Source organism: Desulfovermiculus halophilus DSM 18834 (assembly GCF_000620765.1).
GTDB lineage: Bacteria > Desulfobacterota > Desulfovibrionia > Desulfovibrionales > Desulfothermaceae > Desulfovermiculus > Desulfovermiculus halophilus.
Map to the genome: position 1 here is coordinate 1 of NZ_JIAK01000022.1, position 52,771 is coordinate 52,771.

The window sequence follows — 52,771 nt, forward strand, 5'->3', positions numbered from 1 at the left end:
ACGCAGATCTTCGCTGATCACTGACAAGAAAAGGCTTCTTTTCTTATCAGCGCGGATCATCTTTATCAGCGGTAAAAATCTTTTCTTCTTTTTACTTCTACAGATCCGCCATCAGGGTCAAATGAGAGAAAAGGGGCAGGTTGGATTTGACAATTTTGCTTTCGACCAGGTCAAATACCTGTGAGGTCCTAGGATAGACCCGGTTAAACAGACCTTCGGTCTACGGCTTTGCCGCCCCAGTTAAATTCAAGAAGGTTAAACGGGGTAAATGTTTAACTGGGTGAAGCGGAAGTTTACCTCTGTCGGTGGTGTGGAAGGGGTGTACTCCATGAAAAGGTTGGGAGTTTGAAATGTAGTCAGGTTGGTGTTGTAAGATGATGTGTGTTGCTGTAGTGGTTGTTGCCTTTTAGCTGAATTTCGGATATCTTGATACTTAATGGAACCACCTGAATTTCCACTTCAATTCATTCAGTCTTGTGTCAGGTCCAGGAATATGTTTTGGACCTATCACGTAAATATGCGACTTCGACAGAGATCAATACGTCGTTCTTGGATTTTGGAATCTGTTGAGAGCTATATTCTGATCGAATCTTACCCTGAGGATAAGTACTTGCCAAGTTGTTTAGTGTGGTCAAAATACGATGATGAAATATTTCATATTCTTCTTGGTGTAGATACAAACGAGAATAATGTACGTGTAATTACATCCTATAGGCCAGATCCTGCTGAGTGGACTAACAATTTCAAGAAAAGGCGTATCAAATGAAATGCCGATTATGTGGCGGGAACATGGAGAGTATCCGGACAGATCTTCCTTTTAAACTTGAAGATCACCGGATCATTGTGGTCAAGGATGTCCCAGTGGAGCAATGTATTTTCTGTGGTGAGTACGAATTGACAGATACCGTAATGGAGCAACTGGAAATACTTTTCGATTCCATGGATGAGTCATCAGAGCTTGAAGTGAGACGGTTCGCTGCATAAGAATATGACTTACCCAAAGGAGCATAAAGGGACAGACACCTTTTCTGAGGTAAGCCATGAAATTCAGAGCCGTTATAAAGCAAACCGATGGCTGGTGGATTGGCTGGTTGGTGGATCTGCCCGGTGTCAATGCTCAGGAAGAGACCAAAGAAGAACTTCTGGAGTCTCTCAAGGTTGGCGCTCAAGAAATGCTTGAAGCTGAAGTCCCCTTTGAACCTGGATTTATGATGGATGCTATAGACATACCTGAGCCTGAATGGGCTTAGTGCTCAGTAAGTTATATGGACAGGACTTATGATGCCCACCTGGACAGAGATCTCCAAAACAGAACATGCAAACAAGTAGTTCATTGCCCGCAAAGGATATTCCTTTCTTCGCTGATCACTGACAAGAAAAGGCTTCTTTTCTCATCAGCGCGGATCATCTTTATCAGCGGTAAAAAGCTCTTTCGCTTTTTCTTTCCGCAGCCAGCCCTTCGGTGGCAAAAGAGAAGAAATAATCGCAGATTACGCAGATCTCCGCTGATCTATGACCAGAGGCCTTTTTCCTCCCATCAGCGTTGATCATCTTTATCAGCGGTTAAGGCTCTTCCTCTTTTCTTTCCGCAGACAGCCCATCAGGGGCAAAAGAGAAGAAATAGCCGCTGATTACGCAGATTTTCGCTGATCACTGGTGCTAGGCATGCCGGTACCAGCCTATCTAGTCAGCTTTCGGTACTTGATCCGCTGCGGCTGCAGGGCGTCCTGGCCCAGGCGGCGCTTCTTGTCCTCCTCGTATTCGCTGAAGTTGCCGTCGAACCAGACCACCTGGCTTTCGCCTTCAAAGGCCAGGATATGGGTGGCCACCCGGTCCAGGAACCAGCGGTCGTGGCTGATGATCATGGCGCTGCCGGCAAAGCTCTGCAGGGCGTCTTCCAAGGCCCGCATGGTGTTCACGTCCAGATCGTTGGTCGGCTCGTCCAACAGGAGGAGGTTGGCCCCTTCCTTGACCATCATGGCCAGATGGACCCGGTTGCGCACCCCGCCGGAGAGCTCGCCAACCTTGCGCTGCTGCTCAGCGCCGGTGATATTGAACCGGGCCACATAGGCCCGGGAGTTGACCTCCCTGTCCCCCAGGCGGATGGTGTCCTTGCCCCCGCTGATGGCCTCCCAGACCGTCTGCTGTGGATCCAGCTTCTCCCTGCTCTGCTCCACGTAGGCCAGCTTGACGCTCTGGCCCAGGCGCAGGGTGCCGTCGTCCGGCTCTTCATTTCCGGTCAGCATGCGGAATAGGGTGGTTTTCCCGGCCCCGTTGGGTCCGATGATGCCCACGATGGCTCCCGGAGGAACGGTAAAGGACATGCCGTCCATGAGCAGGATGTCCCCGAAGGCCTTGCGCACCTGATCGGCCTCGACCACCACGTCGCCCAGGCGGGGTCCCGGGGGGATGACGATCTGCAGGTCTTCACTCTGGGTGTCGGCTGCTGAGAGCAGATCGGAGTACTTGACGATCCGCTCCTGGTTGTGCTTGTGCCGGTCCTCGGGGCTCATATGCAGCCACTCCAGCTCTCGGGCCAGGGTGGTCCGCCACTTCTTGTCCACCCGTTTTTCCTGCTGCATCTTGGTCTTTTTCTGCTCCAGCCAGGAGGCGTAGTTGCCCTTCCATGGCACGCCCACCCCCCGGTCCAGCTCCAGGATCCAGCCGGCCACGTTGTTCAGGAAATAGCGGTCGTGGGTCACGGCGATTACCGTGCCGGGGTAGGCCTGCAGATGGTGTTCCAGCCAGGCCACGGTCTCCGCATCCAGGTGGTTGGTGGGCTCGTCCAGGAGCAGGATGTCCGGCTGGCGGATGAGCAGGCGGCACAGGGCCACCCGCCGCTTCTCCCCCCCGGATATGTTTGCGACCTGCGTGTCTCCGGGAGGGCAGCGCAGGGCCTCCATGGCCATATCCAGACGGCTCTCGATATCCCAGGCATTGACCGCGTCCAGCTTGGACTGGACCTCGGCCTGGCGATTGATCAGCTTATCCATGGCCTGGTCGTCCATGGGTTCGGCAAACTTGGCGTTGATTTCCTCGAACTCCTGCAGGAGGTCAAAGGCTTCCTGCGCGCCTTCGGCCACCACATCCCGCACGGTCTTGGCCTGGTCCAGCTCGGGTTCCTGCTCCAGATAGCCCACGCTGTACCCCGGAGCCAGATGGGTCTCGCCCTCAAAGTCCTGGTCCACCCCGGCCATGATCCGCAAAAGAGAGCTCTTGCCCGAGGCGTTCAGGCCAATGACCCCGATCTTGGCCCCGTAGAAGTAGGACAGGGAGATGTCCTTGATTACCGGCTGGTGGTTGTAGTGCTTGCTCACTCCCATCATGGAGTAGATGATCTTGTTCGGTTCGTCGTGGCTCATAGGTTGTGCTCGCTTTGGTGGTTTTGTATGAAAGGACCGAGATACCCCGTACAGATGAGAATCTTCAGTCGCTACGCTCCTTTAGAACGACAAGAGGGGGCATCAGAACAATCCGGCGGGCCGCCATTCTTTTTTCTTGCCATTCTGAGCGAGTCTGGGAGCGAAGAATCTCTGATCAAAGTGATTATCGCTCCTGCAACAGCTGGGGCATGACCGGACCTTGAAAGAGCCGGGCAGGCGCCTGGCGTTCCCGGAAGCGCAAACGTGCCTGCGCCTTGGCAGGCATGCGGGGTAGTTGATCTTTTTGGGCCCAAATACTACATTTGGTGCATATTGAGATCAACTCTTTTACGGAGGGGTGGGATGGAAGTCAATGTCAAAGAAGCCGGGGCCTCGCTGAGAAAGACCCCCTTGAATCTTGACAGGGGCAACATTTAGGTTCTTCGACGTAGCCTGTGGATTTTTGGAGTTTGCCATCTCTTCTGTGTGCCCACTTTCGGCCCGGTATTTTCTAAGCCCCGCCAAAGGGGGATGCCTGCCCCCTCCCGGCTACTCACGTGCAGGTCACTGCTTTTTGTATGAAAATAATGCTCTAAGGTCTTGTTTTTACAGGATGTGTTATTTTCATGCTTCGTTGTGCCTGCGCTTTGGCAGGCATGTGGGTTTGTGTGACGAAAGCTTATCATACACGTGAGTGCCGGGTGGCGGGACCAAGAAAATGTGCGGGCCTTACGCTCACGGCACACAGAAGAGACGGCAAACTCTTATGTATGCAATTCCACTTTCTGTGTCGAAGAGCCAACATTTACAAGTGATCCAATCTTGGAATGTTGGGATGACATTGCCACGCACCTTTCAGGTGCTCGCAATGACGGGAAAGTCAATGAAAATCATGTTTCCATGAGTTGCTGAATCCAATGGAGGATTATATGTCCCGTGTGCTTATTGAACCAGCTGATTATACCACCTGCCTGCCGGCTGTGCGCAAGGCCCTGGAGCTTTTTCCCCAGGATATGGCCGGCAAGAAGGTGCTGATAAAACCCAATGTCCTGCGCATCGCCAAGCCGGAGGAAGGGGTGGTCACCCATCCGGCCCTGCTCCAGGCAGTGGTCCGGGCGGTGGAAGACTACAAGCCGGCCTCGATCGTGGTCGGGGACAACCCCGGCCTGTTCAACTATGGGGACAACGAGCGCTGCTTTGAGCAGAGCGGGCTGATGGAGGCCGCCCAGGGCTACTATCAGAACATCGGGACGGATTCGGTCCAGATGGACTTTGATCCCGAGCTTTTGCCCCGGGTCGGGGTATCCAAGGCGGTCCTGGACGCGGACGTGGTCATCAGCCTGCCCAAGTTCAAGACCCACGGCCTGACCGTGATCACCGGGGCGATCAAGAACAGCTACGGCATCCTGCCGGGCGGACTCAAGGCCAAGCTGCACAAGGCCTCCAAGACCCCGGAGCGGTTTCAGGAAACCATTGTGGATGTCTTCCGGCTCCGGGTCCCGGACCTGTTCATTATGGACGCCGTGGTGGGCATGGAAGGCAACGGTCCGGCCTCTCCGGACCTGCGGGACATCGGCCGCATCCTGGCCGCGGACAATGCAGTGGCCATGGATGCGGTGATGGCTTCCATGATGGGCCTGGATCCGGGACGGCTGCGCTCCCTGCACAAGGCCAGGGATCTGGGCCTGGGAGATTTTGATCCGCAGGGCATTGAGATCATAGGCGATCTGGTGCGGATTCCGGACTTCAAGCTCCCGCCCCTTGGCGGGGAGGACCATATGGCCAATGCCGATATCCAGGAGATGATGCGGAGCAAGGCCGGACTCAAGCCCCGGGCCGATCCGGAGCTGTGCACCGGGTGCGGGGAGTGCATCGAGCACTGTCCGGTCTCGGCCCTGGAGATGGGCGAGGACAACATCCCGGAGGTGGATGCCGATACCTGCATCACCTGCTTCTGCTGCCAGGAGCTGTGTCCGGAAAAGGCCATGAGTCTTCAGTGATGGACGCTGAAAAAAAGAAGTTGAAGAATCACCGTCCCAACCACCCCTGTCCTCCTTGCCAGGGAGGGCATCGCACACACCTGACACCGCGGGCAGGAGGAAGGCCCAGAGGGCAGGCATTACGCTAAAGCGCGAAGCCTGCCCCTACACAGAGGATCACGGTTCTGGGCCAAACAAAGTACAGATATTGACAATATGCACCCCGCTTTCTTCGTAGGGCCAATCCTAGACGGCTTCCGGTCACGCGTCTGCGCGCAATTGTCCTCAGAGGAGGCGGTTTCCGCCACGCATCTGCCCTCTGAGGATAAAACCCACGGTGTCATGTGTGTATAAAGACCAGCTTGGCAAGGAGGGGCAGGGGTGGTTGGATAGTGCCCCTTTCCTTAGATTCTTCAGTCGCTTCGCTCCTTCAGAATGACAAGAGGGGGGCATCCGAACCATCCGGCGGGGCGTCACTCTCCTGTGGGTCATTCGTAAGCGAGCCTGCGAGCAAAGAATCTCTTCTGATTGCTTTTTTCCCGGGGTTCATGGATAGTTGGATAGAAGCTCAGGATATGAAAATGGGCTCTTCGACACAGAAAGTGGAATTGCATACAGAAGAGATGGCAAACTCCAAAAATCCACAGGCTACGTCGAAGAACCTGAAAATGGCTGCAGCTGTTTGCAGCATGTTCTGAATCTCCGGATCGCCAGGAGAGGAAGCCGCCATGGACCCCAAAAATGTCTTTTTCATCGGCCTGAACGATTTCAACCTGTCCAAGCTCAGATCCATCCGCAACGCCGAGAGGTATTCCTTCCATGGCCTCTTGGATCCCTCCGAAATCCTGGATACCTACGATTTCCCCATTGCCGACATGCTGGACAGGGCCGAAAAGCAGCTGCGCAGATGGCAAAAGGAGACCGGAAAAGAGATCCACGGGATCGGGGCCTATATGGATTTTCCGGTCAGCACCATGCTGCCCCTGCTCTGTGCCCGGTTCGGCAAGCTTGCCCCCAGTCTGGAGGGCCTGCTCAAGTGCGAGCACAAGTATTGGAGCCGCCTGGTGCAGCAGGAGATCATCCCGGAGCATATCCCTCGGTTTCAGGCCTTTGACCCCTTTGAAGATGGTGTTTACGAACGCATTGAGCTCGAGCCGCCCTTCTGGGTCAAGCCCATCAAGGCCTCAGGGTCCCTGCTCGGTTTCCGGATCGAGAACCGGGACGATTTTGAGCGGGCCATTCCCCAGATCCGGGCCAGATCCATCTCATCTCCGAGCCGTTCAACTATGTCCTGAGCCAGGCCGATCTGCCCCCAAGGGTCGCCGGGGTTCCGGGGCACTTCTGCCTGGCCGAGAGCATCATCGGGGGGCGGCAGTGCACCCTGGAAGGCTATTCCTTTCAAGGCCGGGTGGAGCCTATCGGGATCATCGATTCCATTCGCTACGAGAACGGGATCAGCTTTTTCCGCTACGAATATCCGTCCACCCTGCCGGATGTGGTGCAGGAGCAGATGATCGCGATCAGCAAAAAGGTCATCCCCTATATCGGGTTCGACAACTCGGCGTTTAACATCGAGTACTATTGGAATCGGGAACAGGACAGAGTCTGGCTCCTGGAAATCAACACCCGGGTCTCCGAGTCTCACAGCGACATCTTTGAGAAAGTCGACGGCCAATCCAATCAGCAGATCACTGTGCAGGTGGCCTGCGGGGAAGAGCCCGACTTCCCGCACAGACAGGGGGAGTTCACCTGCGCGGCTAAGTTCTTCTGGCGGATTTTCAGCGGTGACGCGGAAGTGACCCGGGTGCCCTCAGGTCAGGAGATCGAACACGTGCAGGAACGTATCCCGGGAGCCGTTGTCCGGCCTCAGGTCGCGGCCGGGATGAAGCTCTCCGATCTTCTGGAGCAGGACAGCTACAGCCACGCCATCTGTCATCTGTTCATCGGCGGGAAGGATCAAAAGGAGCTCCTGGACAAGTATCTCATGTGCCAGGAGATGCTGCCCTTTGAATTTCAGCCGGTTGCAGAATAACTTGCCAGGACCGCCGCTCCTGGATCGGTATATTTCGATTGTCGTGCAAGAAACACCCCCCAACCCCCCCTCAAGGGGGACGGGGATAAAGATCGGCAGCGGCTATGGTTCTGTGCTGTGTTGTATTTCCAGAACCGCGGTTTTTGGTGTCCAAACCCACATGCCCGAAGCGGGAACAACGAAGCATGAAAATAAGGCTCTTCGACACAGAAAGTGGAACTGCCTACATAAGAGTTTGCCGTCTCTTTTGTGTGCCGTGAGCGGCAGGCCCGCACATTTTCTTGGTCCCGCCACCCGGCACTCACGTGTATGATAAGCTTTCGTATGAAAAACTGTTATGAGTTAATAGTTGGGATAATCCAAATCGAAATCGGGATCGCTATCGAAATCGAAAGAATATGTCATTCCGTGCAGCAGGAACCCTCAGTTTATGGATAACGATTTCGATACCGATCCCGATACCGACTGGGACTGGTTACCCAATCGGATCCTGATAACTATTAACGGATAACTCATACTGAGCCTGGGCATAGAAACCCCAAAAGGAGCACAAGGCCGTGAAAATTGTCAGCACCTTTCCTCGCCCGGTCCGGGAGATATTCAATGAGTGGATTCCCATGTCCGACGGATGCCGGCTGGCCGCCCGGATCTGGCTGCCGGAGGACGCGGAAACCGATCCCGTCCCGGCTATCCTGGAATATATCCCCTATCGAAAGAACGATCTGACCGCAGAGCGGGATGTGCAGCACCATGCATACATTGCCGGACACGGCTACGCCTGCGTGCGGGTGGATATCCGGGGCAGCGGTGAATCCGAAGGCGTGCTGGAGGATGAATATCTCCAGCTGGAGCTGGATGACGGACTGGAGATCATCCAGTGGCTGGCGGAGCAGCCCTGGTGCTCGGGCCGGGTGGGCATGATCGGGATTTCCTGGGGCGGGTTCAACGGCCTGCAGCTGGCCGCTCTCCAGCCCCCGGCCCTGAAGGCGGTTATCTCTTTGTGTTCCACAGACGACCGCTACTCCGACGACATCCATCACATGGGCGGCTGTCTGCTGGGGGACAATCTGTCCTGGGCCTCGACCATGTTCAGCCACAACAGCTGTCCGCCCGATCCGCGGATTGTGGGGGACTCATGGCGGGACATGTGGATGCAGCGGCTGGACGGCAGCGGGCTGTGGCTGGCCAAGTGGCTCAAGCATCAACGCAGGGACGAGTACTGGAAGCACGGCTCGGTGTGCGAGGATTTCTCCTGCATTCAGTGCCCGGTCATGGCCGTCAGCGGGTGGGCGGACGGGTACTCCAACGCGGTGATGCGCCTTTTGGCCAATCTGCAGGTCCCGCGCAAGGGGCTGATCGGCCCCTGGAGCCACCTCTATCCCCATTTGGGCCGGCCGGGGCCGGCCATTGGATTTCTGCAGGAAGCCCTGCGCTGGTGGGACCAGTGGCTTAAGGACACAGACACCGGGATCATGGATGACCCCATGCTTCGGGTCTGGATGCAGGAAAGCGTGGCCCCGTCCACCAGCTACGACCACCGGCCGGGACGCTGGGTGGTGGAAGATACGTGGCCGGGCCGGAATACAAGGCCTGTGGACTATCATTTGGGGTTTGCCTGGATGGGGTCGCAGGAGGAGATACATGAGGAGGACGGGCTGACCGTGCAGTCTCCACTCAGCGTGGGCCTGTTTGCCGGGAAGTGGTGCTCCTACAGCGCGCCCCCGGATCTTCCCCACGATCAGCGGGATGAGGACGGCGGGGCCATGACCTTTGATTCCGATGTGTTGGAAGAAGATATGGAGATTCTGGGCCCGCCGGTGGTGGAGCTGGATCTGTCCTCCAACCGGCCGGTGGCCATGATTGCCGTCCGCCTCTCGGATATCCTGCCCGACGACAAAGCCACCCGGGTGACCTACGGGCTGCTCAATCTGACCCATCGCAACGGCCATGAGCATCCAGAGCCCCTTGAACCGGGGAAGCGGTACCGGGTCAGGATCCAGATGAACGATATCGCCCAGAGATTCCCGGCCGGCAATCGGATCCGCCTGGCCATCTCCACTGTGTACTGGCCCCTGGCCTGGCCTTCCCCGGCCCCGGTTCGGCTGACCGTGTACCGGAAGACAAGCCGGCTTATTCTGCCGGTTCGCCTCCCCAATCCCAAGGATGCGGAGGTCAGGCCCTTTGCCCAGCCGGAGGCGGCTCCTGCCCTGAACAAGACATTGATCCAGCCCACCCGGCAGTCGTGGACTGTGGTCCGGGATTTGGCCAAGGACGAATCCAGGCTGGAGGTGATCAACGACGAGGGCGTGTACAGGATTGATGATATCGACCTGGAGGTGGCCAGCAAGGTCATTGAGAATTATGTCTTTTGCGATGACGACTACAATTCCCTGCGCGGAGAGACCATATGGGAGCGCAGTTTCAGGCGCGGAGCGTGGGAGGTGACCACAAAGGCCCGGACCCTGCTCACATCAAGTGCAACCCATTTTCATATCCGGGCTGATCTGGACGCCTTTGAAGGGGACAGCCGGGTGTTCAGCCGAAGCTGGGATGAACAGATCCCCCGGGATTTGGTGTAGGGCTCTCATCGAGCATGCAGTTGGCATTGCAATGTCATTGTATTTACGAATATCTGTACTTAGCAGATGTCACTGCAAAAAGTCGCATTCCGTTCATTTGCGATGAAGTCTGGAATTGTAACCCTTTGTTTTTAATGACCTCTGACTTCTGATCTCTGATCTCTGACTTCTGGCGAGGGCAAAAACCATTTTTGCTATCGCATCTTCGCGGGTCGCCTTGACAGGATGTTATTACCCCTTACTATTATGCATATGAGTAAGGAGGCAATTATGAGTCATACTATCAAGCTTACGAGCAAACGACAGGCTACCTTTCCTGTACAGCTATGCCGGGAGCTTGGCATTCAGCCTGGGGATGAACTTGTGCTGGAGCGAAAAGAACTTGAGGAAGGTCCAGTTTGGATCCTAACATCCCAGAAACAACACTCTCAAACTTGGTTTGGCCGTTTGAGCAAATACGCTTCAGGCAAGAGCCATGAGATGGAAGACATCCGCACATCTATTGGATCAGGTCTGGGAAGGAAAATATGACCTCTGTTGGTTTGGATACATGCGTTGTTTTGCGATTATTAATGGGTGTTCCTGAAGAACAAGCTCAGAGAGCATTTTGGTTTGTTAAAGATTGTTACCAGAAACAGATAAAGGTCCAGGTTTCTGACCTGGTCATCCAAGAAACATATCATGCACTGTCCTATCACTATCAGGTTCCTGTAAAAGAAGCGGTGGAATGCCTTCGTGATTTTCTAGCCTCGAAAATGGTCACCAGTACCGGACAGGCTTTGCTGGTCCTTCAAGAGTATCCGGGAGCAGGTCCTGGATTTGCTGATCGTCTCATAAGAAGAGATTATCTTCAGGGCACGGTCGATACGGTGTTTACCTTTGATAAGAAATTTTCTCAGCTCTCCAATATGCAGAAGCTCTAATGGGCTCTTCGACACAGAAAGTGGAATAGCATGTATAAGAGACGGCAAACTCCAAAAATCCACAGGCTACGTCGAAAAACCCTGTAATGTATGCAGGAATTGTGATATGGCTGATGCTCGGCCTGAGAATATTCGATCCGATGTCCAGGAGCTGGACCAGGAAACGGTGCAGATCCGGCGGATCGAGTAGGGGCGAATAATCATTCGCCTTCTTTGGGGCTGAGCAGAAGACAGAAGACAGAAGACAGAGGTCAGAGATCAGAAGTCAGTGGGCAGTGGACAGGGGTCGGAAGTCGGAAGACAGAAAGAAGAAACACCCCCCGTACCCCCCCTCAAGGGGGGACGGAAAAGAATCCGGATATCAGACGACGGTAGTCTGTAGACGGAAGACAGAAGACAGAGGTCAGAGATCAGAAGTCAGTGGGCAGTGGACAGAGGTCGGAAGTCGGAAGACAGAAAGAAGAAACACCCCCCGTACCCCCCTCAAGGGGGGACGGAAAAGAATCCGGATATCAGACGACGGTAGTCTGTAGACAGAAGACAGAGGTCAGAGGTCGGAAGTCAGAGGTCGGAGGTCGGAAGACAGAGATCAGAGATCGGCCTCAGGCCTGGATCCGGGGGATTGAGTGTAGGGGCGAATAATCATTCGCCCTCTTGGAGCTAAGCAGAGATCAGAGGTCAGAGATCAGTAATAAGACGATTTTTTGCAGTCCCGTCCCTGTAAAAATCAGTGTGTCTAACTGGATACGGGAGTATGAGTGCAATGGCCGAGTATCAGAATCTGGTGTCCTTTATTCAGGATCTGCATGTCTTTTTGGCCCGTCATCCGGGGATGAAGGAGAAAGTGGTGGACATGGTCGAGACCTACCGCATGTGCCGGCAGCGCTCCCATGGAGACCTACCCCCGGATGTCACCCTGGGGCCTGGCTTTGAAGAGATGTACGCCCATGTCTTTTCCGAAAACGGCGGATGCCAATGGTGCAGAAGCAGGGTGGAGAAGCTGGAGCGGATCAAGCTCTCGGAAAGCGCACAGCTCATCGAGCAGATCATCCAGGGCATTACTCCGCAGGATCTTTAGCATTCCATTTGCCCCCTCTCTTCGTGCTCATCCGGAGCTGTTCAGGGCCATATCCAACCCGCAGAGGAAAAAGGTGCATCCGGCCGGTATCTCGGTCACGGTCCCGGAAAAGGCGGCGATCAATTCCCGGGCCCTGCGATCCGGTTCCGGGTCCCCGGCCATGGCGGCCAGGCGGAGCAGGTTGGAGAGCATGACGCTGTTGCCGGAGGGAATGGCCCCGTCGGTGACCTCCTGAGGTCTGGTCAGAAGCTCTTCTCCGTCGTCCGGGGTCAGATAGAAGCCCCCCTGCTTCAAGTCCCGGAAGTGATCCAGGCATGTGCGGGTCAGATCCTGGGCCAGGGACAGATAGCGGGGATCGTGGACGGCTGAATACAGCTCGAGCAATCCCCAGATAAAGAAGGCGTAGTCGTCGAGCATGCCGGGAATGGCCGCCTGCCCGTCCCGGTAGCGGTGCAGGAGGCGTCCACTGTCGTGCATCTGGTCCAGGATGAACTCAGCAGCGGATTGTGCGTCCTGGACGTACTGCCGGTTGTCCGCCACCTGTCCGGCCCGGGCCAGGGCGGCGATCATCAAGCCGTTCCAGTCGGTAAGGATCTTGTCGTCCAGCAAGGGGCGGGGGCGGCGGCTGCGGGCGGCCAAGAGCTTGGAACGGATGGTCTCCAGCTGCGCTGAAAGGTCTTGGGGGTCTTCTCCCAGGCTTTCGGCTGCCTGGTGCAAGGGGCGGGGAAGATGCAGAATGTTCGCCCCGGTCCGGCGTCCGCTGGCCTCGTCCGTATAATTTCCTTCCAGAGTGAGGCCGAAGACCGTTTTGGCCAGCTTGGCTTCCTCCGGGGTGAGCACCTCCTCGATGTCCTGGTTGGTCCATACGTAGAACTTCCCTTCTTCCCCCTCACTGTCGGCATCTTCGGCGGAATAGAAGGCGCCGGAGGGATGGCGCATATCCTGCGTGAGATAGCCGATGGTCTCTCCTATGACCTGGGGATAGAAGTCGTCCCCGGTGTGCGCATAGGCTTCGGCCAGAGCCAGGACCAGCATGGCCTGGTCGTAGAGCATCTTTTCAAAATGGGGCACCAGCCAGGTCCGGTCCGTGGAGTAGCGGTGGAACCCAAAGCCCAGCTGGTCGAAGATGCCGCCCCGGCGCATGGCCTGGAGCGTGGTACGCACCATGTCCAAGGCCGTAGTGCTTCCAGACCGCTTCCAATAGCGGAGCAGAAACAGAAGGTTGTGCGGGGCGGGGAACTTCGGGGCCTGCCCAAAGCCGCCGTATTCCGGATCGTAGCGGTCAGCAAGGCCGTCGAAGGCAGCCTTGAGCACGGATTCGTCCAGGGTGACCGTGGAGGCTTCGGGGGTCAGGCCTTGCAGCGCCCCGGCCACCTTCCGGGCCGAGTCCAGCACCCGATCCCGGTCGTGGGTCCACATCCGTGTGATCTGGGCCAGAAGATCCAAAAGCCCGGGCTGGCCGAAGCGGCTATGCTTGGGGATATAGGTGGCGGCGAAGAAAGGCTTTGCGTCCGGGGTCATGACCACGGTCAGGGGCCAGCCGCCCCGTCCGGAGATCAGGCGGCAGGCGTTCATATAGATCTGGTCGATGTCCGGGCGCTCCTCCCGGTCCACCTTGATGGAAACAAATCCTTGGTTCAAGGCCTGGGCCACGTCCTGATCCTCAAAGGATTCGTGTTCCATGACGTGACACCAGTGGCAGGTGGCGTAGCCGATGGACACGAAAAGGGGACGATCCGTCTGTCTGGCCAGGGCAAAGGCATCTTCGGACCAGGGGTGCCAGTCCACCGGGTTGAAGGCATGCTGCAAGAGATAGGGGCTTTTCTCGTGGATCAAGTGATTTCCAGGGCCTGGTGTGTCTGACATACAATCTCCTGAACGGATACCACCTTGTTGGGATAATCCAAATCGAAATCGGGATCGCTATCGTAATCGAAAGAATATGGTTCTTCGACATAGCCTGTGGATTTTTGGAGTTTGCCGTCTCTTCTGGATGCACACTTTCGGCCCGGTATTTTCTAAGCCACATGCCTGCCAAGGCGCAGGCACGCTTGCGCTAACGAAGCATACAAACGATTTCGATACCGATACCGACTGGGAGTCGCTACCCAATCTGATCCTGATAACTATTAACGAATAACTAATAACAGTTTTTCATAGAATATGTCATTCGGTGCAGGAGGAATCCTCAGCTTATGGGTATCGATATCGATTGCGAACCCGAAGAAAGAAAATCACAACAAACGGCTGCACTAAACGCTCATTCTTCGCGCCAGTGATCATCAGCGTTTGTTCGGTTGCGGTGACCTCGGCGGCCCATGGGATGGATGCCGCATGCTGTATATGCTAGAATAATCATATTCATTCAAATAACAAGGAATAAAGACTATGCCGGCACACAACAAGGACGTCGCCTCCATGTTCGAAGAGCTGGCCGATATCCTGGAGATTGAAGGGGCCAATCCCTTCCGGGTCAGGGCCTATCGCAACGGGGCCCGGGCTGTCAGCGGGCTTGCGCACAATTTACGCGAGCTGGTCAGCCGGGAGGAGGATCTGACCGAGTATCCCGGCATCGGCCGGGAGCTGGCCGGCAAGATCAAGGAAATTGTGCAAACCGGGTCCCTGTCGGCTCTGGAGAAGGCCAGGCAGCGGGTGTCGCCGGAACTGGTCAGCCTCCTGCATGTTCAGGGCCTGGGGCCCAAACGGATCAAGGCCCTGCACGACGAGCTGGGGGTGAACTCAGCGGCTGATCTGCAGCAGGCGGCTGCGGAGGGCAAAGTGGCCCAGCTGTCCGGGTTCGGCCCAAAGATCCAGAAGAATATCCTGGCGGAGGTCAAGCGGTTTCAGAGCCAGGAGAAGCGGTTCAAGCTGGCTGTTGTGGAGGATGTTGCACAGGATCTGGTCCGGCAACTGCAAAAGCAGGAAGGAGTGCAGGAGGTGACAGTGGCCGGAAGCTTCCGGCGGCGCAAGGAAACAGTGGGCGATTTGGATATCCTGGTCACCGGGTCCGGTTCGGACGAAGTCATGCAGGCCTTGATCGAGTACGAGGATGTGCGGCAGGTGCTGGCTCACGGGCGGACCAAGTCCTCAGTGGTCCTGAAAAACGGGCTGCAGGTAGATCTGCGCTTTGTGGAGCCGGAATCCTTCGGCGCGGCCCTGCATTACTTTACCGGCTCCAAGGCCCATAATATCGCTGTCCGCCGCCTGGCCCTGGATCTGGAGCTCAAGGTCAATGAATACGGAGTCTTCCGGGGTGAGACCCAGATCGCGGGCGCAAGCGAGAACGAGGTGTACTCCTGCGTGGGGCTGCCCTATATTCAACCAGAACTGCGGGAAGACAGAGGGGAGCTGGAGGCCGGGGCAAAGGGGCTGCTCCCCACGCTGATTGAAGAGACGGACCTGCGGGGGGACCTGCATGTGCATACCACGGCCTCGGACGGGATGAACACCTTGGAAGATCTGGCGCAGGCAGCCCGGGAGCTGGGCTATGAATACCTGGGGATAAGCGATCATACCCGCAACCTGGGCATGGCCGGCGGTCTGGACGAGCAAAGGCTTGTGGAGCAGATCGAGGAGATAGAGGCTGTGAATGACCGCCTGTCCGGGATGACCCTGCTCAAGGGATCAGAGGTGGATATCCTCAAGGACGGGAGCCTGGATCTGCCGGATTGGATCCTGCAGAAGCTGGACCTCTGCATCTGCTCGGTGCACACAGCCTTCAACCTGTCGGCTGAGAAACAGACCGAGCGGATTCTGCGGGCCATGGACAACCCCAACTGCACGATTCTGGGGCATCCCAGCGGGCGGCTGATCGGGGCCAGGGAGGCCTATGCCCTGGATATGGAACGTATTCTGCGTGGGGCTAGGGAGAGAGGATGCATCCTGGAGCTGAACAGTCAGCCGGACCGTCTGGACCTGGATGACATCTCCTGCAAGGCGGCCAAAGAGCTGGGGGTGAAGGTGGCCATATCCTCGGACGCTCATCAGATCGGAAATCTCGGGCTGGTCCGCTTCGGGGTGGGGCAGGCCAGACGGGGATGGCTGGAGGCAGGGGATGTGGTCAATACCAGGTCCCTGGCCGAGCTGAGGGAGATTCTCCAGAGGTGGTAAAGATAAGGTGGCTGAAAGCCATAATTATTAACCCACATGCCTGCCAAGGCGCAGGCACGCTTGCGCTACCGAAGCATACAAACGATTTCGATACCGATTGTTGTGATTTTCTTTCTTCGGGTTCGTAATCGCTATCGGGATCGGGATCGAGATGCATAAACTGAAGGTTCCTGCTGCACCGAACGACATATTCTTTCGATTTCGATACCGATCCCGATCCCGATTTGGATTTGGATTTGGAGTATCCCAACTAACCACCTGCCTGCTTTTCATACAAACCCACATGCCTGCCAAAGCGCAGGCACAACGAAGCATGAAAATAACACATCCTGTAAAAACAAGACCTTAGAGCATTATTTTCATACAAATGGGAGCGCAATATAAAGAACATTTCGCACCCATCAGTATATATTTCTTTTCAATGCCGTTCTGTAGATTTCTTTATCTCTTCTTGGGCCAACAGCCAGAACAAAGACCACAACCTTATTTTCGTGGACCTGATATACCACGCGGTAATCGCCAACCCGCAGTTTTCGAAAATCGGCCAGATTTCCGGATAGTGGAGAACCAAACTGCAACGGGGCACGGGCAAGTTTCGCATCTATGGCACGCACTATTCTGCGCGCCGCAGACCGACCAACGCTTTCCAAATCGTCTTCGATTGCATGATGGTAGAGGATGGTCCATGACATGGAAAGGGACCCCTGGAACTCATGCACCAAATTTTTCAAGCATAGAGTCATGGGAAAGTGCTTTCTCGGGATCAAAGCTCTCCGAGCGAGCCAGGGCCAGGGCAGTCAGTCGAAGATCCTCGATCTCTTCCTGCATGGCTTCGTAGCTCTCCATTGACATGAGAATGGCCTTGGGGGCGTTGTTCTTCAAGATGATGAGCTTTTCGGTCTCGCCCTGTTCCAAAGCATCCAGAGTGGCGGATGTCTTTTTGGCAAGCATTGTGGCTGAGAGGTAATCAGTTGTTCGCATATGTGAAATCTCCATGCATAGTACGGTGTATAATTATGCATAGAATAATCTGCCAATCTTATTCAGTCAATTCCTGAAGGCCCAAACGGTGGAGGAAAACCGGCGGAATACGAACCACCTTCTGTGTGCCGTAGTCAAAAAAGACGGTCCCGGTTTTGGCCCTGGCCACTTCTGTTCCGGACGCCGTGTTGGTGAACAGATAGGTCAGGTCGCACCCTTTGCGCCCGATATCGGTTATGCCCAGATCCACCCCGAGGATGTCGCCGTAAAAAGCCTGGGCCCTGTAGACAATGGCCGCATCGGCAATCAGGATTCCGAACCCGTTTACATCCTGCTCCGTAAAGCCGAAGTGAACGAAGAACCTGGTCCTGGCCTCCTGGGCCAGGGTCAAGACGGCGTCATTGCCCATATGTCCGCCGAAATTAATGTCGTTTACGCGCAGGGGGATCTGGGTATGAAATGCATATTCGGAAGGAAGGTCAATCTGTACTCTAGCCATAGGTCCTCGCTGTGTCTGTTTAGCTTCATCCCGGAAAATCAGCAGCAGGTGTTGTCCTTAAGGGGCAAAGCTGAGCTTGTGGTTTTGTCTTGACAAAAAACATCAGAGGATGCCTATCATAGGTGTATAGTCTCTGCAATTCCCGTGAGATGGGGTCTGCAGATACAAACCCACATGCCTGCCAAGGCGCAGGCAGGCTTGCGATAACGATGCATACAAACGATTTCGATACCGATCCCGATTTCGATTTGGATTATCCCAAGTATTAACTCATAGCAGTTTTTCATCCAAAACAGCAGATGCTCAGGAGTATGGTGAACATTGTTGGTGGACGCGAATGCCGATAAATAGTGCCGCTGAGCCATCACACCCAGGAGGGTATTATGGAGCACAGGGAATTGTCTTCGGTTCAGTTGTACAAAAGTTGCGATGTGTCCGGGTTCGCCTTTGAAACCACAGCCGAGCTGAACCCCATCCGGGATTTGAGTCAGGGGATAGGGCAACCCCGAGCGGTACAGGCCTTGAAGTTCGGGGTGGGCATAGATCAGCACGGATACAATATCTATGCCCTGGGGCCGAGCGGAATGGGCAAGCACACCTTCGTCCGTCAGTACTTGTCCGGACAGCTGCAGGATGCGCCCACTCCGGCGGATCTGTGCTATGTGAACAACTTCGATATCCCGGGAAAGCCCAGGCTGCTCAACCTCCCCCCCGGATGGGGCGGCCGCCTGGCCTCGGATATGGATCACCTTAGAGAGGAAGTCCCCAATGTCCTCAAAGGGGCCTTTGAGAGCGAGGAGTACCAGAACCGCCTGCAGGCCCTGCAGCAGGAATTCAAGGAGTACCAGCAAAGCGTGTTTGAAGATCTCTCCAAAAAGGCCAAGGAGCGGGGCCTGACCCTGATCCGGATGCCGAGCGGGTTCGGATTCGCCCCGGTCCGGGATGGAGAGGTGGTTCCTCCGGAGGAGTTCCAGAAGCTGCCCGAGGAGGAGCAGAAGAAGATCCAGAACGATATCGAGGAAATGCAGAACGAATCGCAGCGCATGTTCCAGAAGTTCCCGGCCTGGCAGCGGGACATGCGCCAGAAGATCTCCGACTTGAACGATGAAGTGGCCGGGTATGCCGTTGGGCCGCTTTTGGACGAGATCAGGGACAAGTATACCGAGGTGTCTGCGGTGGGGGAGTATCTCAATGCTGTGCAAAGGGATATCGTCGACAATGTCCGGTCCATTCTGGAGTCGGACAGTCAACAGGAGGAGGGGCAGGCCCAGCAGTCTGGGGCCGGATTCGGGTCCGGTCCCGGAGGGGGCAGGGGGCAGGCCGGGAGCTTCGGCCCGATGCGCAGGTACAAGGTCAATGTCCTGGTGGACAACAGCCAAAGCTCTGGAGCGCCGGTCATTTACGAGGACAACCCGACTTGCGCCAATCTTGTGGGCCGGGTTGAGCACCAGCCGATGATGGGGGCCCTGATCACGGATTTCAACCTGATCAAGCCCGGGGCCCTGCACCGGGCCAACGGAGGGGCCCTGATCCTGGACGCCCACAAGGTCTTGACCCAGCCCGGGGCCTGGGACGGGCTGAAGCGGGCCCTTATATCCCAGAAGATCAGGATTGAGTCCCTGGCCGAGATGTTCAGCCTGATCAGCACCATCTCCCTGGAGCCGGAGCCGGTTCCCCTCAAGGTGAAGGTGGTTCTGGTGGGCAATCCTTTGATCTACTATATCCTCAAGGAGTTCGATCCGGAGTTCGGCAAGCTGTTCAAGGTGGCCGCAGACTTTGACTTCAGCATGCAATGGGACCGTGAGCACCAGGACCTCTTTGCCCGGTTCATGGCCGGGGTGGCCGAGCAGGAGGGGCTCATGCCCCTGAACCGCTCCGGGGTGGCCAGGCTTTTGGAGTACAGCGCCCGCAAGGCCCAGGATCAGACCAAGCTGTCCACCCACGTCCAGGGCCTGACCGACATGATGCGGGAGGCGGATTTCTGGGCCAGGGAGAACAGCCGGGAATCAATTGCGGCCCAGGATGTGCAGCAGGCCATTGATGCATCCGTTTATCGCTCGGATCTGATGCGGGAGCGGGTCCAGGAAAGCATCAGCCGCGGAGTCATGCTCATCGATACCCAGGGATGGCAGGCGGGACAGATCAACGGGCTGTCGGTGGTTATGCTCGGGGACTTCATGTTCGGACGGCCAAACCGGATCACAGCCCGGGTCAGGCTGGGCAAGGGGGAAGTCATGGATATCGAGCGGGAGGCCAAGCTCAGCGGCCCCATCCACTCCAAGGGGGTGCTCATCCTGTCCGGATTTCTGGGGGCCAGGTATGCCGCGGACCGTCCTTTGTCCCTTTCGGCCACCCTGGTATTTGAGCAATCCTACGGCGGGATCGAGGGCGACAGCGCGTCTTCGGCTGAGCTGTACTGCCTGCTTTCGGCCATTGCCGGGATTCCCATCAATCAGTCCCTGGCCGTGACCGGATCGGTGAATCAGCACGGCCAGGTCCAGGCCATTGGAGGGGTGAACGAGAAGATCGAGGGCTTTTTCGATATCTGCCGGGAGCGGGGACTGAGCGGAGAGCAGGGGGTGCTGATCCCTGCCTCCAATGTGGAGCATCTCATGCTGCGCCGGGATGTCCGGGACGCTGTGGAGGTGGGACGATTTCATATCTACCAGGTGCAGACCATTGATCAGGGCATTGAGCTTTTGACCGGTCTGGAGGCTGGAGAGTCTGATGATGCAGGCGGATATCCGCCGGGCAGCGTGAACGGCAGGGTGCAGAGACGGCTGCATGAGCTCTCGGAGAAGCGGGAGCAGTTCGGAACTGGCAAGGACCAAGGAGGCCAGCCGTGAATCAAAACTCCCTTTCCTTTTCTCTGCATCGCATCCTGGTCCCCCTGGACGCATCGGAGAACAGCCTGACCGCCCTGGACACGGCAGCGGAGCTGGCCGCTGTGCTGAACGCGGAGCTGGAAGGGCTGTTTGTGGAGGATATCAATGTCCTTCAGCTGTGCGAATTTCCCTTTGCCCGGGAGATGTCCTTTGTGGCCCCCAGATTCCGGCCCGTCGACCGGGCGGAGACGGAGCGTCAGCTGCGCATCCAGGCGAAGCGGGTGCAAAAGCTGTTGTCCGAGGCTGCCGAGCGCTTTCATGTGCCCTGGAAGTTCCGGGTGACCAGGGGCGGGGTGCCGGCGGAGGTTCTGGCCGCAGCTGAGGAGGCGGATCTGACCATTCTGGGCAGATCAGGGCGCTCCTTGTCCGGACGCCGGGGGGTGGGGACCACGGTGCGCACGGTGGTCAGCCAGGGCCGGGGGATGACCCTGATCATTCAGCAGGGCATGCGGTTTCAGCCTCCGGTTCAGGTTGTGTTTACCGGATCCGGGAATGCGGAAAAAGCCCTGATCCTGGCCGTGGATCTGGGCCGGAAAAAGGATATACCGGTGGTCGTCCTTGTACCCGGAGACCCGGAGGACCAAGAGCGGCTTCAGAAACGGGCCAAAGAGCTGATTGCCGGCCGCGGAGGCCGGGCCAGCCTGCATATTCTGCCCAGTCCCCTGGATTGGAGCCGGATCGATCAGGTGGTGCGTCTGCACGGTCCGGGGCCGCTGTTTCTGCCCTGCGAAGAGCCGCAGCTGCACGGCGAGGAGCTGCAGGCCCTGGTTGATGCAGTTCAAAACCCAGTCCTGCTGGTTCGTTCTGCATAAAGATTACATCCACAGAAAGGAGGAGTATTTGATGGAACACACGATTCTTTGGCCCACAGAGATGTCCACAAGTTCACTCAAGGCCCTGCCCCATGTACTCTCCCTGGCCGAGAAGTACTCGTCCACAGTTGTCGTTCTTTATGTGGCCCCTGATCTGCTTTCCCTGTTTCCAGCCTATGGCAATTACCCCAGCGCAGAGCACATACAGAGGTTTCAAGACTGGGAGGCGGACAAGGCAAAGAAGGGTCTGCAGGAGATCTGCTCCAAGGAGCTCAATGCCTGCCGGAATGTCACCTTCAAGGTCCTGCGGGGGGATGCGGCCCAGGAAATACTCAAGGCCGCACGAGAGGAGGGAGTGGACATGATTGTTCTCAGCAGCAGGGGGCATTCTTTTGACACTGTGGGGACTGTGGGAAGCGGGTTCGGCAGTGTGGCCAAGAAGGTGGCCGAGGAGTCCCCGGTGCCCGTGGTCTTGATCAATCCGGACACGTCCGGAGGGCAATGATCAGGAGCCAAAAGAGGACAGCGAACGAAGGAGGCCTCTGGTTGCAACCGGAGGCCTCTTTTGTTTCTTCGGGCACCTGGAAAAAAGTGGCTCCTCGACACAACATATACGGCAAACTGTAAAATTCCACAGGCTGCGTCGAAGAACCAAAAAAAGTGCTGCCTGCATCCACCCCTGCTGGAGGACAGGGCCGGAAAACCGACACAGGATCTTCAGGAAATATTGATTGTTGACCAAGGATCTGATACTCAAGCTCAATCCATTCAGTGCTGGTGTACTTAAGGAGTCGATGACGAGCAGGCGAGGAACATAGGAGGCGCTTTCATGGCACAGCGAGAACAGTGGGGAACGAGAGCCGGTTTCATAATGGCCGCTGTGGGATCGGCTATAGGTCTGGGCAATATCTGGCGGTTTCCGTACATGGCCTACGACAATGGGGGAGGGGCGTTTCTCATCCCCTATTTTTTTGCCCTGCTAACTGCCGGGATCCCGATCATCATCATGGAGTTCGGGCTGGGGCATAAGTTCAAGGGCTCCGCTCCCATGTCCTTTGCCAAGGCCAAAAAGAAATGGGAATGGCTTGGATGGTGGCAGGTCTTTGTTTCTTTCATTATCTCCATCTATTACGCCGCGGTCATTGCCTGGGCCTTGAACTACGCCCTGCTGGCGACCAACCTGGGATGGGGGGAAGATACCCAGGACTTCTTCTTCAACCAGTTCCTGCAGCTGTCCTCCAGTCCCATGGAATGGGGGAATATAGTCTGGCCCATATTCGTGGCCGGGGTCTTAGTCTGGTTCATTACCTGGCTGGCCCTGTTCAGTGGGGTGAAGAAGGGGATTGAGTTCGCCAACAAGATCTTCATGCCCGTGCTCTTTGTTTTGCTGCTCATCATGCTGGGCCGGGCGGTGACCCTGGAGGGCGCCTCTGAAGGGCTGCAATGGCTCTTCCGTCCGGATTTCAGCGCGATATTGGACTATCAGGTCTGGACCGCGGCATATGGGCAGATCTTCTTTACCCTGAGCATCTGTTTTGCGATCATGATCACCTACTCCAGCTACCTGCCGGATGAATCGGACATCAACAACAACGGGATGATGACCGCGTTCATTAACTGCGGGTTCAGTTTGCTGGCCGGGATCATGATCTTTGCAGTCCTTGGCTACATGGCCACGCAACAGGGTGTTGGGGTCCAGGATGTGGCCGGAGCAGGCGTCGGGCTGGCCTTTATCACCATTCCCAAGGCCATCAGCCTCCTGCCCGGGGCCAGCTTTTTCGGGATTCTCTTTTTCGTCGCCCTGGTGTTCGCCGGCTTGTCCTCCATGATCTCCATCACCGAGGCCTGCTGCTCCGGCCTGATGGACAAGTTCGGCTGGGGGCGCAGGCCGACCACCTCTCTGTTCTGCATCATCGGGTTCATGCTCAGCCTTGTGTTCATGACCCAGGGCGGACTCCTGGTCCTGGATATCGTGGACCACTTCATCAACAATTTTGGAATCGTCTTTGCCGGACTGGTGGAAGTTATTCTTTTGTCCTGGTTTTTCCGGCTGGACTCCATCCGTGAACATGCCAACTCGATGTCTGACTTTCATATCGGTACCGGGTGGAACTTCTGTCTGAAAGTGATAACCCCCATTGTCCTGGGATATATGGCCATCGCCAATCTGGTGGGAGACATCCGGACGGCATACGGCGGCTATCCGGGCAGTGCCCTGCTCATCTTCGGCTGGGTAATCGTGGTCGGCATAGTGGGATTGAGCTTTGTCATGCAGAGCGGGCGAAGCTGCGCGGCCGATGAATAGCATGGTGCACGAACTTACTAACCCGCGTGCCTGCCAAGGCGCAGGCACGCTTTTAATTATAGCTCCCACGCTCTGCGTGGGAGCCTTCCTGACCGCTCCCGCGGTCCCTTTCTGGACGCCGGAGCGTCCAGTAGAGTTCCCACGCAGAGCGTGGGAACGATAAAAATCGGATTCTGATAGCTGTTAGCAGCATTATTTTCATGCAAATGGGTGCGAAATGTTCTTTTCATTCAAGATAAGGGGGATACAATGAGCGGTGGGGCTATATTCATGATGATCTTTGGCTTGGTTGTAACCTGGGGCGGAGCGGCAATCTGCATACGCTATGCACTGAAAAAACGGCACATGTAGTCCGTTGACTCTTCTTCAGGCTCCCGACTAAAGTCCAGAAGGGTCGCGACCCTTCTGGACTTTGTTTTGATAAGGAAGCAGACTCATTCGTTTATGGGGAGCCCCCCATGAACTTTAGCAAGGGGGCTGAACGCTTACGGTCCTTCGATACATCGATACATGAAGAGGAATTCCACCCGAGATTCTTCGCTCGCAGACTCGCTCAGAATGACAAATAGAAGAATGAGAGACTGTCGGATGGTTTTGATGCTCTTCTTGTCATTCTGAAGGAGAGTAGCGACTGAAGAATCTCTTGTGCTGTGTATACATGCCTGTCAAAGCCCAGGCCCGCTTGGGCTAGCGAAGCATGAAAAAATAGACGGCAAACTTTAAAAAACGACAGGCTACGTTGAAGAGCCACACTTATCTGTAAGAAGCCCATGACGTTGGAAGAGAAAATCCGCCTGTCCTCTTGGTATCTGGAACAGGCAGTATCCATGGCCGATCCGCAGCGGATCGCCGTGGCCTGGACCGGAGGAAAGGACTCGACCGTTGCCCTGGCCCTGTGGAAGGAACTCCTCCAGGGCCATGGTTTCACATCGGTTCCGGCCCGGGCCGTGAACCTGGATACCGGGCTCAAGTTCCCCGAGGTTCTGGCCTTTCGGGATGAGATCGCGGATGCCTGGGACATCGCCCTGTCCATTGTCAAGCCGGATGTTGATGTTGCAGACTATCCCGTGGCCGCCGACCCGGTTCAGTGCTGCAATGATCTGAAGGTCACGCCTCTGCGCAGAGCGGTGTCGGATATGGATATTGCCGTGCTCATTACCGGGGTCAGGGCTGATGAGCATACGGACCGGGCCGGCCGCTCATGGCACGAAAGCCGGGACGATCCGGCCCATGTGCAGCTCAATCCCCTCATCCATTGGACGGAAATGGATATCTGGTCCTTTACTTTGGAGCGGGGATTACCCTATTGTCCTCTCTACAACCACGGATACCGTTCCCTGGGGTGCCGTCCCTGCACGGCTGCGGCCCAAGGGGATGAGCGCTCGGGTCGGAGCCGGGAAAAAGAGGACAGGCTGCACCTTTTGCGCAGCTTGGGATATTTTTGAGCAAGACCCAGGAGATATGCCGAGGGTGCATCCGGACAAGCCTGGCATTGGGTTGAAACCGGGAGTGAACACGAGGGAGGCGGTATGCAGATTGACGATCAGACCCAGGGGCAGGAGCCTCAATCCGGCCGCGGATACGTGTTGAGCATGGTGGTCAGCCAGTTCCGCGGGTACGAGGATGTGGAGATCCATCTGTTCCGGTCGCATTGGGAGGCTGAGGAAGAAGCCGACTACGACTGGGAAGCCCTGCTCGGGGAGCCCATGCGCAGGGATCAGCCCATTGACCCCGAAGGCAGCCGCAGGGTTTTCCTGGAGACCTTCAGCCTGGAAGAAAAGGATGCCCTGATTGAATATCTTCACGAGCATTATGCGGACAGAGTGCGGAGCATAAGGGCTTCTCTGCTTCCCCTGCCCATCCCCATAGGGCTGACCCCTCTGTCCTCGGTGGCTGAGGACCAGCGGTTCGGACGCATCCGGCTGCACAAGATTCCGCACTATTCTCTGGGATTTGCCGTGGAGGGCCTGTACAGCCTGACTCAGCATAAGCCGTCCCGGGGACAGGACGCCAAGGACGCGTTTTAAGGAGGAGGCCCATGTCAGCACTTCAGTGGGAAATATCGTTTAGCCCGGAACCCGGGGCCCAAACCAAGCAGAGCCTGCGCTGCAGCCTTGTCTGTGTTGCCGGACAGCAGCGGCTGCCGGTGGTTCAGGATGTGGCTGTTGCGGACCTGGAGCAGGAGATCAGGGGGCTCAAGGCCGAGCTGGACCGGATGGCGGAAGAAGCCCGGAACAAGTGGGCCGAACTCCCGGAGCAAGACGCGGGGGATCACGGAACAAAGTCCGCTGAGCGAACCCCGGATCAAATATGGGAGGATCTCCGGTCCTGCTCCTCGAATGCCCAGATGCAGGAGATGTTTAATGCCCTGCCGGAGGAGGTGCGGCGAAAGACAGCCGAGTATGTGCTCACCTCGGTGAATATGTTTTCCGGCGCTGGTGCGTTTTTTGCCCAAAATTTTGATCACGCGGCGGCCGTGCTCGGATAGCCCGGCGGACTCCCTGCCGCGGCATGTGCAAGGGCACAGTCGATACATAGACACCGATGCTGACAGGACTCCCCTTTCTTCCCGCTTGGCGAGGTTTCATGCGCTATTCCAGTCAGTCCCACAAGTCGAATATATTTTATATCCGCCTGACGGCCATCATCTCCCTGGCCTACATGCTGGTGTTCGAGCCCGGCAATTTCGAGACCAAGGTGTGGGCATATCTGTATATTGCCTTCTTCTTGTCCACGAATCTTGTTCTCTCCGCCCTGCCCAAGTGGATATACAGCCAGCGGAGGTTCTATAATCTGCTGGTCTGCTTCGACACGATCATGATCGCCCTGGGGATCTATCTTGTGGGGCAAGTGGAGACATCTTTCTTTCTCATCTACTTCTTTATCATCGGCATCGCCTCCTTGAGCACGAACTTCCGGTACCTGATGGTCAATACGGCCATGTTTGTCCTTATTTATGGCTGGATCATGTACAGTCAGGGGAACCTCACCGGTGATACGGCCACCATGTACACCTTGCGCCTGCCGTTTATCTTCGCAGTCTCCTTGCTGTTCGGATACATCATAGATGCCTTGCTCCAGGACATAAACAAGGAGCTCCGGGATTCGGAAGAAAAGTTTCGCTCCCTGGTCCAGTCCATTGAAGGCTACGTCTTTATGCTGGACAGGCAGGGGGTTGTGATTTCAGCAAATCGCGCCTTGTCCAGGCATATTGGACTTCCGGACAGCAAGATCATCGGCCGCCAGTACGACCGGATTCTTCCTCAGAGCTTAACGAATGATCTCAGGCCCAGCATCGATTCTGTGATGGCCTCGCAAACCCCTGCTCAGTTTGATTGGCATGACCCGGAATACGACCGATGGTATCTCACTTCCCTGCATCCGGTTTTCGACTCTTCGACCAAGGATCTCACAGCGGTTTCAGTTGTGGCCAAGGACACGACCAAGCGGGTCCATGCCGAGCAGGAGCTGCGCACTGCGTATGAGAGATTGCAAAAGACCCAGGAGCAGCTGATTCAAAAGAGCAAAATGGAGACCATGGGGCGGCTCTCCTCCGGCATAGCCCATCAGCTGCGCAATCCCCTGGAGATCATTCTGATGGGGACGGAGTTTGTTGAAAACCAGATGGATCAGGCGAATAAACAGCTGGTCCAGGGAGTGCAAAAGATAAAACAGGCCGTGTACCGGGCCAACAATATTGTTGAAGATTTTCTTCGCTTCTCCAAGTCCGCGAACTTCCAGCTGAGTTCCCTGTCCATATGCTCTCTGCTTCAGGAAACAGAGCAGATGATCGAGCACAAGCTGCGGCAGCACAATGTGCACTTTGAGCTTCACTGTCCGGATGGGAGCTTGGCTGTGCAGGCAAACCGCAACGCCCTGCAGCAGGTCTTCCTCAACCTGTTCACCAACGCCATTGAAGCCCAGGGGACAAACGGGCGGATATCGGTTGCTGTGGACGGGCAGCCCCGGGAAGAGGACCGGGCGCGAGAAAGAGGGGTGGAGAGCCCCACAAATCAATCATGGGTTGTGGTTGAGGTCGCGGACCAAGGACCTGGGATGGATGAAAAGCAGGTTTCCAATATATTCGAGCCGTTTTATTCAACCAAGCAGGGGGGGAATGGCTCGGGCCTGGGGCTGAGCATTGCCAAGATGATTATAGACACCCATCAGGGGAAAATCGAGGTCCAGAGCGAACCCCAGCAGGGAACACGCTTTCAGGTCTATCTGCAGCCGGCCTGAGGCAAGCGGTCTTGAAACCGCAGACATTCAGGGAATACGGAAGATCCGGAGACAAACCGTACAAGAGATTCTTCAGTCGCTGCGCTCCTTCAGAATGACAAGAGGGGGGCATCAGAATCATCCGGGGCGGACCGCCATTTTTCTGTTACTTATAGCTCCCACGCTCTGCGTGGGAGCCTTCCTGACCGCTCCCGCGGTCTCTTTCAGGACGCCGGAGCGTCCAAAAGAGTTCCCACGCAGAGCGTGGGAACGATAAAAGCGAAGAATCCCTAATCAAATATGGATAATAGGCCATCCCTTGTGGTTATATGAGAAAACGTGCTTACATGCCAATTTTTATCTACTGATCTGCAGGCCTGAATGGGGCCGTGATTGTGTGGTCGGTGTGGGGTGGAAGCAAAAACCGGCCGACGGGGAGTTGACTCTGAAAATGGAGCGGTTTGTATGCTGAAGATCTTGCTCATCGATGATGAAGAGGACTTTTGCTTCTTCATCAAAGGCAACTTGGAACAGAGCGGGCGATTCACGGTCTATACAGCTGACAACGGAGAGCTGGGGCTGGAAATGGCCAGGGAGTACAAGCCCGACCTGGTCCTTTTGGACCTGGTCATGCCGGATATGTCCGGGGATGAGGTTGCAGGGTGGTTTGAGCACGACCCGGACTTGAGCCATATACCGATCATCTTTCTGACCGCTATCGTGACCAAGGAGGAGACCGGAGACAGCAACTACAAGCAGATTGGAGGCCGCTACTTTGTAGCCAAGCCGATATCAACCAAGGATCTGATTGAGGCCATTGAAGATCGCCTGCAATGGCATACGGAATAGAGTGCCGAAAATATGTTTCAGGAACAAGGAGAGTGAGGAATTGGCTGAGATGGAACTCAATCCCAACGCACAGCTGGTGCTGACCAAACGATATCTGCGCAAGGGGGCCGATGGTGAGCCCATTGAAGGCATTGAGGATTTATTTGAACGGGTTGCCGGGAGCATCGCCAGGGAGGAGTCCAAGTACGAGAACTCGCCGTACAACGTCTCTGAGTTGACGACCCGGTTCTACGATCTGATGACCAGCTTTCGCTTTTTGCCCAACTCCCCGACCCTGATGAATGCAGGGACAGACCTGGGGCAGTTGGCTGCCTGCTTCGTCATTCCGGTGGAGGATTCCATGGACGGAATCTTCGATGCCATCAAGTACGCGGCCCTGATCCATAAGTCCGGCGGCGGGACGGGGTTTTCCTTCTCCCGTCTTCGGCCCCAAAAAAGCAGGGTAGGGTCCACCGGGGGGATCGCGTCCGGTCCGATTTCCTTTCTCAAGATCTTTAATACGGCCACGGAACAGGTCAAGCAGGGCGGAACCAGGCGGGGTGCGAACATGGGCATCCTGCGGGTGGATCATCCGGATATCCTGGAGTTCATCCGGGCCAAGGAACGGGAGGGGAAGCTGAACAACTTCAACCTGTCCGTGGCCTTGACCGAAAAGTTCATGCAGGCTGTGGACAAGGACGAAGAGTATCCGCTCATCGCTCCGCACACCGGGGAGGAAAAGGGGTCTCTGCGGGCCAGGGAAGTCTACCATCTCCTGGTCCAAAAGGCCTGGGAAAGCGGGGACCCGGGGATCATCTTCCTGGACCGCATCAACCGGGACAATCCCACCCCGCAGCTTGGAGAGATTGAGGCCACCAATCCCTGTGTTCCAGCCGATACCTTTGTTCAGACCAGTCAAGGTCCCAGGCAGGTACAGGATCTGCTTGGAGGCCAAGTGCGGCTGCAGGTCAATGGCCGGGAGCATGTATCCACCGAGCACGGATTTTTTCATACTGGCCGGAAAAGGATTGCTGAGCTGCAGACGGCTGAAGGCTACACACTGCGCTTGACCCCGGAGCATAAGGTTCTGAGGGCGGCAAGCATGACCCGATATGTGCTTCGGACGGAGTGGGTACAGGCGAAACAGCTTGTTCCCGGGGATAAAGTCCTGATCAATGATCATCGGGAGATACCGGCATGGCCTGGAGCGTTGGGGCAGGCTGAGGGGTATTTGATTGGTCTGCTGTTGGGTGATGGGACCTTGAAGCAGGACAAGGCTGTCCTTTCAGCATGGGTTCAGGAAGATGCTGTTAATGGACAGCCAAGGGATCATGTGGCCTGTTCAGGCATTATGCAGGCTGTATTGGAGTATGCCCAGGAGCTGCCTCACAGGTCCGATTTTCAAGGATGGCAAAAGATTGCCGGGCGGAATGAATATCGGCTGAGCCTTGGCTCTTTGAAAAGCATCGCATTAGGGCTGGGCCTGCAGCCTGGACACAAACAGATAACCCCGGCTGTGGAAAAGACTTCTTCTGCATTTTATGCCGGCTTTTTGCGTGGCCTCTTTGATGCCGACGGCTCGGTGCAGGGAGATCAGAACAAAGGAGTGAGCCTTCGTTTGGCCCAGAGCAATGCAGCTACCCTGCAGGCAGTGCAGCGGATGCTTCTCAGGATGGGCATTGCTTCCTGCATATACCGCAACCGGCGTGAAGCCGGCCAAAAGGATATGCCCAACGGCCAAGGCGGCATGAAGTCCTACCGGATTCAAAGCCAGCATGAGCTGATTATAACCGGTGATAATCTAGCTCGGTATGCAGAACGGATAGGATTTCACGATGCGGAAAAAGCCGAAAAATTGCAGACTGCCCTTGCCAGTTACAAGCGGAGACTGAATCGAGAACGGTTTACATGCACGTTTACCGGTTTAGAGGATTGTGGGTGGGAAGATGTTTTCGACGTCCAGGTTCCAAATGGCCACGCCTTTGATGCCAATGGGCTGATCGCGCACAACTGCGGCGAGCAACCGCTTTTGCCGTATGAGGCCTGCAATCTGGGATCCATCAATGTCGATGCCTTTTACTCTGAGACGGCTGAGGACGGAGTGGACTGGAACGGGCTGAAGGAGACCATCCATCTCAGCGTCCGTTTTCTGGACAATGTCATCGACGCCTCCCGCTATCCCCTGCCCCAGATTACGGATATGGTGCACACCAACCGGAAGATCGGCCTGGGGATCATGGGCTGGGCGGATCTGCTGTATCAGCTGCACATACCCTACAACAGCCGCCGGGCCTTGAGCATGGGCGAAAAGCTCATGGATTTTCTGCATCAGGAGTCCCGTTCCGCATCCAAGGTTCTGGCTCAGGAACGGGGGGCGTTTCCCGGGTATCCGGATTCGGTCTTCGCCCAGAAGAATCTGGGACCCTACCGGAACGCGACCACCACGACCATCGCCCCCACCGGGACCCTGTCCATCCTGGCCGGCTGCTCCTCCGGGATCGAACCGCTTTTCGCCCTGAGCTTTTCCCGGCATGTCATGGATGGAGAAACCCTGCTGGAGGTGAACAAGCACTTTGAACAGGCCCTGCGCCAGACGGACTGGTACAGCCAGAGCCTGATGCGCCAGGTGGCGGAAAAGGGAACCATCCGGGACATGGACTATCTTCCTCGGGATCTGCGGGAGGTCTTCGTCACTTCCATGGATTTCGAGCCCATCTGGCATCTGCGGATGCAGGCCGCTTTTCAGAAGTATACGGATAATGCGGTGTCCAAGACGGTCAACCTTCCCCATTCAGCCACTGAAGAGGATATCTCGTCCATTTACTGGGCGGCCTATGAGCTGGGGTGCAAGGGAGTGACCGTTTACCGGGACGGCTGCAAGGCTGAGCAGGTTCTGAGCACCGGGAGCGGCTCGGAAAAGGCGGAGGCCAAGAACGGGGTGCCGGTCCGGGAACGTCCGGACGTGATCTACGGTTTTACCCAGAAAGTGCAGACCGGTCTGGGAGATCTGTATCTCACGGTCAATGAGGTGGACGGCAAGCCGTTTGAGGTCTTTGCCACCATCGGCCGTTCCGGCCGGTCCATTACGGCCAAGGCCGAGGCCATCGGCCGGCTGGTCTCCCTGGCTCTGCGTTCCGGGGTCCATGTCCGGGATGTTGTGGCTCAGCTCAAGGGCATTGGCGGAGAGCATCCAGTGTTCCAGAAAAAAGGGCTGTTGCTGTCCATTCCCGATGCCGTGGCCTGGATTCTGGAGAACAGATACCTGAAAGAAGCCACACCAACGGGTGACGCCGCTCACAGCCTGGTCAAACCGGGTTGTCCGGAATGCGGGCAGGAGCTCATGTTCCAGGAAGGATGCTTTATCTGTCAGGCCTGCGGGTACACCAAATGCGGATAGAGGACAGTAGTTCTTCGACATAGCCTGTGGATTTTTGGAGTTTGCCGTCTCTTCTGTGTGCCCACTTTCGGCCCGGTATTTTCTAAGTCCCGCCAAAGGGGGATCCCTGCCCCCTCCCGGCTACTCACATGCAGGTCACTGCTTTCTGTTTGACCGAGCGTATCATACACGTGAGTGCCGGGTTTCCCCCTTTTGGCGGGACCAAGAAAATGTGCGGGCCTGCCGCTTATGGCACACAGAAGAGACGGCAAACTCTTATGTAGGCAATTCCACTTTCTGTGTCGAAGAGCCAGGATAGTTCCCACCCAGAGCGTGGGAACTATAACCCTGTCTAAAGGAAGAAAAAAATGGTTGAGGAGACAACAGTTCTCGGCATCTGCGGAAGTCCGAGGAAAAAGGCCACGCACAGGGCGGTACAGTGGGCCCTGGAGCAGTTTGAAACCGAACACGGCCTGCACACCGACTTCTTTTCCGTGCGGGGCAAAAGCATCAACTTCTGCATCCACTGCGATGTGTGCGTGAAGAAGAAGCAGGGCTGCGTGCATCAGGACGACCTGCAGGAGCTGTATCCCCTGATGCAAAAGGCGGATATATGGGTCCTGGGCAGTCCGGTCTACCACGGGCACATCAGCGCCCAGCTTAAGGCAGTGCTGGACCGGACCCGGGCCCTGTTGGGCCGGGACCGGCACATGCTGCGCAACAAGCTGGGCATGGGGATCGCCGTGGGCGGGGACCGGAACGGAGGTCAGGAGCAGGTCCTGCACACGGTGATCGATTTCTGCTTGATCAATGAGATGGTGCCGGTCAGCGGCGGGGTATTCGGGTCCAATCTGGGCGGAACCGTGTGGTCCCAGGACAAGGGGGGGGCTGGCATGGATGCGGACCAGGAGGGCCTGAAAAGCATCCGCAAGAGCATCGCCCGGGCGGTCGCCCTGCATCAGAAACTCGGGGCCTAGGCAGGTACTGTCCGGGATCACCCACAGGACAAAAGCATATTCATGGTTCCTACGCTCTGCATTGGCACTCTCCCGGATGCTCCAGGGTCCACAAAGAGACCGCGGGAGCGGTCCAGAAATGCTCCCACGCAGAGCGTGGGAGCGATAAAAAGCATATTCATGGTTCCTACGCAGAGCGTGGGAGCGATAAAAAACAGCACATCTTTTGAAAATCGGAGGGGTTACTCTGTGATCAGCTCCGGAAGATAGGAAATATCCGTCTCCAGCTCCCCCAGCTGGTGCAGGCTGATGAAGCGTTTGCTCACCGAATCGTCCAGGGTGAAGCGGACCTGGACCAAGACAAAAGGCGGGGGCTTAAGGCCCCCGGACCGTTGCCCACTCTCCTCCCGCCCCCATGACGAAACCATCCTGTTCTCTTCCGGATCATAGAAAGCCAGGTGCAGGGATTGTATCCTGGAGCTGAGCAGTACCTGCTCTGGCTGCTGCTCACCGTTTCCTGCCTCGGATACCGTGTTGACCAGCGGGACCTGAGACCGGTGCAGTTCACCGGCCCGGCCGTTTTCCTCCCCGTTCTGCTCCAGCCAGTAAGCCACTTTGTGTATCCGGTTTCCGGGGAAGGTGGCGTTGGCATCCAGGTCGGACCTGGTGCTGAACTCAAGTATCGGAGTCTGGGCAAGGAACAGATCGGAATTTGGGCTGTACCCTGCGAAGGGGACGGGCTGGGTTGCGTTGGAGGCGCTTTCTTGCGAGCCGGTGGCGTTGGCCGGGCTGCGGACCATTGATTCCAGGTCGCGCTGGATTTGGAGCATAACCAGACGCGCTTCCTGGGAAAGCCGACCTTTTTTTTCTATGTTTCCGGCAACATCTGTAACCCGGTTAAAGACCCCGAACAGAGCGGTGAACACAATGGCCGTCACTGTCAGGGCCACCAGGATCTCAATCAGGGTGAAGCCGGAAGCGGAGGGCCGAGGGCCGAGGGCCGAGGGCGAAGGGCCAAGGGCTAAGGGCAGAGGTCGAGAGGAAGAGGGCAGAGAACAGAAAACAGAAGACAGGAGGCATATAGCCGGGGAATGTGCGGGGGATGAACACAGTTTTTGGAGATGCTGGAGTTTCTGTCTCATTGGGTTGTGTCCCTGCCCGGCTCATACATGTATTCGCGCAGGGTGATCCCCTGAGCTTTCCGATCCCCGCCTTTTGGATACGCAGTAACCGTGATTGCGGTCAGCTCCTGGACCCGGGTGGGATCGATCCGAACCTCCCACATGAACCCCGGATAGTGCTCAAACTCCCCTTGACCCTGGACCATGTTGTCCACTCCCAGGATTTTGCTCTGATTCAGCTTGAACTCGGCCAGCATGGCGCAGCGTTCCCGGCTTTGGGTGCTGATGAACACGTCCTGGACGGACAGGGCGTTGTGCAGGACAGCGACCAGGGCAATGGACAAGATGCTCAGACTGACCAAAACCTCGATCAGGGTGAATCCGGAGGAGGAGGGCATGGGGCTAAGGGCTAAGGGCCGAGGGCGAAAGAAAGAAGACAGAGCACAGACTACAGAAGACAGGGGGCGGAAGGCATGGGGCATGCTGTGGGCAGAGAAAAAAGAATATGAGCGGTAAAGGGCTGCTCGAGGGCACGGAACAGGAACAGGCTGGAGAGTGGCCGTATGAGCCGTCCGCGCAGGCCTGTCGGGAGCGAGGATTGCTTTTGTTCTCTGCTGCGGGCCATCCCTCATAGGATCACGGCTCTTGTTCGATTTTCAGTTCCGGGGAAAAGGCCTGGAGCACAAGGGTCTTGGGCCGGCCGCCATCCAGGAGAAAAAAGCGGGAGGGCTGGGCGTATCCGCGAGGGCTGAAGACAATCTGCACCTCCCCGGAGCTGCGCCGTTGCCCGGACCCGACTTGTATCCCCTGGAGGTCAGTCTCACCGGTGAGCAAGGGGTTTTTGTCCGGGCGGCTGTCCCGGCCTGTTCTGTTTTCTGTCCAGTATTTTGCCTTTTCCCCGCTGTCCAGGTCCAGGTGGAGAACGTGGGGCTGCCGGTCCAGCATGGCCTGATGGCGCAGGTCTGTAAACAGAGCGCGCATTCGGCGCAGATCGGACTTGAACCCGTCGGTTCCGAGTCCGCCGCGGATGGAGGCGATGGAGAGCCCCATGGTCAGGGACAGGATGAGAAGCACCACCATGATCTCCATGAGGGTGAAGCCGGGAGAAGAAGCATGGGGCATGGGGCATGGGGCATGGGGACTGGAACCCGCAGAAGAGGATCGGGGAGGATGGGCCATGGTGCTGGGGGCCAAGAAACAGCCCTGCCCTGACCCCTCCCTCCGGGCTGAAGACCGACCGGAGAGAGGGAAATAAGAGAAGAAACCGATCTTCCCTGATATCCAGGGATGCAGATGGAACAGGATGTGTGGGCTCAATTCAGATTCCAGTTTCCGATATCAGCGTTGAATCCGTCCCCTCCCTGCTCTCCGTCCGCACCCAGGGAGAAGAGGTCAAACTCCTCATGTTCTCCGGGATAGATATAGACGTACTCATTGCCCCAGGGATCGTCCGGAATCTGGGATATATATCCGTTTTCCGGATAGTTGCGCGGTGTCTGTCCCACCCCCGGCTTTTCGGCCAGGGCCTTGAGCCCCTGCTCAGTGCTGGGGAAAAAGCCGTTGTTCAGCTTGAACTGCTTCACAGCCATGGCCAGGTTCTCGATCTGCATCTTGGTCTTGACCACCCGGGCCTTGTCCGGCTTGTCGGTCAGCCTGGGCACGATCAGCCCGGCCAAAATGCCCAGGATGACGATGACCACCATGAGCTCGATCAGGGTAAAACCGGCCTTTTTCCTGTCTCCAGTCTGTTGCAAGTTCATCACATCCTCATTCATGCAAAATAGGGTTATAAAAGGTAATTCTTCGAGGTAGCCTGTGGGTTTTTGGAGTTTGCTCGGGAAAGAAACGTACGGTTTCTTTTTCCGTCATTGCCTGGTTCGGCACGTACATTACTTGAAAAAGACCCGAGATTCTTCAGTCGCTGCGCTTCTTCAGAATGACAAGAGGGGGGCATTTGTACCATCCGGCGGGCGGCCATTATTCTTGTCATTCTGAGCGAGTCTGCGAGCGAAGAATCTCTGATCAAAATGGATAAGGTTCTTCGACGTAGCCTGTGGATTTTTGGAGTTTGCCGTTTCTTCTGTGTGCCCACTTTCGGCCCGGTATTTTCTAAGTCCCGCCAAAGGGGGATCCCTGCCCCTCCCGGCTACTCACGTGCAGGTCACTGCTTTCTGTGTCGAAGACCCTTTTCTTTCTTCGGTTTCGTAATCGCTATCGGGATCGATATCCATAAACTGAGGGTTCCTGCTGCACGGAATGACATATTCTTTCGATTTCGATAGCGATCCCGATTTTGATTTGGATTATCCCAACTATTAGCTCATAACAGTTTTTCATACGAAAGCGTATCATACACGTGAGTGCCGGGTGGCGGGACCAAGGAAATGTGCGGGCCTGCCGCTCACGGCACACAGAAGAGACGGCAAACTCTTATGTAGGCAATTCCACTTTCTGGGTCGAAGAGCCATGTATCTGTAATCTTGGTCATCGAATCAGCTGACTCATATCGAAAATCGGCAGCAGCACAGCCAGCACAACAAAGCCGACGATGCCGCCCAGAACCAGAATCATGACCGGCTCCAGCAGGCTGGTCAATGCGGTCAGGCGGTTGGAGACGTAGTTCTCGCTGTTCTGGGCCACTTTCAGGAACATGGCATCCAGCTGTCCGCTTTGTTCTCCCGCGCTGACCAGCTGGACCATGGTCGGGGGGAACAGGGTGCCACGGGCCATGGGCTTGGCCAGGGAGCTGCCTTCGCTGACCTCCTTGATGATCCGGTCCGTGGCCTGTTGGACAAGGGAGTTGGAGACCACATTGCGGACGATCTTCAGGGCCTGGAGCAGGGCGACTTCGTTTTTGAGCAGGGTCCCCAGGGTATGGCAGTACCGGCTGAGGACAATGTGGTGCAGCAGGGACCCAAGCAGGGGCATGCGCAGCAGCCATGCGTCCAGCACGGGCCGCCCCCGGCTGCTGGAGGCCATGCGCTTCAGGGCCAGGCCTGCGGCGGCCAAGAGCAGGGGCACAACCCACCAGTAGGCATGGAAGACCTCGCTGATCTGGATGAGGATGATGGTGGGCAGGGGCAGGGCCTGCTCGAAATCCAGAAAGATCTGGGTCACCTTGGGCACCACGTAGGACATGAGGAAAAAGACGACCCCCAGGCTGACCAGGAGGATGAGGGCCGGGTAGGCCAGGCTGGACTGCAGCTTGCGTTTTAAGGACTCCTGCTGCTCCCCGAAATCGGCCAAACGCTCCAGGACCAGCTCCAGGGTCCCGGAGCTCTCCCCGGCCCGGACCATGGCCGCATAGGTTGGAGGGAATGCCTGGCGCTGCTCTTCCATTGCTGCGGCCAGACTGGATCCCTCGTTGATCCGTTCCCTGATCTGGGCCAGGGTGCGGTACAGTCCGCCTTTCTTGACCTGCTGCAAGACGCTGTCCAGACAGGAGGCCAGGGGGATTCCGGCGGACAGCAGGGTGGCCAGCTGCCGGATGGCCACCACCAAATCCCCGGAGTTGACCCGATTGAACAGCCGGCTCCGCCACCCGGAAAGGGAGGGCGCGGATTGGGCCGGAAGGGGGTCTATCCGCCGGGGATACAGGCCGTCCCGGCGCAGACTGTCCTGGACCATGCGTCCGCTGTCTGCGCTGATGATCCCCTTGTGCTCCTTCCCTTTGCGGTCAAGTGCTATGTATTCATATACAGGCATACATCTTATACCTGGGTGACCCGGAGGACCTCATCGATGCTGGTTTCCCCGGCCAGGACCTTGCGCACTCCGTCCTGGCGCAGGGTGCGCATGCCTTCCTTCACGGCCAGCTGACGGATCTGGTTGGATTCCGAGGTGTGCAGGACCAGGGACTGGATCGCCTCGCTGACCCGCAGAAACTCGAAGATCCCGGTCCGGCCCTTGTATCCGGTCTGCAGGCAGGCCTCGCAGCCCACCGGCTTGAAGAACCGTCCCTCCAGCCCCTTGGCCCCGGGACCGAGCTCTTTGAGTTCCAGCTCGGCCGGCGCATAGGACTGCTTGCAGTTGGGGCACAGGCGGCGGACCAGGCGCTGGGCCAGGATGGCATGCACAGAGGAGGAGACCAGGAAGGGCTCAATGCCCATATCGATGAGCCTGGTAATGGCCCCGGAGGAGTCGTTGGTATGCAGGGTGGAAAAGACCAGGTGGCCGGTGAGGGCGGCCTGGATGGCGATTTCCGCGGTTTCCAGGTCCCGGATCTCCCCGACCAGGATCACGTCCGGGTCCTGGCGGACCATGGAGCGCAGGCCGTTGGCAAAGGTCAGCCCGATCCTGGAGTTGACCTGCATCTGCCCGATGCCGTCCAGCTGGTACTCAATAGGGTCTTCGATGGTCAGGATGTTCTTGTCCGGGGTATTGATTTGGGTCAAGGCCGAATACAGGGTGGTGGTCTTGCCGCTGCCCGTGGGCCCGGTGACCAGGATGATTCCGTGGGAGATACGGATCAGTTTTTCAAAGATGTCCAGGTGTTCCCGGCTCATGCCGATCTCCTGCAGATTCAGGACCCGGACGTCCTTTTCCAGGAGACGGAGGACCAGACGTTCTCCAAAGGCGGTGGGCAGGGAGGAAACCCGCAGGTCCACCTCCCGGTCTCCGATCCGGATATTGATCCGCCCGTCCTGGGGGATGCGTTTTTCGGCGATGTTCAGGCTGGCCAGGATCTTGACTCTGGAGACCACGGCTGGATGCAGCTTTTTGGGCAGGGTCAGGATGTCGTAGAGTACCCCGTCCATGCGGAAGCGGATCTTCAGCTCCTGCTGATAGGGCTCGATATGGATGTCGCTGGCCTTGTAGTGCACGGCCTGGGACAGGATATGGTTGACCAGCTTGATCACCGGGGCCTCGCTGGTCTCATCCAGCAGGTCGGCGCTGATTTCCTCGTCGAATTCGTTGAAAAAGGATTCGCTGTCTTCTGCATCCAGGCCCTGGATGATATGCTCGGCCCCGTTCTGCACATGCCCAAAGGCCCTGTTCACTGCGGACAAAACAGCTTCGCTCGGGGCCAGGACGGAGTCGATGCGCCGGACTTTGAGCAGGATCCTGAGCTGATCCAGGGCCAAAATGTCCAGAGGGTCGCTGAGGACGACAGTGGCTGTGTCCCCTTCAAGGCGCAAGGGGAGCAGGGTATGGGCCTTGAGAAAATGAATGGACAGGTCATTGACCAGACCGGGCTGAATAGCGTCGTCTGCGATGCTGTCCTGAACCGGCAGGTCCAGGACATGGGCGTAGGCCGCCAGGAGATCCTTTTCCGAAGCCCTTTTTTCCTGGAGCAGGAAACGGGTCAGGGTCTGTCCGTTTGTTCTCCCGGTGCGATAGGCAGCGAGGTCCTCGGTTTGAATCACGCCGTGGGAGGTAAGATAGGATTGCAGCGTATAATGCATGATCAGATGGAAAGCTTGCTGGTTCAAGGCTCCAGGTTTGCGGTTAAATTAATAATTTTGTCTATCATTCTTTGGACCGACAGGCGCCGGCCTGGTTTTTTCCCAAATTGGTAAGACCCCGAACTGTCGCTGGAATGATAAGATGCTGAATAAAAATAAGGTCTCAGAGTCACCATCCCAACCACCCCTGCCCCTCCTTGCCAAGGAGGGGAGTTACTAATGGGTGCGAAATGTTCTTTATCCCGCCTATGGCAGGACTCGCGCATGAAGCAAGCGGGAATGTATTTCCCGCGCAGCTGAGTGCAGCGCGCAAAAAGTAAACAACTTTTTGCTCTCATTAATAAGAGAAGCGGTTGTTGTGTGTACGTTTTTTATCCGCAAGTGTCTGCCTTATCGAAAACCGTAATCGTAGATCTAAAGCAAGATCATCCAGTTACGAGTCCCTTCCTTCGCAAGGAGGGGCAGGGGTGGTTGAAAAATGACAACTTCCTTAAATTCTTCCGTCGCTGCGCTCTTTCAGAATGACAAGAGGGGCTATCAGAATTAGCCGGGTCTTTGTATCGCCTAGGGCAATACTCCGAAGGTCTTGTACTCATCGGTCATGGCCTGGATCTGCCCTTCCGGTCCGAAGCGGAAGCGGTTCAGCTCCCGGGACTTGGCGTAGGCGATTGTCTGGGCGTCCTGGGCGGTCTGCACCACCTGGGGGGTGATGAAAACCATCAGGTTGGTCTTGTTCTGCTGATCCTGGGACGACTTGAACAGGTTTCCCAGAACAGGAATGTCCCCAAGCAGCGGGATCTTGGACTGAAAGTCCGAGTTCTTGTTCTCCATAAGCCCGGAAATGACCACTGTCTCTCCGTCCTTGACCGATACAGTGGTCTCCGTGGTCCGCTTGCGGGTGATTGGGGTCTGGCTGCTGAACTCAATGTTGGGGTCGATGCGGCTCACTTCCTGATACAGATTGAGCTTGATCCAGCCCTTGTTGTTGATCAGGGGGGTGACCTTCAGGGCACTCCCACGTCCTTGTATTCGAAGTTGCTGTAGTCGTTGTCCGCCTCGGTTTCCTGGCGGCTGGTGATAAAGGGCCTGTTTTCGGCAATAACCACGGTGGCCTCTTCATTCTCCATGGTCATCAGCTGGGGGGTGGAAATGATGTGCACTGCATTGTCGGTCTGGGAGGCGTTGATGAAGGCTCCCAGACTGAAGTATTCTTCGCCGTTGAAGGTAAAGGGCACGGCCAGGGTGCCCAGGCTCAGCCCGCTGTTGCCCGGATCTGAGTCGAACCGGCCGAGAAGGTCGTCCACGTTCTGGCCCACCGGACCGTTCCCGGTCCCGAACAGCACCCCGTCCTCGGAGCCCAGCTCTGTCCCGGCCTGCCAGTTGACCCCGAAATTGAAGGTCTTGTCGCTGCTGACCTCGATGATGGCCGCTTCTACAAAGACCTGTCTTCTCGGTTGATCCAGCTTTTGAATAATGGGCATCAAGGTGTCGAACTCCCTGGGTTCGGCCACGATGACCAGGCTGTTGGAGGGCTTGTCAGCCACTATGGACACGTCTGTGGAGATGACCGCCTGCTGGTCATCCTGCTCGCTGGATTTGCCGGCCAGCTGGCTCAAGACCTGGGCCAGGGCGTCAGCCTGAGCGTTTTCCAGGGCCACCACCCGAATGTTGTCCAGGTTTTGGGGAGTGGGCTGATCCATTCTGCGCACAAGGTCCTGAAGTCTTTGTGTATGCTCGGCATCGGCCAGGACCACAATGGAGTTGGTCCGTTCAACTGGAACAAAGGCCACCCGGCCATTTTGCAGGGCCTCCTTGCCTTCCTGGCCTGCGCCCAGAAGCGTGTTCAGCTTTTGAACCACTTTCTCGGCCGAGGCGTGTTCCAGCTGAAGAAAGGAGATGCGTCCGCGAAAGCTTTGGGTATCCACATTGCTTACGATTTTTGAGATGCGCTCTACGTTGGAGGCGTAGTCGATGATGATCAGGGTCTCGGACGGGGGATAGGCCACCACGAGGCCCTGCTTGGAGACCATGGGAACCAGGATCTTGCGCAGTTCGGCGGCCGAGGAATGGTCCAGGGGCAGAATCCTGGTCACGACCTCGTCGTCTGCCGAGGATGGAGCCGCCCTGATCAGCGGAGTGTCCTTCTGCCTGGACTCCACAGTGCGCACGATCTTGATCACATCCCCGGAGGGAATGGTGGTGAAACCGTGGACTTCCAAAACAGATTGGAAGACCTTGTAGGCCTCGTCCACGGTCAAGGGACTGGGAGAGAGGATGGTCACCTTGCCCTTGACCTTGTCGTCGACAACAAAGTTCTTGCCGGTCAGGTTGCTGATGAACTTGATAAAGACCTTGAGGTCAACCTGGTCGAAGTCCATGTTCACCCGCTTTTGATTCTGAGCCTGCTCCTGGGCCTGTCCGGTATGGGCCAAGGGCGGGACAAATACCAGGGCGAGGAAAATGGCTGTACTCAGAATGAAAGGCCAGGACATGTTTGGCATGAAACGTCTTGGCATGGGACTGTGTTCTCCGTTAGGATGGGGCGGCTTGCATGCGCTGGTTTTACCGCAGCCTGTAGAGCAGGGTCTTTTCCTCTCCGTTTCGCTGAATCTGCAGCTGTACGCTGTCTGCTGATTCAACTTCCTGCACCAAATCCAACACCCCTTGGGGACTGGTCAGCTCTGCATCTTTGGTCCGGACCAAGACGTCCCCGTTTTTCAGCTGCAGGAGGTCGAAGAAGCTGCCTTCCTGGATGTTGTTTATCTGCATTCCCACTGAGGTCCCGTCTTTACCATGCAGGCTGAGATCGGCCTGTTCCAAGATTCCGCTGAGATCGGAGACCGCCTCCCGGATCTCTTCCCGGTCCAGGGCAACCGTCTCTTCCTGCCCGTTCTCGGTTTCGGCAGCGGAAGGCGAATTTTGGTTTGAGCTCTCTTGCAGTCTATCCCGCACCTTGTAGTCAATGGACAAAGCCGCATCTTCTTGGCCGGCGTTGACGATGACGTTGTTGCGTACAATGTCTGTTATCCGGGCATCATTGATTCTGTCCCCTACGGTCTTCAGCTCCTGCCGGTTGTTTTTGGTGTCTTCAATGATGGCCCAGCTGTTGTCTTCTGAGGTGGTGATAGTTCCAATGAGTCGAAATTGTTTGATGTTTTCGGCCAGGGGGAGATCTTTTAAATCCATTTCCGAGGTCGCGCCTTCTCCTTCCGCAGGTTCAATCGGGCTTCCCCCGAAGATGTTGCGTTGAACGATAGTTTGGATATCGACTGCATCCGTGTTTTGATCTCCGGATTCTCCGGTGGCTTCCCTGCTTCCGGCCGGGGGTGTTCCAAACCGGGTATCCGGAATGGGCTGCAGTTCGTGTCCGATCCAGGAGTTCACCGCTGTAGTCAGAAAATAAAGGCAGATGCCCAGGACCAGCATGGTGCGAGTCCATGTATAGAGAGCCGTGGGCTGGGCAGGGAAGAGTAAGGACAAAAACGTGTGCATAGTCAGAGATCAGAGGTCAGAAGTCAGAGATCAGACGTCAGAAGTCAGAGATCAGAGGCCAGACAAAGGTCAGTCAAAACAATATGTTATGCATTCAATGTTTGTCGCAAATGAACGGAAGACGACTTTGTGCAGTCCCCCTTCAAGACATTTTCGCCTGCCTTATTCATAGGCCGGGATCTCGATTTTGTGGCATTCCCCGTGTTTGAGGAGCTGTTCATACCTCGTGCACGGCCCTCCGAGCTCGCAGGCCCGGCTCAAATCGGCGCAGGCCTTTTGTTTCTGCCCCAGATTGAAATAAAGCAGACCGCGGTTGTACAAGGCCGGGATATAAGAGGTGTTCAGCCGCAGGGCTCGGGAATAGTCGGCCAAAGCGCCGTCGTACTCCCGCAGTCCCTGCCGGGCCAGACCACGGTTGAACTGATACAGGGGCACGTCTCCCTGGAGCATGGCTGCTTGGGAAAAGTCTTTGAGTGCGTCCTGATCACGACCCAGTCGCAGCCTGACCACACCCCGGCTGTTGAAGGCCTCGGGCATGTATGGATCGAGCTCGATGGCGGCTGAAAAGGCGTCCAGGGCTTGTTTCAAGTCTCCTTCCCGGGTCAAGGCCTGGCCGAGATTGAAAGCTATCCTCGAATCCTCCGGATCAAGCCTCTCGGCCCGGTGAAGTATATCCACTGCCTGGGCTGAGTTGTCCAGTTCCAGGAGCAGCTTTGCCTTGTTGACCAGGGCGGGGACCATCTGGGGGTCGATGTCCAGGGCCCGGTCATAATCTTTGAGCGCCTTGGCATTTTGCTTGAGCTGGGTATGGCATAGAGCCCGGTGAAAATGCAGGCGGGCGCTGTCCGGGGTCTGAGCCAGGGCTTGGGTGAGAATCCGTCTGGCCACATCATAATCCTGTTGGGCGTATTTAGTCAGGGCTATCTGCTCCAGCCGGGAGATTTGGGTGGAGCTCGCCTCTGAAATTCGACCCTTGGGTGTTGCACAGGCCGAAACCAAAAAAGGACAAAGCATGAGAATGACGCATGCAATTCTGGCCGGAGAAATTGCAAGACCTGAGAGCATGGAGTTGAGCCTTTGATGAAGTGCGGAGCATCCTTAACTTGGGTGCAAGATTTGAATCTATCCCAAGCAGAAATAATTTGTAAAGGCAAAGGATACGTGTGTATCAACTGCCTGAAAAAAAAGATAGGTTTGGAAATACGGTTCAAAGAAATCAGACTAAATTTCAAGTATGCAAAATATTGCATAGCATATCCAGCCTGATGTGCATAAAAATGCATATAGAGATGGATAATATCTCGAAAGGGTGCGGGTTATATGCAAAAAAGAGAGTCGAGCATTCGTCTGTTCGGTTTGGGTTGCAATATCTGTATCTTTTTGCTGGGATTCGCAATCTTGTAGGGCCCCATTTTCAATAGAGACGGCAAGCTCTTATGCATGCGATTCCACTCCTTGTGTCCAAGAACCGGGACTAATGTAAAGGAGGCCAGCACGCTCAGATCGATACGCAGGAGCATGCTTCCGTCCTAGGAGACAAAGGTGGCAAAGACCAGGTCCACTCGAAGCCGGCCCGGCTCCTGGCGCGGGGAGCGGATGGTCATCCGTTCGATAAATATCCCCTCCGGAGCCTGTTCCACATGGGCCAGAAAAGTGGCCAGCCGGGCCAGGCGCACGGGTTCCAGGCGCATCTGGACCTTCTCTTGAGACCTGTCGTTTCGTTCGTCTGTCAGTGGGCGCATGTACTCCACGCTGCCTTTTATATTATCTTTTGTGGCTTGATTCTCCAAAAAAGAAAATAAGGTAAAGTCTTCTTGCTTTTGCCCACGCTCTTGAGGACCCTCGGACCGCTTTTGGGCTTCCTTGAGTTCGGCCCCGAGCTGTCTTAGTTCCTGCAGCCTGTGCAGGGCCTGCTCCTGGCTCTGTTTCAGCCCCTGCCGATAATGCTGTGCAGGGATCAGCCCCCATTGGATAAGGCCAACGAGCAGGAGCACAGCAGCTGCAGAGTACAGGAGCCGTTTTTTTTGCCTATCACTCATCCGGCGTCCTCCAGTTGCAGGCGGAGGTTGAAGCTGACCCCGCTTTGGTCTTGATTGACAGTTGCTCCGTCTATGCTCGCTGTTTTCACCAAGCTTGAATTCTCCAAGGCGTTTTTGATCCGGTCAACCGATTTGAAGTTGGGAGCCGAGCCGTTGATGCGGACATTGCTGCCGTCCATGGCCAGCAAGGTGATCTGGATTCCTTCTCCAGAGGGCAGGGCGCGGCTGACTGTTTCCAGAACCCGACTCCCGGAGGCCGGAGGCCGCCCCTGCCCGGAACCGTCTCCCCGCAGGGCCCGGAGCCGGGATTGGATGACGCTTGTGTATTGTACCGGACGCACAGTGTCCGGCGCATCCGGAACACTCTGCTTAAAGGTGTCGGTGATTTTGGCGTTGAGCGTCTCGAGTCGGGATTTGTGCAGGAATATGTCCAGACCAAAGGCCCCTCCCCAACAGATGAGGATGGCGGCCAGAGATACGGCAATGAAGCGCAAATGGGGACGGAAAAGGGTCGATTCGGACCCATGAGCGGGTGTGCTGCGCAGAAGGTTCAGTTCCTTCTTGTCCAGTCCGCCCCGGACCGCAGCAGCGGCCGGGAGGCAGGAAAGGGGGCACTCTGGGAGCAGACCTGAAGGGTCCTGGATTGTCCAGGGATCCAAAAGTTTCAGGTCCAGGCCGGCGGCCAGGGCTTGACTCAGGGTGTCTCTGGTCTGGAGTGAGCCAAGAGAGACCAAGTTCCGGGGCGGATCATGCCTGTCGGCGGTCATGAGGGTCATCCGGATTTGACGCAGGAGGTACTGAAAGGACGGAGACCCGGTCCAGTTTTCCATGGAAAGCTTAGAATGATCAGGAAGGGCTTCTTGATCATTATTCCGGGGAAGGACCCCCTGGCTCTGAAGCTCAATGAGCATATCACCCAGACCGACAGGGATACAGCGTAAACAGGCCGGAAAACCGTCCGGCATCCACGTCAGATTGGTGCAGTCATCGTCGATCAGGACATATGCAGGGGCAGGGTCTGTATCAACCGGGAGCCGAGCAAGCCAAGAGGCCAGGGCTGTGGGGCGAAGGTGGACATGAGCCGTCTTCAAGCCGATTTCCTGCAGGGCATGGATCCAGGAATTTATGCTCTCCAATGGGTACAGGACAGCCATAACCGGCTGCTCTCCCTTGTGGTCCGGCCCCCTGGGGAGGATATCCCAGGCGTACTCGGCCAGGGACAACGGAAGACGGCTTTCCAATTCATACCCGGCTACTTCCCGGATCTTGTCCAGATCGGTAAAGGGAAACACCAGGTTTTGAAACAATGCCAGGCAGTTGTTGAAGCTTAAAACCACCTGGTCGCAGGGCGTGTTTAGGGCAGCGATTCTGTTGTGCAGAACAGAGGCGGCCTGGGCGGGTTCATGGGAGGACCCGAGCTCAAGGGTAAAGGTCTCTTCCAGTCGCCGCCTCCTCCCCCCTCTGGATATGCCGGCTGCACTTATGCGGCTGGCACTGATCTCTATTCCCAGAATACGCGTACCCATCATCGTGTCACTTATTCCGTTTCTTTGTGCACGGGATCAAAGGTGATTGTGCCCTTTGAGATCTTCCGTCTGAGAACAATATACCTGGAGGTCTGAATGCCGCCGATGTCTGCTCTAAGCATCAAGGCGTAGATATCACTGGAAACAGCCACAAGCTCAGCCGGGAGCTGGACGTCGTTGTATCCGGCCATCCGGTTTCGATACCAGTCCGGTTCGGAAAGAAAGTCGTAATGCATGGGATCCCGGCGGTAGGCGGCCATTGTGGAGGCAAACTCCCGGGCCGTTTCCCTGGGGATGTCCGGATTAACCATGGCGGCCAGGATCTCCGGCCGGGCAGTGTTGATATTGATTGCCCCCCGGGTGTGCACGCTTATGAGATCCAGGAGTCCGGGCCGGTCATCAGTTTGTTTGAAGATTTTTCCGGGCATGTCCTGGATGAACGCAAGCTCACCGGCAAAAAGAAGCGGCCCGTTGCGGCAGGAAATCCGGCCTTCTTCCAGGGCGTAGGTGTCGGCCTCGGCCCCATGCACTCCGCTGGGGTTGCTGTCAGTGTCCAGCCAGTCCTTGATCCTGGGCATGATCATTTCGAGCTTTTCCCGGGGCAGGGAAAAGGGAGGACTGCCCAAAAGATTGACCAGGGTCTGCCGGTGCGGTTCACTCCAGGCCCCGTCCTCGGTGACCAGGGAGTTGATGGGAAACTTGCCCTGCTCGTCAACCACAGTGGCATTCAGTGCTCCGTCCGGCAGAGGGGGAAGATCGACCTGGTCCTGATCCGGAAACAGAGCCCAGGGCTCCCCGTAATGGTCGGCCGTGCCCTTCCCGGTGTCCTCCGGGTCTTTTCTGTCCTGGGCCAGGAGGTATGCGACCAGGGCCTGAGCGGAACGGTTGACGGCCCGTCCCCGGGCGGTTGAGACGTAAATGGCCGCACTGGCCTGCTCCACCTGCATCCGGCGCATGGTCTCGGTGACCGTGACCACCAGGACGCTGATAATGAGCAAGGTGATGATCAAGATAGAGCCGCGCAAATCCTCCAGTCCTCTGTGGTGCTGTGGCCTGAGCCGGTGCGTTTCAGAAGCATCATCCCTCGGTCCGGTAATGGCATCCCTGGCTGCGGGTGTTTTTCAGGGCAGCCCGGGTGATGACAACCGAGGCCTGGCAGCCGTGGAAGAGCTCGAGCAACGGCTTGCTGATCGGGGTGTTCTTGTAGAACTCGTGCAAACGGAGGCTTAAATTCTGCAGGTCCTGATGGGCCCGTTTCAGCCTGGACGTGGTGCGCACAATGCCCACGTAGTTCCACATGGTGTTCTTGATCTGAGCCCAGTCCTGGGCGATCAGGGCCGGGTCTTCGTTGTCTTCGCTTCCAGGATTGGCCCAGTCCGGGATGGAGTGCATGAGCTTCTGGCTGAGCATGTTCTTCCGCCTCATGCGGGAGGCGATGGATTTGGCCGCGTTTCTGCCCCAGAGCAGGCCTTCGAGCAGGGAGGTGCTGGCCAGGCGGTTGGCCCCGTGCACCCCGGTGCAGCTGCATTCGCCCACGGCGTACAGTCGGTTCAGGGTGGTCCGGCCCTCAAGATCCACCAGGAGGCCGCCGCAGAAAAAATGGGCGGCCGGGACCACTGGAATTGGATCTTTGCGCATGTCCACCCCAATCTCCAGGCATTTTTGGGATATGGTGGGAAACCGGCCGGCGATGTCTCCGGATACGAAATTGGCTGCATCCAGGTACACGAAATCGTCGCCGGTCTTGAGCATCTCCTGAACAATAGCCCTGGTGACCACGTCCCGGGGAGCCAGGTCCCCGCGGGGATCGTATTCCTTCATAAAGGGCGTTCCGTCCATGCGGATGAACCGGGCCCCTTCGCCGCGAACCGCCTCGGATATCAAGAACTGCTGGCCGCCGCGCTGGAACAGGGCGGTGGGGTGGAACTGAATGTATTCGCAGTTCATGGTTTTGACCCCGCTGCGATAGCCCATGCTCAGTCCGGAGCCGATGGATGTGCGGGCATTGGTGGTGTGCACGTATACTTGCCCCACACCTCCGGTGGCCAGGACCGTGACGTCTGCCATCAAGGTCTCCACCTGAGAGGTGCGCAGATTGTAGAAGTACGCGCCGACGCACTGGTTGGCCAACTGGTAATGAAACTCCAGCTTGGTGGAGTGGTGATGGGTGGTCAGAAGATCAATGGCCATCCGATTGGTCAGGACGTCGATGTTCGGCTCCATGGCCACGGCCCGGTGCAGGCCCTCCATGATGGCCTTGCCGGTGTAGTCTGCGCAGTACAGGATGCGGTTGACGCTGTGTCCCCCTTCCCTGGTCAGTTTGCACACGTCCTGCTGATCCCGTTCAAAGGGGATGTGCAGGGAATCGAGAAGGAACTCGCGCACCGCCTCCGGCCCATGCCGGGCCAGATGCTGGACCGCCCGGCGGTAATTGACATTCCAGCCGGCGGTCAGGATGTCCTTCTTCAGTTTGTCCGCCGAATCTTTTTCTCCGCGGTACACAATACCGCCCTGGGCCAGGACCGAGTTTCCGCTGCCCAGTTCAGATCCGGAGGAGACCAGGGTGACCTCCTGTCCGGCCCGGGCCAGTTCCAGGGCAGTGGTACATCCGGCTATGCCGGAGCCGATGACGAGGATTGATGCCTTGTGGCGGGGAGCTGTGTCGAACATAAGAGTTGGTCGTTTTCAGGTTCGGGTGTTTGTGGCCTGTTGGATTACGCGTCAGCCTGGAGCTGCAGCCGCATGCTCAGGTCCAGAACCGGAGCGGAGTTGGTCAGGCAGCCAATGGAGATGAAATCCGCTCCCAGAGAGCCGAGCAGGGGAAGCTTTTCCAGGCTGACCCCCCCGCTGATCTCGGACTCGATGCCCTGGGGGATCAGGGGCAGGCAGGCCGCGATCTCCCGTTCATCCATGTTGTCCAGCATGATCCGATCCGCCTTGGCCTGGACAGCTTCCCGGACATGGTCCTGGGTCCGGCATTCGACTTCGATGGGCGGGCAGGGCCGGTACGCGGTCCGGAGCTTTTCCACGGCCGCAGTGATGGATCCGGCCTGATCGATGTGGTTGTCCTTGAGCATGAGCATTTGGCTCAGGTTCAAGCGATGGTTTTGGCCCCCTCCGATCTGCACGGCGTATTTCTCGGGATATCGAAGGCCGGGCAGAGTCTTGCGGGTGTCTAAGAGCCGGGTCGGTGTTCCCTGCAAGGCCTGAACAAAGGAAGCGGTCAGGGTGGCGATTCCGGACAAATGGGTCAGGTAATTGAGGATCACCCGCTCAGCCTTGAGCAGCAGCGTAGCCGAGCCGCGCAGGTGGCAAAGCTCTTGCCCGGAGGTCACCCGGCTGCCTTCACACACCAGCAGCTCGATGTCCGCCGCGTATCCGGAAGGGCCTGCCCCTTCCAGGATCAAAGCAACAAGGGGCAGGCCGGCAATGACTCCTTCGGCCTTGGCCACGACTGTGGCCTGCAGGATCTCATCCGGAGCAAAGAGGGCCTCGGAGGTCAGGTCCGGGCCGTCCTCTTCCAGGGCCATGTCAATGCTTTGCAGGAGCAGGTCCAAGGCCGGTCCGTGGAAGAAGGCATCAAAATCGGGGTGCCCGTTCATGCCGAAAGTTCCATGCTCTGTCCGGGCTCCAGGTTGACCAGGCGGGCGGAGGCTCCGGCCTGCTGCAGCTCCCGGGCAAAGCGGTCGGTGTTTTGTTCCAGGACCGGAAACGAGCCCCAATGCATGGGCAATACGTTTTTGCATTGCAGCAAGTTGCAGGCCATGGCCGCCTGGGGCGGATCCATGGTGAAGATCCCGCCGATGGGCAGCACGGCCAGATCGATGGAGAACATCTTGCCAAAGAGCTCCATGCTGGAAAAGATCCCGGTGTCACCGGCATGATAGAGGCAATAGCCGTCTTCCAGGGTCAGGATGTATCCCACTGGGCAGCCGGTGGCCGAGGAGTGGAAGGCCTGGACCATGGTTACCTGGATTCCCTTGAACTCCACGGTCCCGCCAATGTTGAAGCCGATGCCGTTTACGATCTGCTCCTCAGGCACCCCGCTGTGTACGAGCTTGCCGGCGGTTTCAACCACCGCCCCGACATGGGCCCCGGTGGCTTTGCAGATATCCACGGCTTGGCCCATGTGGTCGTCGTGGTCATGGGTCACAAGAACCAGGTCCACCTGGGCGCAGGCATCAGATCCAACACAGGCCGAGGGATTGCCTTCGAACCAGGGATCAATGAGGATGGAACAATTGGGGGTGGTGATTTGAAAATTGGAATGGCCGTGCCAGGTCAGGGTGTTTGAGGACATGCGCATCACCTCCTTGTCGATGACGTCATTTTACGATTGCTGGCCGGGGGACGGTTGCCCGGAAAGGTCTCCCCAGCGGGGGGTCAGTGCATGGCTGATCCCCAACTGATCCAGTATACGCCCTACAAGATGATTGATCAAATCCTGAATAGTATCCGGGCAGTGGTAAAAGCCCGGTGAGGCGGGAACGATGCGCGCGCCGGCCCGGTCCAGACCAAGCATGTTTTCCAGGTGAATGCTGCTCAGAGGGGTTTCCCTGGGGACCACTATCAAAGGGAGCTTTTCCTTCAGGGTGACATCAGCGGCTCGATGGATGAGATTGCGTCCGGTCCCATGCCGGATATTGGCCAGGCTGGCCATGGAGCAGGGACAGACGATCATGCCCTGATGGAGCCAGGATCCGCTGGCTGGAGGGGCGGCAATGTCCATGCAATCGTGGAGCGTATATCCGTTTAAGGGCAGGTCCTCAAGCTTGGTCCCAGATTCAAGCTCCAGGATGGTTTCTGCTGCAGGGGAAATGATGACGTGAAGGTCGATGCGCGGATGCTCTGCAAGAACCTGAAGCAGGGACAGGGCATAGGGGGCGCCGCTTGCTCCGGTGATGGCCAGGAGAATCCGTTTTGAGCCGGAAGATTGAGCCGAGGAAGACATGAAAATCCAGTTGCGGGGTTGTTATGCAGGCTGCTGTGAACACAGGAGAGGATAGAGAAAAGGAGGTCAATGAGCAAGCTCTGAGAAGTCGGATTTGGCCTCGGATGATCTGCGTATTGACAACGAACACGCCTTGGGATAGAGATGTCTTCTTTCGGGCAATTAGCTCAGACGGATAGAGCGCCAGCCTCCGGAGCTGGAGGCCGCAGGTTCGAATCCTGCATTGCCCATCCTAACGGGATCCTTCGGGATCCCGTTTTTTTTATCTCCTGGGTCCAAGGGCCTCTTCCGGTGGGAGGTCTCAGCCGGGTTGACAGTTGCCTTGGGTTGAAGCGTTCTTTTTCAGCATCTCTTCCAGGACGGGCCCCAGTTTTTTCTTCTTGATCTTTTCCAGCAGAGTGGTCCGCTTCATATTCAGGATCTGGGCCGCCATCTTCTTGTTTCCCCTGGAGCGGCGGAGGGCATGCAGGATAAGCTGATCTTCAAGCTCGCTCATCCGGGAGTAGAAGTCCAGACTGCCCATGTTCTGCGTGCTCGAGGTGATGGACGGGGGCTGATCCGAACGGCGGAAGCCTCTGTATTTGGGGGGCAGGTCCCCGGACTGGACGGTATGTTCGCAGTGCAGGATGCACATGCGCTGAACCAGGTTTTCCAGCTCCCGGACATTGCCCGGCCAGGGATAGGTCTGCAGAGCCTGCATAGCCTGGGCTGAGAAGCGTTGGACCCCAAACTTGACTCCTCGATTGTACATCATGATAAAGGTGTTGACCAAGGCCGGAATGTCTTCGGGCCGTTCCCGCAAAGGGGGAATGGTCAAGGGGACAACGCTTAAGCGGTAGTATAGATCCTGGCGAAAGCGCCCTTCCTGAACCGCCTGGTCCAGGTTGGTGTGGGTGGCGGCTATGCCCCGGACATTGACGGACATCGGGGAGGCGGCTCCAACCGGCTCGATCTCCTGCTCCTGCAGGACCCTTAACCCACGTTTATGGGGGCGGCGACAAGACTGTCAGTCAAAACGGTGAGTTGTCTTAAAATCACTTAATTTTATGGTCACTACATTTATTGCGTTATCGTCTTCCTTGGCTTGAGCGGAACGCTTCGTATGCCCAGAGCTGAATACACCTCGGATTGATGCAGAGTAGCTGTTGTACAATGCCGTACATGCACAACACCACCTTGTTCCCGGGGCAGACTGGTGGTCAAAATGCAATGAGTGCCAAGCCATGATCTGATCGTTGACCAGCGATGATGGATCCCGGCCTGATGCAGATGATACTGGATCATATGCAAGAGATGATATGCCAGGATAGTTAT

45 protein-coding genes, 1 tRNA gene and 2 pseudogenes are annotated in these 52,771 nt (G+C 56.8%); 25 read left to right on the forward strand and 23 right to left on the reverse strand.

Translation table 11 applies throughout. The features are described 5' to 3' along the window. From N902_RS20195 to N902_RS17475, 4 genes are all read left to right on the forward strand, one after another. The coding region (locus N902_RS20195) for a hypothetical protein (RefSeq protein ID WP_034622555.1) at positions 1 to 184 on the forward strand (184 nt) is incomplete at its 5' end. Positions 185 to 493: 309 nt separating this feature from the next. Then, positions 494 to 766, forward strand: a complete 273-nt coding sequence (locus N902_RS20650; RefSeq protein ID WP_425246743.1) for a DUF4258 domain-containing protein — start codon at positions 494 to 496, stop codon at positions 764 to 766. Further along, positions 763 to 984 carry a type II toxin-antitoxin system MqsA family antitoxin gene (locus N902_RS0110720; RefSeq protein WP_027370933.1) on the forward strand — a complete coding sequence of 74 codons (222 nt, stop codon included), beginning with the start codon at positions 763 to 765 and terminating at the stop codon, positions 982 to 984. Before N902_RS20650 ends, N902_RS0110720 begins: the two co-directional genes overlap by 4 nt. Positions 985 to 1,040: 56 nt before the next feature. After that, positions 1,041 to 1,250, forward strand: coding sequence for a type II toxin-antitoxin system HicB family antitoxin (locus N902_RS17475; protein ID WP_034622556.1), 210 nt, complete (start codon positions 1,041 to 1,043; stop codon positions 1,248 to 1,250). 429 nt (positions 1,251 to 1,679) lie between these two features. Here the strand turns inward: N902_RS17475 and ettA are convergent, their stop codons facing one another. Beyond that, complete coding sequence (ettA, locus tag N902_RS0110730; RefSeq protein ID WP_027370934.1) at positions 1,680 to 3,362, reverse strand: energy-dependent translational throttle protein EttA; 1,683 nt, start codon at positions 3,360 to 3,362, stop codon at positions 1,680 to 1,682. Positions 3,363 to 4,291: 929 nt separating this feature from the next. Here ettA and N902_RS0110735 point away from each other — a divergent pair. The 7 genes from N902_RS0110735 (at position 4,292) to N902_RS0110770 (ending at position 11,953) form a co-directional block, all read left to right on the forward strand. After that, positions 4,292 to 5,362 carry a DUF362 domain-containing protein gene (locus tag N902_RS0110735; protein ID WP_027370935.1) on the forward strand — a complete coding sequence of 357 codons (1,071 nt, stop codon included), beginning with the start codon at positions 4,292 to 4,294 and terminating at the stop codon, positions 5,360 to 5,362. A gap of 707 nt (positions 5,363 to 6,069) precedes the next feature. Continuing rightward, complete coding sequence (locus N902_RS20200) at positions 6,070 to 6,636, forward strand: ATP-grasp domain-containing protein (protein ID WP_208596315.1); 567 nt, start codon at positions 6,070 to 6,072, stop codon at positions 6,634 to 6,636. 113 nt (positions 6,637 to 6,749) lie between these two features. Next, complete coding sequence (locus tag N902_RS20205; protein ID WP_208596316.1) at positions 6,750 to 7,373, forward strand: ATP-binding protein; 624 nt, start codon at positions 6,750 to 6,752, stop codon at positions 7,371 to 7,373. Positions 7,374 to 7,930: 557 nt separating this feature from the next. Then, positions 7,931 to 9,952: a CocE/NonD family hydrolase gene (locus tag N902_RS0110750; protein WP_027370936.1), complete on the forward strand. Its 2,022-nt coding sequence runs from the start codon at positions 7,931 to 7,933 to the stop codon at positions 9,950 to 9,952. A 270-nt stretch (positions 9,953 to 10,222) separates the two neighbouring features. Continuing rightward, a complete protein-coding gene (locus N902_RS0110755) occupies positions 10,223 to 10,483 on the forward strand; it encodes an AbrB/MazE/SpoVT family DNA-binding domain-containing protein (RefSeq protein ID WP_027370937.1) in 261 nt (86 codons plus the stop codon). After that, positions 10,480 to 10,875, forward strand: coding sequence for a PIN domain-containing protein (locus N902_RS0110760; RefSeq protein ID WP_027370938.1), 396 nt, complete (start codon positions 10,480 to 10,482; stop codon positions 10,873 to 10,875). The genes N902_RS0110755 and N902_RS0110760 overlap by 4 nt, the downstream gene beginning before the upstream one ends. Before the next feature lie 754 nt (positions 10,876 to 11,629). Further along, on the forward strand, positions 11,630 to 11,953 hold the full coding sequence (locus N902_RS0110770; RefSeq protein WP_153304197.1) for a hypothetical protein: 324 nt from the start codon (positions 11,630 to 11,632) through the stop codon (positions 11,951 to 11,953). A gap of 27 nt (positions 11,954 to 11,980) precedes the next feature. Here N902_RS0110770 and N902_RS17485 read toward each other — a convergent pair whose 3' ends face one another. Then, the gene (locus tag N902_RS17485; protein ID WP_051564519.1) at positions 11,981 to 13,819 is read right to left on the reverse strand and encodes a thioredoxin domain-containing protein; all 1,839 of its coding nucleotides are present in this window, start codon (positions 13,817 to 13,819) and stop codon (positions 11,981 to 11,983) included. A gap of 522 nt (positions 13,820 to 14,341) precedes the next feature. Here N902_RS17485 and polX point away from each other — a divergent pair. Further along, complete coding sequence (polX, locus tag N902_RS0110780; protein ID WP_027370940.1) at positions 14,342 to 16,063, forward strand: DNA polymerase/3'-5' exonuclease PolX; 1,722 nt, start codon at positions 14,342 to 14,344, stop codon at positions 16,061 to 16,063. Between the two features lie 401 nt (positions 16,064 to 16,464). Here polX and N902_RS0110785 read toward each other — a convergent pair whose 3' ends face one another. From N902_RS0110785 to N902_RS0110795, 3 genes are read right to left on the reverse strand one after another with little or no spacing between them, the layout of a single operon-like run. Further along, a complete protein-coding gene (locus N902_RS0110785) occupies positions 16,465 to 16,755 on the reverse strand; it encodes a type II toxin-antitoxin system RelE family toxin (protein ID WP_027370941.1) in 291 nt (96 codons plus the stop codon). A 19-nt stretch (positions 16,756 to 16,774) separates the two neighbouring features. Next, entirely contained in the window at positions 16,775 to 17,044 is a 270-nt protein-coding gene (locus N902_RS0110790; RefSeq protein WP_027370942.1) for a type II toxin-antitoxin system Phd/YefM family antitoxin, read from the reverse strand. 58 nt (positions 17,045 to 17,102) lie between these two features. Then, complete coding sequence (locus N902_RS0110795; protein WP_027370943.1) at positions 17,103 to 17,543, reverse strand: acyl-CoA thioesterase; 441 nt, start codon at positions 17,541 to 17,543, stop codon at positions 17,103 to 17,105. A 383-nt stretch (positions 17,544 to 17,926) separates the two neighbouring features. On the opposite strand from N902_RS0110795, the gene N902_RS0110800 reads away from it, so the two are divergent. The 12 genes from N902_RS0110800 to N902_RS0110855 all read left to right on the forward strand — a co-directional run bounded on the left by N902_RS0110800 (position 17,927) and on the right by N902_RS0110855 (position 32,944). Beyond that, a complete protein-coding gene (locus N902_RS0110800) occupies positions 17,927 to 20,389 on the forward strand; it encodes a Lon protease family protein (RefSeq protein ID WP_027370944.1) in 2,463 nt (820 codons plus the stop codon). After that, on the forward strand, positions 20,386 to 21,240 hold the full coding sequence (locus N902_RS0110805) for a universal stress protein (RefSeq protein WP_027370945.1): 855 nt from the start codon (positions 20,386 to 20,388) through the stop codon (positions 21,238 to 21,240). Before N902_RS0110800 ends, N902_RS0110805 begins: the two co-directional genes overlap by 4 nt. Positions 21,241 to 21,271: 31 nt before the next feature. Beyond that, on the forward strand, positions 21,272 to 21,745 hold the full coding sequence (locus N902_RS0110810; RefSeq protein WP_027370946.1) for a universal stress protein: 474 nt from the start codon (positions 21,272 to 21,274) through the stop codon (positions 21,743 to 21,745). A gap of 324 nt (positions 21,746 to 22,069) precedes the next feature. Beyond that, positions 22,070 to 23,545: a sodium-dependent transporter gene (locus N902_RS0110815; protein ID WP_027370947.1), complete on the forward strand. Its 1,476-nt coding sequence runs from the start codon at positions 22,070 to 22,072 to the stop codon at positions 23,543 to 23,545. A gap of 249 nt (positions 23,546 to 23,794) precedes the next feature. Further along, positions 23,795 to 23,896 carry a MetS family NSS transporter small subunit gene (locus N902_RS19715; protein ID WP_153304198.1) on the forward strand — a complete coding sequence of 34 codons (102 nt, stop codon included), beginning with the start codon at positions 23,795 to 23,797 and terminating at the stop codon, positions 23,894 to 23,896. A 419-nt stretch (positions 23,897 to 24,315) separates the two neighbouring features. Next, positions 24,316 to 24,990 (forward strand): phosphoadenosine phosphosulfate reductase family protein, encoded by a 675-nt coding sequence (locus N902_RS0110825; protein ID WP_027370948.1) that lies wholly within the window; start codon positions 24,316 to 24,318, stop codon positions 24,988 to 24,990. Between the two features lie 84 nt (positions 24,991 to 25,074). Beyond that, positions 25,075 to 25,572 (forward strand): hypothetical protein, encoded by a 498-nt coding sequence (locus N902_RS0110830; protein WP_027370949.1) that lies wholly within the window; start codon positions 25,075 to 25,077, stop codon positions 25,570 to 25,572. An 11-nt stretch (positions 25,573 to 25,583) separates the two neighbouring features. Next, positions 25,584 to 26,033, forward strand: coding sequence for a hypothetical protein (locus N902_RS0110835; protein WP_027370950.1), 450 nt, complete (start codon positions 25,584 to 25,586; stop codon positions 26,031 to 26,033). A 98-nt stretch (positions 26,034 to 26,131) separates the two neighbouring features. Then, positions 26,132 to 27,784 (forward strand): ATP-binding protein, encoded by a 1,653-nt coding sequence (locus N902_RS0110840; protein ID WP_027370951.1) that lies wholly within the window; start codon positions 26,132 to 26,134, stop codon positions 27,782 to 27,784. A 444-nt stretch (positions 27,785 to 28,228) separates the two neighbouring features. Continuing rightward, on the forward strand, positions 28,229 to 28,612 hold the full coding sequence (locus tag N902_RS0110845; RefSeq protein WP_027370952.1) for a response regulator: 384 nt from the start codon (positions 28,229 to 28,231) through the stop codon (positions 28,610 to 28,612). Positions 28,613 to 28,661: 49 nt separating this feature from the next. Continuing rightward, positions 28,662 to 31,988, forward strand: coding sequence for an LAGLIDADG family homing endonuclease (locus N902_RS0110850; protein WP_051564520.1), 3,327 nt, complete (start codon positions 28,662 to 28,664; stop codon positions 31,986 to 31,988). Positions 31,989 to 32,335: 347 nt separating this feature from the next. Then, on the forward strand, positions 32,336 to 32,944 hold the full coding sequence (locus N902_RS0110855; protein WP_027370954.1) for a flavodoxin family protein: 609 nt from the start codon (positions 32,336 to 32,338) through the stop codon (positions 32,942 to 32,944). Between the two features lie 221 nt (positions 32,945 to 33,165). Here N902_RS0110855 and N902_RS17490 read toward each other — a convergent pair whose 3' ends face one another. The 16 genes and pseudogenes from N902_RS17490 to N902_RS0110950 all read right to left on the reverse strand — a co-directional run bounded on the left by N902_RS17490 (position 33,166) and on the right by N902_RS0110950 (position 51,457). Continuing rightward, the gene (locus N902_RS17490) at positions 33,166 to 34,065 is read right to left on the reverse strand and encodes a PulJ/GspJ family protein (protein ID WP_034622559.1); all 900 of its coding nucleotides are present in this window, start codon (positions 34,063 to 34,065) and stop codon (positions 33,166 to 33,168) included. Then, positions 34,062 to 34,442: a prepilin-type N-terminal cleavage/methylation domain-containing protein gene (locus tag N902_RS19720; protein WP_027370956.1), complete on the reverse strand. Its 381-nt coding sequence runs from the start codon at positions 34,440 to 34,442 to the stop codon at positions 34,062 to 34,064. Before N902_RS19720 ends, N902_RS17490 begins: the two co-directional genes overlap by 4 nt. Before the next feature lie 238 nt (positions 34,443 to 34,680). After that, entirely contained in the window at positions 34,681 to 35,166 is a 486-nt protein-coding gene (locus N902_RS0110875; RefSeq protein ID WP_161635177.1) for a prepilin-type N-terminal cleavage/methylation domain-containing protein, read from the reverse strand. A gap of 191 nt (positions 35,167 to 35,357) precedes the next feature. Next, positions 35,358 to 35,804 carry a type II secretion system major pseudopilin GspG gene (gene gspG, locus N902_RS0110885; RefSeq protein ID WP_027370958.1) on the reverse strand — a complete coding sequence of 149 codons (447 nt, stop codon included), beginning with the start codon at positions 35,802 to 35,804 and terminating at the stop codon, positions 35,358 to 35,360. 724 nt (positions 35,805 to 36,528) lie between these two features. Beyond that, complete coding sequence (gspF, locus tag N902_RS0110890) at positions 36,529 to 37,749, reverse strand: type II secretion system inner membrane protein GspF (protein WP_027370959.1); 1,221 nt, start codon at positions 37,747 to 37,749, stop codon at positions 36,529 to 36,531. 5 nt (positions 37,750 to 37,754) lie between these two features. Beyond that, entirely contained in the window at positions 37,755 to 39,449 is a 1,695-nt protein-coding gene (gspE, locus tag N902_RS17495) for a type II secretion system ATPase GspE (RefSeq protein WP_084288241.1), read from the reverse strand. Between the two features lie 564 nt (positions 39,450 to 40,013). After that, positions 40,014 to 41,965: pseudogene (gspD, locus tag N902_RS17500) on the reverse strand (type II secretion system secretin GspD). Between the two features lie 46 nt (positions 41,966 to 42,011). Further along, entirely contained in the window at positions 42,012 to 42,875 is an 864-nt protein-coding gene (locus N902_RS0110905; RefSeq protein WP_027370960.1) for a hypothetical protein, read from the reverse strand. Between the two features lie 228 nt (positions 42,876 to 43,103). Continuing rightward, on the reverse strand, positions 43,104 to 44,006 hold the full coding sequence (locus N902_RS0110910; RefSeq protein ID WP_027370961.1) for a tetratricopeptide repeat protein: 903 nt from the start codon (positions 44,004 to 44,006) through the stop codon (positions 43,104 to 43,106). A gap of 464 nt (positions 44,007 to 44,470) precedes the next feature. Next, positions 44,471 to 44,980 (reverse strand): type II secretion system protein GspM, encoded by a 510-nt coding sequence (gspM, locus tag N902_RS0110920; RefSeq protein WP_027370963.1) that lies wholly within the window; start codon positions 44,978 to 44,980, stop codon positions 44,471 to 44,473. Further along, on the reverse strand, positions 44,977 to 46,509 hold the full coding sequence (locus tag N902_RS0110925; protein WP_027370964.1) for a PilN domain-containing protein: 1,533 nt from the start codon (positions 46,507 to 46,509) through the stop codon (positions 44,977 to 44,979). Before N902_RS0110925 ends, gspM begins: the two co-directional genes overlap by 4 nt. 8 nt (positions 46,510 to 46,517) lie before the next feature. Beyond that, on the reverse strand, positions 46,518 to 47,531 hold the full coding sequence (locus tag N902_RS0110930; RefSeq protein ID WP_034622564.1) for a type II secretion system minor pseudopilin: 1,014 nt from the start codon (positions 47,529 to 47,531) through the stop codon (positions 46,518 to 46,520). Between the two features lie 52 nt (positions 47,532 to 47,583). Further along, positions 47,584 to 49,176, reverse strand: coding sequence for an L-aspartate oxidase (nadB, locus tag N902_RS0110935; RefSeq protein WP_034622567.1), 1,593 nt, complete (start codon positions 49,174 to 49,176; stop codon positions 47,584 to 47,586). A 44-nt stretch (positions 49,177 to 49,220) separates the two neighbouring features. Beyond that, positions 49,221 to 50,108 (reverse strand): carboxylating nicotinate-nucleotide diphosphorylase, encoded by an 888-nt coding sequence (gene nadC, locus N902_RS0110940; RefSeq protein WP_027370967.1) that lies wholly within the window; start codon positions 50,106 to 50,108, stop codon positions 49,221 to 49,223. Next, positions 50,105 to 50,806: a metal-dependent hydrolase gene (locus N902_RS0110945; RefSeq protein ID WP_027370968.1), complete on the reverse strand. Its 702-nt coding sequence runs from the start codon at positions 50,804 to 50,806 to the stop codon at positions 50,105 to 50,107. Before N902_RS0110945 ends, nadC begins: the two co-directional genes overlap by 4 nt. Before the next feature lie 30 nt (positions 50,807 to 50,836). Then, entirely contained in the window at positions 50,837 to 51,457 is a 621-nt protein-coding gene (locus tag N902_RS0110950; protein ID WP_027370969.1) for a UbiX family flavin prenyltransferase, read from the reverse strand. Positions 51,458 to 51,613: 156 nt separating this feature from the next. Between N902_RS0110950 and N902_RS0110955 the strand changes: the two genes are divergently transcribed. After that, positions 51,614 to 51,687, forward strand: a tRNA-Arg gene (locus tag N902_RS0110955). Positions 51,688 to 51,758: 71 nt separating this feature from the next. Here the strand turns inward: N902_RS0110955 and N902_RS17505 are convergent. Both N902_RS17505 and N902_RS20210 read right to left on the reverse strand, forming a co-directional pair. Then, complete coding sequence (locus N902_RS17505; RefSeq protein ID WP_279614659.1) at positions 51,759 to 52,424, reverse strand: AAA-type ATPase lid domain-containing protein; 666 nt, start codon at positions 52,422 to 52,424, stop codon at positions 51,759 to 51,761. A 92-nt stretch (positions 52,425 to 52,516) separates the two neighbouring features. Further along, positions 52,517 to 52,771, reverse strand: a pseudogene (locus tag N902_RS20210) (IS1634 family transposase); the annotation flags it as partial.

Excerpts from the sequence above, each read along its gene's own strand:
- N902_RS0110950 (WP_027370969.1), bottom strand. The coding sequence starts at position 51,457 with ATGTCTTCCTCGGCTCAATCTTCCGGCTCAAAACGGATTCTCCTGGCC.
- gspM (WP_027370963.1), bottom strand. The coding sequence starts at position 44,980 with ATGAGTGATAGGCAAAAAAAACGGCTCCTGTACTCTGCAGCTGCTGTG.
- N902_RS17485 (WP_051564519.1), bottom strand. The coding sequence starts at position 13,819 with ATGTCAGACACACCAGGCCCTGGAAATCACTTGATCCACGAGAAAAGC.
- N902_RS0110910 (WP_027370961.1), bottom strand. The coding sequence starts at position 44,006 with ATGCTCTCAGGTCTTGCAATTTCTCCGGCCAGAATTGCATGCGTCATT.
- N902_RS0110925 (WP_027370964.1), bottom strand. The coding sequence starts at position 46,509 with ATGATGGGTACGCGTATTCTGGGAATAGAGATCAGTGCCAGCCGCATA.
- N902_RS17475 (WP_034622556.1), top strand. The coding sequence starts at position 1,041 with ATGAAATTCAGAGCCGTTATAAAGCAAACCGATGGCTGGTGGATTGGC.
- N902_RS0110815 (WP_027370947.1), top strand. The coding sequence starts at position 22,070 with ATGGCACAGCGAGAACAGTGGGGAACGAGAGCCGGTTTCATAATGGCC.
- nadB (WP_034622567.1), bottom strand. The coding sequence starts at position 49,176 with ATGTTCGACACAGCTCCCCGCCACAAGGCATCAATCCTCGTCATCGGC.
- polX (WP_027370940.1), top strand. The coding sequence starts at position 14,342 with ATGCCGGCACACAACAAGGACGTCGCCTCCATGTTCGAAGAGCTGGCC.
- N902_RS0110795 (WP_027370943.1), bottom strand. The coding sequence starts at position 17,543 with ATGGCTAGAGTACAGATTGACCTTCCTTCCGAATATGCATTTCATACC.
- N902_RS0110735 (WP_027370935.1), top strand. The coding sequence starts at position 4,292 with ATGTCCCGTGTGCTTATTGAACCAGCTGATTATACCACCTGCCTGCCG.
- N902_RS0110770 (WP_153304197.1), top strand. The coding sequence starts at position 11,630 with ATGAGTGCAATGGCCGAGTATCAGAATCTGGTGTCCTTTATTCAGGAT.
- ettA (WP_027370934.1), bottom strand. The coding sequence starts at position 3,362 with ATGAGCCACGACGAACCGAACAAGATCATCTACTCCATGATGGGAGTG.
- N902_RS0110830 (WP_027370949.1), top strand. The coding sequence starts at position 25,075 with ATGCAGATTGACGATCAGACCCAGGGGCAGGAGCCTCAATCCGGCCGC.
- N902_RS19720 (WP_027370956.1), bottom strand. The coding sequence starts at position 34,442 with ATGCCCTCCTCCTCCGGATTCACCCTGATCGAGGTTTTGGTCAGTCTG.
- N902_RS0110875 (WP_161635177.1), bottom strand. The coding sequence starts at position 35,166 with ATGCCCCATGCTTCTTCTCCCGGCTTCACCCTCATGGAGATCATGGTG.
- N902_RS17490 (WP_034622559.1), bottom strand. The coding sequence starts at position 34,065 with ATGAGACAGAAACTCCAGCATCTCCAAAAACTGTGTTCATCCCCCGCA.
- gspG (WP_027370958.1), bottom strand. The coding sequence starts at position 35,804 with ATGAACTTGCAACAGACTGGAGACAGGAAAAAGGCCGGTTTTACCCTG.
- gspE (WP_084288241.1), bottom strand. The coding sequence starts at position 39,449 with ATGCATTATACGCTGCAATCCTATCTTACCTCCCACGGCGTGATTCAA.
- N902_RS0110835 (WP_027370950.1), top strand. The coding sequence starts at position 25,584 with ATGTCAGCACTTCAGTGGGAAATATCGTTTAGCCCGGAACCCGGGGCC.
- N902_RS20200 (WP_208596315.1), top strand. The coding sequence starts at position 6,070 with ATGGACCCCAAAAATGTCTTTTTCATCGGCCTGAACGATTTCAACCTG.
- N902_RS0110840 (WP_027370951.1), top strand. The coding sequence starts at position 26,132 with ATGCGCTATTCCAGTCAGTCCCACAAGTCGAATATATTTTATATCCGC.
- N902_RS19715 (WP_153304198.1), top strand. The coding sequence starts at position 23,795 with ATGAGCGGTGGGGCTATATTCATGATGATCTTTGGCTTGGTTGTAACC.
- N902_RS0110785 (WP_027370941.1), bottom strand. The coding sequence starts at position 16,755 with ATGTCATGGACCATCCTCTACCATCATGCAATCGAAGACGATTTGGAA.
- N902_RS0110790 (WP_027370942.1), bottom strand. The coding sequence starts at position 17,044 with ATGCGAACAACTGATTACCTCTCAGCCACAATGCTTGCCAAAAAGACA.
- N902_RS0110945 (WP_027370968.1), bottom strand. The coding sequence starts at position 50,806 with ATGTCCTCAAACACCCTGACCTGGCACGGCCATTCCAATTTTCAAATC.
- N902_RS0110800 (WP_027370944.1), top strand. The coding sequence starts at position 17,927 with ATGGAGCACAGGGAATTGTCTTCGGTTCAGTTGTACAAAAGTTGCGAT.
- N902_RS0110855 (WP_027370954.1), top strand. The coding sequence starts at position 32,336 with ATGGTTGAGGAGACAACAGTTCTCGGCATCTGCGGAAGTCCGAGGAAA.
- gspF (WP_027370959.1), bottom strand. The coding sequence starts at position 37,749 with ATGCCTGTATATGAATACATAGCACTTGACCGCAAAGGGAAGGAGCAC.
- N902_RS0110760 (WP_027370938.1), top strand. The coding sequence starts at position 10,480 with ATGACCTCTGTTGGTTTGGATACATGCGTTGTTTTGCGATTATTAATG.
- N902_RS0110825 (WP_027370948.1), top strand. The coding sequence starts at position 24,316 with ATGACGTTGGAAGAGAAAATCCGCCTGTCCTCTTGGTATCTGGAACAG.
- N902_RS0110810 (WP_027370946.1), top strand. The coding sequence starts at position 21,272 with ATGGAACACACGATTCTTTGGCCCACAGAGATGTCCACAAGTTCACTC.
- N902_RS0110850 (WP_051564520.1), top strand. The coding sequence starts at position 28,662 with ATGGAACTCAATCCCAACGCACAGCTGGTGCTGACCAAACGATATCTG.
- nadC (WP_027370967.1), bottom strand. The coding sequence starts at position 50,108 with ATGAACGGGCACCCCGATTTTGATGCCTTCTTCCACGGACCGGCCTTG.
- N902_RS20650 (WP_425246743.1), top strand. The coding sequence starts at position 494 with ATGTTTTGGACCTATCACGTAAATATGCGACTTCGACAGAGATCAATA.
- N902_RS0110905 (WP_027370960.1), bottom strand. The coding sequence starts at position 42,875 with ATGCTGGTCCTGGGCATCTGCCTTTATTTTCTGACTACAGCGGTGAAC.
- N902_RS0110845 (WP_027370952.1), top strand. The coding sequence starts at position 28,229 with ATGCTGAAGATCTTGCTCATCGATGATGAAGAGGACTTTTGCTTCTTC.
- N902_RS0110720 (WP_027370933.1), top strand. The coding sequence starts at position 763 with ATGAAATGCCGATTATGTGGCGGGAACATGGAGAGTATCCGGACAGAT.
- N902_RS0110755 (WP_027370937.1), top strand. The coding sequence starts at position 10,223 with ATGAGTCATACTATCAAGCTTACGAGCAAACGACAGGCTACCTTTCCT.